The organism is Alkalibacterium indicireducens, assembly GCF_039522005.1.
GTDB lineage: Bacteria > Bacillota > Bacilli > Lactobacillales > Carnobacteriaceae_A > Alkalibacterium > Alkalibacterium indicireducens.
Genome location: NZ_BAAADA010000042.1, coordinates 1 through 46,129, shown reverse-complemented (window position 1 = coordinate 46,129; position 46,129 = coordinate 1). Strand labels below are relative to the sequence as shown.

Sequence of the window (46,129 nt, the reverse complement as noted above, 5' to 3'; positions counted from 1 at the left end):
ACGTAATCGAAGCGTACGAAATGGTTGAAATCGAAAGGAAATAAACATATCCCATCAGATCCGAAACTATTTAAAAAGGACAGGTGAATACATTGCCGAACTATAGAGTAGGTAGAGTATCTCAGGAAATTCAGAAGGAAGTAACAGACATTCTCCGTAAACGAGTAAGAGATCCCAGAGTTGATGGAGTGACTGTAACAGGTGTAGACGTCACAGGCGATCTTCAGCAGGCTACGATTTTTTACAGCACATTGTCTGAAGACGAGAGTGAAATAAAAAGCACTCAGCAAGGTCTTGATAAAGCAACTGGACTGGTTCGTAAGGAACTGGGCAGCCGTCTGACTCTGTATAAGACACCTGAACTGAAATTTTTAAGAGATGAATCGATTGCTTATGGAAACAAGATCGACTCACTTCTCAACCAAATAAAAAAAGAACATGAGGAATAAGTTTCTCTAACCAAATAAGCGATCAACTGAGCAGTAAAGAAGAGAATCTTTGTTTTTAAACATCGATTCTCTTTTCTTTTGCCAGTACATATATAAGCGGGTCAGAAGGAGGATATTATGGAAGGGATATTGCCTATATGGAAAGAAGCAGGAATGACCAGTCATGACGTGGTATTTAAACTGAGAAAGATTTTAAAGACAAAAAAGGTGGGTCATTCCGGAACCTTGGATCCAGATGTAGATGGCGTGCTTCCAGTAGCAATTGGAAAAGCCACTAAGATTATCGAGTATATGATGGACTCTGACAAGATCTATACAGGAGAAATTACATTGGGCTATTCAACTACAACTGAAGACCGCTCTGGAGACATCGTCGACCGTAGACCTGTTTCAGAAGCACTTTCTCTCGAATCAATTGATGCGGCGCTTGCTGCACTGACCGGGAAGATTGAGCAGACGCCACCAATGTATTCCGCAGTCAAAGTCAACGGCAAAAGACTTTACGAGTATGCCAGGAAAGGGATCGAAGTCGAACGCCCAACACGAACTATTGAGGTTCACGATTTTCAGAGAACGTCAGAGCCATTGTTTGATGAAAAGGAACAGACTTTAAGTTTCACTTTCGAAGTCCGTTGCGGAAAAGGGACGTATGTGCGTACATTGGCCGTAGACTTAGGCCAAGCACTGGGTTATCCCTCGCACATGTCTCAACTTACACGGATCTCCAGCGGCGGCTATTCCAGCGAGCAGGCCTTTACTTTAACTGAGGTAAGACAGCTTATGGAAGACAATAAAATTGACGAGGCACTGTTTCCACTGGAGAGTGCGCTAACCGAAATTAAGACATACGACCTGACTGAAGTAGAATATGATAAGGTCAAAAATGGTGCACTGCTGGATAAAGCAGACTATGCACCGGATGAATCCGACCGGCTTGTTTTTATGAAAGAGAACAGAGCGGTCGCTATTTATGGCTCGCATCCAAGTAAAAGTCAGTTTATCAAACCGATAAAAGTCTTACGAAATGAATAGTAGGTGGAACTCATGGAAATTATAAAGATTCATCATCCATATGATAAAAAAGATATATATTCCGGCGATATCGTTCTCATCCTGGGTTTTTTTGACGGGGTACACCGCGGACATCAGGCGGTCATAAAAAAAGGCGTACAGATTGCCGCTCAAAAAGGGATGAAATCGGCGGTCATGACATTCAACAGACATCCGGCTTTCGTTTACCGAAGCTTCGATCCGGACAAGCATAATTATCTGACTCCGTTGGATCGAAAAGAAAAGATCATGGAAAATTTAGGAGTAGATATCCTTTATGAGGTCGATTTCACATCCAGCTTCGGCCGTCTCTCACCGCAGGAGTTTGTAGATGACTATATAGTGAAATGGCATGCTAAAATCGTCGTTGCCGGGTTTGATTATACCTACGGAAAAACCCACTTAGCCAATATGGATACCTTGCATGAGTATGCAGATGGGCGCTTTGATATTATTAAGGTGGAGAAAATGCAGGACGAACGAGATAAGATCAGCTCCACCCGTATCAGACGTTATATCGGTGAAGGTCAGATCGAACGGGCGAACAAACTACTGGGATACATCTATGAAACCAGCGGCTTCGTGATTCACGGGGATGCAAGGGGAAGAGAACTGGACTATCCTACGGCCAATATCTATCCACACCCGTACGTCATGGTACCTAAACGTGGCGTCTATGCTGTCAGGATGCGAGTCAATGGAAAATGGCATGATGGTATGGCCTCAATAGGCTACAACCCGACATTCGGTCATCGGCCGAACTATTCGATCGAAGTCCATCTCTTTGATTACAGCGAAGAGATATATGGCGAAGATGTTTCAGTCAAATGGGTCTCATATCTGAGAGACGAGATCAAGTTCGACTCTGTCGATGCTTTAATCGAAAGACTGGATCAGGATGAGATAGAAGCGAGAGAGAGTTTGGCAAAGGTCAAAATAAATCAGATTTAATTGTTGACAGACAAGAGTCTATTTGATAAATTATAGATGTATTAGCACTCGGTTTGTTCGAGTGCTAATTTAATGAATGAATTGAAGCGGTGTGAGTGTTCAGCTAGTAAACCATTACGTTTGAAGTCTGTCTTCGTGCCAAGGAGTGATGCACATGTTGACAAAGAGGCAAATAAATATACTTGATGCTCTCATCAGACTCTATACGTCTACAGGGCATCCAATCGGGTCGAAAACAATCATGACTGAAACGGCTATCGATGCCAGTTCCGCAACAATCAGAAATGAACTGAGCTTTCTTGAAAAACTTGGATTCATCCAGAAAACTCATTCGTCTTCAGGACGTGTTCCGTCGATGAAGGGGTACCGGTATTACATCGATCATCTCGTGAAACCTCAGGAAGTAGCTGAGGACAAGCTGCAGATCATTAATGAAGTCCTTGGTAATCATGTCAAGCAGATGGATGATATCATGAATCAGTCAGCCAAGCTGCTGTCCGACTTGACCAGTTATACTGCGATCGTTCTTGGGCCGAAAGCCGAGTCCAGTCGCCTGACCGGATTCAGACTGGTTGCCTTGAATGATAATCTGATTATGGCAATTGTTCAAACAGATGGCGGACTGATAGAGAATAAAGTCTTCAGACTGCCGAAACCGATCGATGAGTCTGATATGGTCAAAGTGGCCAATATATTCAATCAGCATCTGGTCGGCCTGCCTTTAATGGAGGTCGCTAGAAAACTGGAACAGGACATTCCGTTCTTAATCAGAAAGTATGCGTCCAATGCGATGGATATGTATCTGTCGCTTGAATCGGCGTTCAATGCTTCTGCTGAAGACCGTTATCATATTTCCGGCAAGATGAATCTGCTGGATTTCACTGAAGACATGGACAAACAGCAGCTGAAGTCCTTATATTCTTTACTGGACAATAAAGGAAACCTCAATGTGCTGATCGATCCAATTCATGAAGATTTCGTCGTGAAGATAGGTGACGAATTCGACAACGAACTGTTTACAAACTTCAGTCTGGTGACCGCAGCATATCAGGTCAGCGGCCATGGCCGAGGGATCCTTGCCGTGTTAGGTCCGACCAGCATGTCCTACGATGAAACATTCGGCGTGCTGGATGTATTCAGAAAACAGCTGACATACACACTACTAAATTACTACCTGGAATAATAAGGAAAAGAGGAATGTCACGTGGATGAAAAAGATGAAAAAGAGTTGAATGAAGACGTATTGTCAAAACAGGAAGAAACAGCTGACGAAGACATTCAGCTTGAAAACGATGAGAAGTCCACAGAAGAAGAGAGCAGCGGGTCTTCTGAACTGGAAGAAAAGCAGAAAGAACTGGACGACCTGACAGACAGATATTATCGTCTTCAGGCAGAACTGGCAAACATCCGTAGACGTAATCAGCGGGACCGCGAAGAACTTCTTCGCTACAGCTCACAGTCTCTGGCGAAAGAACTACTTCCTGCACTGGACAATATCGAACGTGCTTTAAGTATCGAAGTCGATACTGAAGCAGGAGAAAACCTGAAAAAAGGTATTGAGATGGTCTACAATAGCCTGCAGCAGGCCTTAGAAAAAGAAGGGATTGAAGTAATCGATCCTGTTGGAGAACCGTTTGATCCCAACTATCACGAAGCGTATACGCAAGTACCTGCGAATGAAGATCAGGACAGCAATGAAGTGGCTCAAGTTTTTGAAAAAGGCTATAAACTGCACGATCGTGTGTTACGAGCAGCCAAAGTATCAGTTACATTATAAAAAATTCTATAGAAAGCAAAGGGTGATTTGAAAATGGGTAAAGTAATCGGAATCGACTTAGGAACAACGAACTCAGCAGTCGCAGTTCTTGAAGGCGGCGAAGCTAAAATTATTCCTAATAAAGAAGGAAACCGTACAACACCATCTGTTGTAGCATTTAAAAATGGAGAAATACAAGTAGGGGAAGTGGCTAAGCGTCAGGCTATCACAAACCCGAACACTGTCATCTCTATCAAACGTCACATGGGTGAAGATTTTAAAGTTGAAGCTGAAGGCAAGACGTATACTCCTCAGCAGGTGTCAGCATTCATTCTTCAGCACTTGAAAGATTATGCAGAAGATTACCTTGGTGAAGAAGTCACAAACGCAGTCATCACTGTACCTGCATATTTCAATGACTCACAGCGTCAGGCTACAAAAGATGCTGGTAAAATAGCAGGTTTAGAGGTTGACCGTATCGTAAACGAACCGACCGCTGCTTCACTAGCTTACGGTCTGGATAAAGTAGACAAAGATGAAAAAATTCTGGTATTTGACTTAGGTGGCGGAACATTCGACGTATCTATTCTTGAACTGGGAGACGGCGTATTCGAAGTTTTGGCAACCGCCGGAGATAACCACCTAGGTGGAGATGACTTTGATGAAAAAATCATCGACTACCTAGTTGCTGAATTCAAGAAAGAAAACGGCGTTGACTTAAGTAAAGATAAAATGGCTCTTCAGCGTCTGAAAGATGCAGCTGAAAAAGCTAAAAAAGACTTGTCTGGTGTATCTTCTACACAAATCAGCTTGCCGTTCATCAGTGCAGGAGAATCAGGTCCATTTCACCTTGAAATGACTCTGACACGTGCCAAGTTCGACGAAATCACTGATGACCTGGTTACACGTACGAAGAATCCTGTCCGTCAGGCACTTAAAGATGCAGGACTATCCAAATCTGACATAGACGAAGTCATCCTTGTTGGAGGATCAACACGTATTCCAGCTGTTATTGAAGCTGTTAAAGCTGAAACAGGAAAAGAGCCTAACCGTTCTGTAAACCCTGATGAAGTTGTTGCTATGGGGGCAGCTGTCCAAGGTGGAGTTATTTCAGGAGAAGTAAAAGACATCGTTCTACTTGACGTAACCCCTCTATCATTAGGAATCGAAACAATGGGCGGAGTATTTACTAAACTGATTGAGAGAAATACTACGATCCCAACAAGTAAATCTCAAGTATTCTCTACTGCTGCAGACAATCAGCCTGCGGTTGATGTGCACGTTCTTCAAGGTGAGCGTCCAATGGCTAAAGACAACAAGACACTTGGTCGCTTCCAGTTGACGGATATTCCACCAGCACCACGTGGTGTGCCTCAAATTGAAGTGACATTCGATATCGATAAAAACGGTATTGTAAATGTTTCTGCTAAGGATCTCGGTACAGGTAAAGAACAGAAGATTACGATCAAGTCTTCATCTGGTCTTTCTGAAGAAGAAATTGAGCGTATGGTGAAAGAAGCAGAAGAAAATGCAGAAGCAGACAAAAAACGCAAGGAAGAAGTAGAACTGCGTAATGAAGCTGACCAGCTTGTCTTCCAGATCGACAAGACATTGAAAGAACTTGAAGGTAAAGTTGATGAAGCGGACATCAAGAAAGCTGAGGAAGCTCGTGACGAGCTGAAAACTGCACTTGAAAACGATGATATTGATGAAATCAAGACGAAGCGTGACGCACTGAATGAAATCGTTCAGGAAATGTCAGTCAAACTATACGAACAGGCTGCAGCTCAGCAGGCGGAAGCTGAAGGAGCAGAAGGCGATGTTCAGACAGACGACAACGTTGTCGATGCAGACTTTGAAGAAGTAGATGACGAAGAATAATTGAAGTGAGATTTGAAGAGAAGAAAGCACTTTTAAAGCACCACAAACAAGTGCTTTCTTTCTTTTTGAAAAGAGATACAGAGCCCCTGTAGCTGCTGTGCAAGAAGCCTAACAGTCGTAGGACTCAGCTCTACAGAGACGCGTAACAGTAGCAATGGAGGGATAGTATGCCTGAAAAAGAAGATTTTTATGACCTACTAGGAGTTTCTAAAAATGCTTCTAAAGATGAAATTAAAAAAGCTTACCGAAAGCTTTCTAAAAAATACCACCCGGATATCAGTGACGCTCCAGATGCCGACGAGAAGTTCAAGCAAATCTCAGAAGCCTATGAAGTGTTGAGTGATGACCAGAAGCGTGCAGCATACGATCAGTATGGACATGCCTCAACAGATCCGAACTTCGGTGCAGGCGGCGGCTTTGGTGGCGGGTTCGGCGGTGGCCAGGGTGGCTTCGGCGGCGGATTCGAAGATATCTTCGATCAGTTCTTTGGTGGGGGAGGTTCAAGACGCCGTAATCCGAATGCACCCCGTCAAGGTGAGGATCTGCAGTATGTCATGGATCTTAAGTTTGAAGAAGCTATTTTTGGAAAAGAAACAACGATTCGATACAATCGTGAAGAAACGTGTGATACGTGTGCCGGATCCGGAGCAAAACCAGGTACCAGCCCGCAGACCTGTTCGCAGTGTCAAGGTGCGGGTGCGGTAAACGTTGAGCGTAATACACCATTCGGACGTGTCATGACTCAGCAGACCTGCCCGACATGTAATGGATCCGGACAGGAAATCAAAGAAAAATGTACGACCTGTCACGGTTCGGGTCACACTAAAAAACAGCATTCTGTTAAAGTGACTGTACCTGCCGGTGTTGAAGACGGCAATCAGATGCGCGTACAGAACCAGGGCGATGCCGGAGTCAACGGTGGCCCTTATGGCGACCTGTATGTCGTATTCCGAGTCGAACCATCTGAACTGTTTGACCGGAGAGGATCAGAAATCTACTTCGAACTGCCGATCAATGTCGTTCAGGCTGCTTTGGGTGATGAGCTTGAAGTGCCGACCGTACACGGTAAAGTGAAGTTCAAGATCCCGGCTGGAACTCAGCCAGGTACAACGTTCAGACTGAGAGGCAAAGGTGCACCAAGACTGAGAGGAACAGGCAATGGAGACCAGCACATCAAAGTCCGTGTCGTTGTTCCTGAAAAAGTCACTGAAGAACAGGCTAAACACCTGAGAAACTTTGCACAGGCCAGCGAGTATGAGGACGTGGTCGAGCAAGGGGATGGCTCGTTTTTTTCGAAAGTAAAGGACGCCTTTAAGGATAAGAATAAATAAAGTGATACGCGCTCTCATTAAAGCAGGCCAGTATGTCTGTATTAACGAGAGCGTGATTTTTATCGTATAAATGATATAATCGATCAGCTGAAGATGTGAGTCAATAAATGTGAAAGCATTCAGGTTATAATGTGTCACAACAGAGACCAAGATCATTCAGGAGGTCAGGCAGACATTGTACTCTCTTGCCATCGTTGGTATAATAGTAAGGAATGTTTTTAGAGGAATGAGGAAAATATAGCAATGGATAAAAAACAAGCAAGAGAACGACAGAAGAAAATCAGAAACTTTTCGATCATTGCCCATATCGACCACGGGAAATCTACGCTGGCTGACAGAATTCTTCAGTTGACTCATACAGTGGCTGACCGTGAAATGCAGGATCAGCTCCTTGATTCCATGGATCTGGAAAGAGAACGTGGAATCACGATCAAGCTTAATACAGTTGAAGTACAGTATCAGGCTAAAGATGGGGAAACTTATATCCTTCATCTGATCGATACACCTGGACACGTCGACTTCACATACGAAGTCTCACGTAGCCTGGCTGCCTGTGAGGGAGCCATTCTAGTGGTAGATGCGGCACAAGGCGTTGAAGCACAGACGCTGGCTAACGTCTATCTTGCACTGGATAATGAACTGGAAATCCTTCCGATCATCAATAAGATCGACTTACCTGCTGCAGATCCTGAGCGTGTAAGAAAAGAAATTGAAGACATCATTGGACTGGACGCAAGTGAAGCTGTCCCAGCCAGTGCTAAAAGTGGAATAGGGATCGAAGAGATCCTTGAACAGATCGTGGAGAAAGTACCTGCACCAGAAGGGGACATCGACAATCCGCTGAAGGCTCTGATCTTTGATTCTGCCTATGATGCCTATAGAGGGGTAGTCCTGAACATCCGAGTGATGGATGGTACACTCAAAAAAGGTGATACGATTCAACTGATGAGTAACGGCAAGAAATTTGAAGTCACTGAAGTTGGTGTGCATTCACCTAAGCCAGTCGAAAGAGACGCGCTGATGGTTGGAGACGTCGGATATGTCACAGCTAACATCAAGACCGTCAAGGATACCCAAGTAGGGGATACGCTGACCTTAGCCAACAATCCGACAGACAAGCCACTGCCTGGTTACCGTGAAATGGTGCCGATGGTATTCTGCGGCATGTACCCGACGGATTCTTCAAGATATGAAGACTTGCGTGAAGCGCTTGAACGTCTTCAGCTTAACGATGCGGCACTGAAATTCGAAGCAGAAACGTCTCAGGCTCTAGGATTCGGATTCCGTTGTGGATTCCTTGGCATGCTTCACATGGATGTCATCCAGGAACGTCTGGAGCGTGAATTCAACCTTGATCTGATTACAACAGCACCATCTGTTATTTATCACATCAACAAGACCGATGGCGAACAGATCACTGTTTCAAACCCTGCGGATATGCCAGAACCACAGGAAATCGAATCAGTAGAAGAGCCTTACGTCAAAGCGACGATTACCGTACCAAATGATTATGTTGGTGCCGTCATGGAAATCGCTCAGCGTAAGCGTGGCGACTTCATCACGATGGAATATCTAGACGACATTCGAGTCAACGTCATGTACTACATGCCGCTGTCTGAAATAGTCTATGACTTCTTCGACCGTCTGAAATCAAGCACTAAAGGCTATGCGTCACTGGACTATCAGGAAGCCGGATACCGCGTCAGTAACCTGGTCAAGATGGATATCCTGATTCACGGAGAAAAAGTCGATGCCTTGAGCTTCATTGTGCACAAGGACTTCTCTTACGCCAGAGGACGCTCAGTTGTGGAACAGCTGAAGCAGACGATTCCAAGACAGCAGTTTGAAATTCCAATTCAGGCTGCCATTGGTCAGAACATCGTGTCCCGCTCAACCGTTAAAGCCTACCGTAAAGACGTTACGGCCAAGTTGTACGGAGGAGACGTCACCCGTCGTCAAAAACTTCTGAAGAAACAGAAAGCCGGTAAGAAGAGAATGAAGAACGTCGGAAATGTGGAAATTCCGCAAGAGGCGTTTATGTCTGTTCTTAACTTGGACGACGAATAAGTGTATTGAAAAGAATATTAGTCACTTAACTGAATCAAATAAGCCATCCACCTTTTGACAACAAAAAGTGGATGGCTTATTTATTCATCTGTAAAAAAATTAAATCTCATATAGAGCAGTCTGAAGTTAAGGTTAGGAGTAATGTTTTAACTGGAGAAAATAATTTATTACTCAACCATTAATATACTTCTTAATCAGAAAGACTCTTAAAAGATGTTGAAATATGGTACAATGGACAGGAAATTACTAGAAAGTAGGGATAGAGTTTATATGGATAATGACAGCTTCAGGAGTATCATTTTGCTGGTTTTACTTCTTTTGTGTTCAGCGTATTTTTCTTATTCAGAGACAGCCTTTACGTCAGCTAATCGTATCAGGCTGAAGAATGAAGCGGAAAATGGGGATGAGCGCTCCAAAAAAACGTTGAAACTTTTGGAAAGTTTCGATTCTGTTTTATCGATAATATTGATAGGAAATAATATTGTGAATATTGCGATGTCAGCTATTGCGACCTTGTTATTCGTGAACTGGTTTCCGGTATACGGGCCAACTTTAGCAACGATCGTTATGACTGTCATCATTCTTTTGTTCGGGGAAATCACGCCGAAAACAATAGGTAAGGAAAAAGCAGAGCAGCTGGCGAAAAGTTCTACTCCGATGATTCATTTTCTTATGCTCGTGTTCAAGCCTGTTCTGTGGCTTCTTCAGAAGTGGAAAGTCCTGCTGGACAAGGTCTTTAATTTCGAAGGTGAAGAAGTCATCAGTGAGGACGAACTGCTTTCAATTGTAGATGAAGCCGAGAGCGGCGGAAGTATAGAAGATCATGAACATCAGCTGGTCAGATCTGCAATCGAGTTCGATGACCTTGAAGTGTCGTCGATTCTGATGCCTAGGGTCGATGTGGTTGGCTGTGACCTCGACACTTCAGATGAAGAAATCGAAGAATTGTTCATGACACACAATTACTCCAGACTGATTGTTTACGATGATACGATCGATAACATCATTGGTGTCCTTCATGAAAAAGATTTCAACCGGTATTTGAAAGCCAAGAAGGAGGCTGGACGAGACTTGTCACTTCTGACCGTAGTGAAAGACGTGATCTTTGTGCCGCCCGTCATGAACCTGTCTAAACTGCTCAGAACCATGCAGCTGAAAAAGACGCATATGGCAGTTGTTACTGACGAACATGGTGGAACAATTGGTATTGCGACTATGGAAGATGTCTTGGAAGAACTCGTTGGAGAAATCTGGGATGAATACGACATTATTGAAGAAGAAGTTGAAGAGGTTATTGAGGGGACACGCTACAAGGTTAAAGGGACTGCGAATCTCGATAAGATCTTCGAAATCTTTGGCATTCAAGAAGCAGATCAGTACGTATCAAATACGGTGAGTGGCTTTGTCATTGAAGAACTCGGACAGTTTCCTGAAGAGGGAGACGAATTCGTCTATCACAACATGAAAATCACGGTCACTATGGTTAGAAACAGACGTGTGCTTGAAATCCGGATTGACTATATGCCAATTGAAGAAGACTAGACAGATGGACAGGAGAGAGTAAAGTGTTTCTATGACATTTTTGAATAATCCTATGTTAACAACTGAAGAAGTTGCACAGAAGCTGATAGGCTGCCTGCTCATAAGTCAGCACGGAGAGACTCAGACATCCGGCTGGATTGTTGAGACAGAAGCATATGTCGGAGTTGTCGACGAGGCCTGTCACAGCTTTGAAGGCAAGCGGACGCCTAGAATTGAATCCATGTACAAGGAAGCCGGCACGCTTTATGTGTATCAGATGCATACGCACAAGATGCTAAATGTTGTGACGCGGTCTTCTAAGGAACCTGAGGCTGTACTGATCCGGGCTATTGAACCTTACGAAGGTGTATCCGTATTGGAAGATCGCAGAAACAAGACGGGGGTTCAGGCTACCGATGGACCTGGTAAACTGACTAAAGCAATGGCTGTCAGTATGGCTGATAATGGGTCAGTAGCTGATGCACCTCCGGTATACATCGATCCATCGACTAGACGTCTACCCGAACGAATTGAACTGTCCAGTCGTATCGGAATACCTAATAAAGGACAATGGACGGATGCTTTGTTAAGATATAGTGTAAGAGGGAACCCATATGTTTCACGTAGAAAAGGAAAGCCTGCGGATAACAACGGATGGTGCCCTGTATTAGACTAGAGGAGGAGCAGGAATGACTGACAGTTTGATTGACTATATTGATGATGAGCTGAAAAAACTATTACCTAATTTTAAGTGGAGACTGGTTAAAGACAGCAAGAAAAAGATGATCGAGTTATATGTGACCTTTCACGTAGAGACTGAAAATGACATACAGGTTCAGGATGCCTTGGGTCAGAACAACGAGCCAGGGATCGTTCAATTCGAAGATGTCCTGTGTTTCTATGATCCTGCGTATTCTCACGTCAAACCGCAGAATTATCTGACGGCAATTTCGTTCGACAGCCATGCAGGTCTCGAAAAGGGCTATGTCGATGCCGTTCTTAGACAGATCAATTTGACTACAAAGCAGGGCATGGTCGATTTGAGAGAATTTCTAGAGGATGATTTTGCCGGTGAATTCAAACTGAACTGGAACGAGAAGAATACGGACAGCCTGATTCAGACCATGAAAGACACAGGCCGGTACGATGACACCAAACTTAAAATGATATTGGAAGATGACCAGTCATTTTTTGAAAAATTAACAGAGGATGATGAGCATGACGGAGTGGAAAGAGTTTAGTGTAGCGATAAGCAGTGAAGCATCTGAACCAGTTTCAGCTATAATGAGTGAACTGGGGTCAGCAGGTGTGTCGGTCGCCGACCGCAACGATTTTCTCACACTTCCAGAGTACGGATTCGATACACTGTGGGAGCTTGACGAGTCGAAGTTTCCAAAAGATGGAGTCATTATTAAAGGCTACTTCAACAACCATGATGATCTGGAAGCTGTCGAGAAAGAATTGAACGCTCGAATCTCCAGACTTGAAGAATACGGGATTACTACGGGAGGTTATACAATCGAAGTGACAGATGTCGTGGAGGAAGAATGGGCCAATGCCTGGAAGAAGCATTACCATCCTGTCCCGGTTACGCGTTTCATGACTATCGTTCCGCAGTGGGAAGAATATACCCCTCAGTTCATCGATGAGCGGATCTGCTATCTTGATCCGGGCCTGGCCTTCGGAACAGGGACACATCCGACAACTCAGCTTTGTATTCAAGCTCTGGAAACTGTCATCAAAAAAGGGGATACAGTTCTGGACGTTGGTACAGGGTCTGGTGTCCTGTCGATCGCCAGCGCTTTGTATGGCGCAGGTAAAATCAAGGCGTATGATCTGGATGAAGTGGCTGTAACATCCGCCCGCTCAAACATCAAGCTGAATAATCTTGAAGAGAGTATTGATGTCAGAGCTAATAACCTGCTTCAAGGTGTCAATGAAAAAGCCGATATCATTGTAGCAAATATTCTAGCAGACATTATCCTGCTGTTTGTAGAAGATGCCTATGATAAACTTAATGATAATGGACTGTTCATCACTTCCGGCATTATTTCTGAAAAGAAAGACCAGGTTGTTGAAGAACTCATTAAATATAACTTTGAAATCGTCCAGATCAATCAGATGAAAGACTGGGTCGTTATCATTGCAAAAAAAGAAAATAAGGACGTGTAATTACAATGGAAAACATTGAAACATTTATTGACCACACTTTGCTTAAACCTGAATCAACAGACTTAGCTATTCAGCAGGCGTGCCTGGATGCGAAAGAATACAAATTCAAAGCAGTATGCATTCAGCCTGTCTGGGTAAAATACGCTTCTGACTTACTTAAGGATTCTGATGTAAACACCTGTACGGTCATCGGTTTTCCTCTTGGAGCAAATTCAACTAAAGTCAAGGCCTATGAAGCTGAACAGGCTGTTAAAGATGGTGCGTCCGAAGTGGATATGGTCATCAATATTGGTGCGCTGAAGAGTGAAGATTTTGCAATGGTACATGATGACATTAAAGCGGTCGTCGATGCAGTTAAAGGCAAGGCAATCGTAAAAGTGATTATTGAAACAAGTTTACTTACTGACAATGAAAAAGTAAGAGCTTGCGAAATTTCAAAACGTGCTGGTGCTGATTTTGTCAAAACGTCAACTGGTTTCTCTACAGGAGGAGCAACAGTCGAAGACATCAGACTGATGCGCAAGACTGTAGGAAAAGAAATGGGTGTCAAAGCATCTGGCGGAGTCCGTACGATCGAGGATGCCAAAGCGATGATTGAAGCCGGAGCGACACGTATCGGTACGTCAAACGGCATCGCACTGGTTGAAGGAAACGAAGCAACAGAGTCTTATTAATTAAGATCAGCGACGTGTTCTTGAAGTCTTTTCTCAAAAACGATATACTAATAGAAGAAGCAACCAGCACTCACTGAGGTGCTGGTTTTCTTATCATTTAAATTGAATCATTTAAGAACCTAATATGGAATGAAGGTGAACGATGTGCCACAGAATAAAGATTATACGCCTCAGGAGGTCATTGCCCTCTGTCTGACATATATGAACAGCGAGCATGTAGCGTTTGTGAAGAAGGCTTTTGACCTTGCAGATAAAGCACACGAAGGCCAGATGAGAAAATCCGGAGAAGCCTATATCATGCACCCGGTTCAGGTTGCAGGCATTCTTGCCGAACTTAGAATGGACCCTGTCACGGTTGCCACAGGATTTCTCCACGATGTCGTTGAAGATACGGACTACACTTACCAGGATCTGTCAGAGACTTTTTCACCGGAAGTTGCCGACCTGGTAGATGGAGTAACAAAACTGGGTAAAATCAAATTCAAGTCGAAGCAGGAGCACCAGGCAGAGAATCATCGTAAGATGCTTCTGGCCATGGCTCAGGACGTACGTGTCGTATTGGTGAAACTGGCCGACAGACTTCACAATATGAGGACACTTAAACATCACCGACCAGAAAAGCAGAGAGATATAGCTATAGAAACGCTGGAAATCTATGCTCCGCTAGCGGATCGTTTAGGGATCAACCGAATGAAGTGGGAACTGGAAGATACTTCTTTGCGCTACATGAATCCTCAGCAGTATTACCGAATCGTTCATCTGATGAATTCAAGAAGAGAAGACCGGGAAAATTATATTGATGATGCGAAGCAGGCCATTCAGGAATCCGTAGAAGAACTGGGTATCGAAGCTCAGATAACAGGACGTCCGAAGCACATCTATTCGATTTACAAGAAAATGAAAAGTCAGAAAAAGCAGTTCAATGAAATTTATGACCTGCTGGCGATTCGTATCATTGTTGAATCCATCAAAGACTGCTATGCGGTTCTGGGAGCGATCCATACCAGATGGAAACCGATGCCCGGACGTTTCAAGGATTATATCGCCATGCCAAAAGCCAACATGTATCAGTCCCTTCATACGACTGTTCTGGGGCCGAATGCAACGCCGCTGGAAGTACAGATTCGAACCATTAAAATGCATGAAATTGCTGAGTATGGGGTAGCTGCTCACTGGGCTTATAAGGAAGGTATTTCAACTAAACTGGATAATGATCAGTTGAGTGAACATATCTCATGGTTCAGAGACATCCTTGAACTTCAAAGCGAATCAAGAAATGCCAGCGACTTTATGGATTCGATAAAGCAGGATATCTTTAAGGATAAAGTCTATGTGTTCAGTCCTAAAGGGGACGTCATGGAACTCCCTTCAGGATCAAGTACTCTTGATTTTGCCTATCATGTCCATACCGAAGTGGGAAATAAATCGATGGGGGCTAAAGTGAACGGGAAGATCGTTCCGCTGAACTACAAGCTGAAAACCGGAGATATCGTTGAAATGCTGACGTCGTCAAATTCATTCGGTCCAAGTAGAGACTGGTTGAACTATGTCAATACGTCCAAAGCTAAGAATAAGATCAAGCGTTTCTTCAAGACACAGGAAAAAGAGCAGAATGTTGAACGAGGTAAAGAGATTCTTGAAAAGCTTCTAATCGATATGGAGTTCAATCCTAAGCAGATTTTAAAGAAAGATAACATTCTTAAAGTTGCTGAACGCTTCAATTATCATAATGAAGAAGATCTGTTTGCTGCGATCGGTTATGGTGAGCTGAAAAGCACAACGATCGCCAACCGCCTGACCGATAAGGAACGCAGAGATAGAGAAAAAGATCAGATTCAACTGGATGATACCACTGGAACAATCGAGCTAAAGAACAAGAAAGAACCCGAAAAAATGAAAATCCGTCACGAAGGCGGGGTCGTGATTCAGGGTGCAGACAACCTGCTGATCCGTTTAAGCAAGTGCTGCAACCCTGTTCCTGGGGATGAAATCGTCGGATATATCACTCGAGGCAGAGGTGTATCGATTCATAGAGTAGACTGTCCAAACATTCAGGGGACAGATGATCAGGTCAATCGTCTGATCGATGTCGAATGGGAATCCAGTGATTCGAAAAAAGAATACGACGCTGAACTGCAGATTGAAGGATACGACCGTTCCGGTTTTCTTAATGAAATTCTACAAGTTATCAACTCTCAAACAAGCAAGCTGAGCAATGTCAACGGTAAGCTGGACAAGAGTGGGACAGCCATCATCAAACTGACACTGTCGATACAGAACCTGAAAGAACTGGAACAGATCGTAGATAAAATAAAAACAGTACCGGATGTCTATTCAGTCAAACGAATTACATCCTAAAAAAGCATAAAGACAACAGGAGGATTATTGTGAGAGCCGTCATACAGAGAGCATCGAAAGCACATGTCACAGTGGCAGAAGAAACTGTTGGAGAGATTGGAAAGGGATTTGTCGTTCTTCTTGGTGTAGAAGACAATGATACAGAAGAAGATGTCGCTTATCTAGTCAGGAAAGTTACCAATATGCGAATCTTTGAAGATGACGATGAAAAAATGAACCGATCCCTTAAAGATGTAGAAGGTGAGATTTTATCAATATCTCAGTTCACCTTGCATGCGGATACGAAAAAAGGGAATCGACCTAGTTTTACAGGTGCGGCAGGTCCAGAAAAGGCTGCTGCTTTGTATGAGTCTTTCAATAAGCAGCTCTCTGCTGAAGGGATAAATGTAGCAACTGGTAAATTTGGTGCTCACATGAAAGTCAGTCTAGTGAATGATGGACCTGTGACGATCCTCATCGATTCGAAAAATAAATAAGGCAGCAAAGAACCCTGAGCCAATTATATGGATCAGGGTTTTTCTACTGCCTTGAGAAAAGTTCTGCCTATCTATATGTTGCTGACAGTTTATGGAGCAAAGTATGCTGACAGGCCATGATAGATTGCTTCGGCCACTGTCTGCTGGTAGTTTGCAGTGTTGACGATGGTGATGTCGTGATCGTTATCCAGATAGCCAAGCTCAAGTAAGATGGATGGTTGAGCGTTGTTTCTCAGAACGTAATAATTACCGTGTCGGACGCCATTGTTTTTAAGTGGCCCTTGTTGAGTCAATTTTGTATTGATGGTATCTGCCAGATTTCTTTCCGACTCAGAATAATAATAAGTCGTGGTGCCGCTCATCGTGTTTGGGATTTCAACCGCATCATAGTGAATGCTGATAAAGGCATCGGCTCGAGCACGGTGGGCATAGTAGACGCGGTCATTCAAAGTAACAAACGAGTCATCGCTTCTTGTAAGGATGACATTTGCTCCAGATCTTTCAAGAATCTCTGCTAGTCTAAGTGATGTGCTGAGTGCGACTTCGCTTTCAGTAAAACCTGTTTTAGCAACAGCTCCAGGATCGTGTCCACCATGACCGGCATCGATCACTATCGTAGCCTCGGCTAGACTACTGGCCTGCTGGACCTGGGGCGCAGCAGTATCGGCAGTTTCAGCAGCCTGTACAGTTGAAGAATCTTCAGTGTCCACTGCTTCAGCCAGCCAGCTTGCGACATACGCCAGTGTTCCATCTGTCAGTCTGATTCCATACCAGTCGTCTGTTTCTTCTATGACAGAGTATTCGGATACGTCACTGACTGTCGTGACTATAGGCGTGTCAGTACCCGGACCTTGTCTCAGATTAGTAGGACCTATTCCAATACGAATCTGTTTTCCTTCACTATCTGAAGATGCCAGTGCGGTAGGCGTTCCTTCAAGGCGTTCAACGTAATCGGAGTGGATCCAGGCTACCCGGTTATTGAAGAGGATCTGAATCCAGTTGTTCTCGCTATACAAGATTTCATATTCTTCTCCAGAATGAACGGTACCCAGGATGGGGGACTCTGTAGTGGAGAACTGACGAACATTCACTTCATTTCCGGTGATACGCCCAGTCGCTCGATTATCTACAGTTACCTCCTCATTTTCTACAAGCCAGCTGGCTACCCAGCCGATATAATTGTTCGACAGTCTGACTTTGTACCACTGATTATCTTCACCTAGAACATGAAGATGCTCGTCTTCATGAACCTGAGTCAGAATTTCATGGGACAGACCGGGACCGTATCTGACATTCAACGTACTGGCAAGTACGGTTACTCTGTTTTCATTCGCTAATGCTACAAGAGAGCCCATGAGAAGGGTAAGCAGGCCGATGATCAGAAAGATAAAAGTCCGTTTGCTTAATCGATTATGTATGTCTGTTTGATCCATTATTCACCTCTCCTTTCATCTGTTTTCTTATATTATACTCAATTTATGAAAATATTAGCAATATATTTTAGAAAATAAGCGCGTCAATCGACAAAATTCGTTTCGTTCATTATACATTTTAACTTAGATGGATGCCATAACGGTTTGAAAAGGGTTACAACGCCCAAGCTGTATTGACATTCTTTAAGCTTTCTTGTAAGCTAAAAGAACAATTCAAATAGCATGATCCCCGAACTGAGGACTGAATACTGACCCGTCTTAAAGAGAGAATCTCCCTGGCTGAAAGAGATTTAGATAGACAGTTGGATGACACCTTAGAGGGCTGACGAGGAGGCTCGTCACGTGAGAGCGATAAATCTGTTGAGTGAGAGTACGTCTTTGCGTACTGTCTGAATTAAGGTGGCACCACGTGATAACCTGACACGTCCTTTTTCTGTTCATTATCTGAACGGGAAGAGGTTTTTTTTATGGAAAAAAATAGGCATTAAGAGTGGAGGACTAGATAAAATGAATTATCAGAAGCTGAAAGGAACAGTTGATCTGTTGCCTGAAGAAACCAGAAAATGGCAGTTTATTGAAGATAAAGCAAGAGACTTGATGCGAGCATACCAGTTCAATGAAATCAGAACGCCAATGTTTGAACAGCTTGAATTATTTGCCCGTGGGGTAGGAGAAACAAGCGATATCGTCACTAAAGAAATGTACGATTTCAGAGATAAAGGCGACCGACACATTGCACTCAGACCCGAAGGAACTGCAGGTGTAGTCAGAGCTTATGTTGAGAACAAGCTGTATGGACCTGAATTCCACAAACCGACCAAGCTGTTTTACATGGGACCTATGTTCCGTTATGAACGACCTCAAAGCGGCAGACAGCGTCAATTCCACCAGATAGGTGTAGAAGTGTTCGGCAGCCGAAATCCATCAGTCGATGTGGAAACGATGGTTCTGGGAATGGATCTTTTCAAGCAGTTCGGTATTACTGATCTGAAACTGGTCATCAATTCACTTGGGAGTACAGAGACTCGACAGACTTACCGAGAGGAACTGATTGCCTATCTGGAGCCTCACCTAAACGAATTAAGTAAAGATTCACAAGTCAGACTATATAAAAATCCACTGAGAGTACTGGACAGCAAGGATAAGAAAGACAAAGAAATCGTCAAAGATGCGCCGTCAATTCTGGATTATCTGGACGAAGCGTCTAAAGCTCACTTTGAAGCAGTCAAGAGTATGCTTGAAGATCTGGATATTCCTTACATCATTGACACGAACATGGTACGCGGGTTGGACTACTATAATGATACGATCTTTGAAGTGATCACTACAAATCCGAAGTTCGGAGCCAATGCGACAGTGTGTGCCGGAGGACGATATGATGGACTTGTAGAAGAAGTCGGTGGACCGTCTACTCCAGCCTTCGGGTTCGGATGCGGACTGGAGCGCCTCGTTCTTCTTCTCGAACACATGGATTTTGATTATCCAGAATTAAATCCACTCGACGCGTATATTGTCACTATGGGAGACCGTGCTGACCGCGCTGCAAATAAACTGGCACAAGTCCTGAGACAGAATGGTCTTTCCGTTGAACGGGAATTCATGAATAGAAAGGCCGGCAAGCAGTTCAAGACGGCAGATAAGCTGAATGCCGATTATGTCTTTACCTTAGGAGACCAGGAAATCGATAATGGGATCGTTCAGGTTAAGCGCCTGAGTACAGGAATCCAGACAGAAGTGAGTTTGACGGAACTGGCATTAAGCTTCGATGAGACCTATTCATCATTGATCAGATCAACAGAAAAAGGAGAAGAATAACATGAAACGTACAGTATATTGTGGGGAAGTCAGACAGTCACATGAAGACCAGACTGTCACAGTTAAAGGATGGGTCCAGAAAAGACGAGACCTCGGGGGCATGATCTTTGTAGACCTGAGAGACCGTGAAGGGATCGTACAAGTCGTATTTAACGGAGAAATCAGCGAGGAAGCACTGAAGACAGCTGAAACCATCCGTTCTGAGTATATTCTTGAAGTAACAGGAAAAGTCGTTTCCCGTGCCGAACGACAGAAGAACAAGGACCTTGCTACTGGAGACGTTGAAATAGTAGCAGGCAGCATTTCAATACTGAGTGAATCCAAGACGCCTGTCTTTGATATCAGTGATGCTGTGGACGTATCTGATGATATCCGCCTGAGATATCGTTACCTGGATTTGAAACGTCCACGTATGCAGAGGAACATGAAACTTCGTCACGATGTGAAGAAGTCATTCAGAGACTTCCTGGACGACCGGGGATTCCTGGATATTGAAACACCTTACCTGACTAAATCTACACCGGAAGGCGCTCGCGATTATCTGGTTCCCGCTCGTACGAACCAGGGAAAATTCTTCGCATTGCCACAGTCACCTCAGCTCTTTAAACAGCTCTTAATGAGTTCAGGCTATGACAAGTATTATCAGATCGTCCGCTGTTTCAGAGATGAAGATCTGCGTGGAGACAGACAACCTGAATTTACCCAGGTGGATATTGAGACCAGTTTTATTGAAAAAGAAGACATCCAGGCACTGATGGAAGACCTTCTGGTTCGTCTGGTTAAAGATGTAAAAGGAATCACAATTGAGAAACCATTCCCAAGACTGACTTATAAAGAAGCGATGGAACGTTTCGGAAGCGACAAACCAGATCTGCGCTTCGATATGGAACTTGTAGACTTGAAGGATATTGCCGAACAGTCTTCATTCAAAGTCTTTTCTTCTGCAGTTGAATCAGGCGGCATGGTTAAAGGTCTGACTGTCAAAGGTGCAGCAGACTCGTTCTCCCGTAAAAATATCGATGCACTGGAATCAGTAGCGAAGATTTATGGAGCGAAAGGCTTAGCCTGGATGAAAGTGACCGATGAAGGACTGACAGGTCCGATCTCAAAATTCTTCTCTGAAGAAGAGATGCAGTCAGTCTTGATGAGTAAAATGGATGCTGCTCCAGGAGACCTGCTGCTGTTTGTTGCAGATAAAGATAAAGTTGTCTACGATGCACTAGGTGCTTTAAGAAGTCATCTTGGAAAGGAACTTGATCTGATCGATCAGTCACAACTGGCTTTTGCCTGGATCGTCGAATGGCCACTGCTCGAGTATGACGAGGAGGAAGGGCGATATAATGCAGCTCACCACCCATTCACTATGCCTGTAGAATCTGATGTCGAGTTGCTGAAAACATCTCCTGAAAAAGCAATGGCTGATGCCTATGATATCGTACTGAACGGATATGAAATCGGTGGAGGATCGATCAGGATCCATGATCGAGCGGTGCAGGAGGATATGCTCAATGCACTCGGATTTACTAAAGAAGAAGCTCAGAATCAGTTCGGATTCTTACTTGATGCGCTGGAGTATGGCTTCCCGCCACACGGAGGTATCGCGTTCGGTCTGGATAGACTGGTCATGATCCTAGCTGGAGAAGAGAACATCAGAGAAGTGATTGCCTTTCCTAAGAATGGTAAAGCGATCGATCCATTAACTAGTGCTCCATCAGTGGTTTCAAAGGATCAGCTGGATGAACTGAAACTGTCACTTCAGACAACAGAGGAAAAAACGGAGGAATAAAATGGTTTTACTAGGGTCACACGTATCGATGAAAGGGAAAGACATGCTGCTTGGAGCCGCGAAAGATGCAGCTCAATACGGCGGATCCACCTTTATGATATATACAGGTGCGCCTCAGAATACACGACGCAAAGCGATTGAAGATATGAATATTGAGGCCGGTCAGGCATTCATGAAGGAAAATGCAATCAATGTATCTGATATAGTCGTTCATGCGCCGTATATTATTAATTTAGGGAATACGATAAAAAAGGAAAACTATGCTTTTGCAGTAGAATTCATGAAAGATGAGATCAGACGTGCGGAAGCTCTGGGAGCGACTCAGATGACGATGCACCCCGGCGCACACGTCGGAGCGGGTCCGGAAGCGGCTATCGACCAGATCGCTCAAGGACTGAACGAAATCCTCCACAAGGATCAGACCTTGCAGATCGCTCTGGAAACGATGGCTGGTAAAGGAACTGAGATCGGTCGCTCATTTGAGGAACTGGCTCAGATCATCGAAAAAGTTGAATTAAAAGACAAGGTATCCGTCACAATGGATACCTGCCACATTCATGATGGCGGATATAACGTCAGAGATGATTTTGAAGGGGTTCTGGATGAGTTCGACCGAATCATCGGCCTGGACAAGCTGAAAGTCATTCATGTCAATGACTCCAAAAATGTTCAAGGTGCTGCGAAAGACAGACATGCGAATATCGGCTTTGGTGAAATTGGCTTTGATGCATTGAGTCAAGTTGTTCATCATCCGAAACTGGCACATCTGCCGAAGATTCTTGAGACGCCATTTGTCGGCGAAGATAAGAAGAACAAGAAACCGCCATACAAGCATGAAATCATCATGCTGAAGGAAAAGCAGTTTAATCCCGATTTATATGAAGATATTATGAACAGTTGATTAGCCGAGAGGAGTTTGTGTAAAAGCAGACTCCTTTTTTGTTATACTGATTGCAATACTATGCGGAAGGAGTCTGGACATGAATAAAGGATTAAGTGCAAAGCAGATCAAAGCAATCGATCAGTATACAATCGAGTCGATCGGTATGCCGTCGCTTGTGCTGATGGAACGAGCGGCATTAGCTTCTGCAGAAGCCATAATGGTAGACTTTGATTTCAAGAGTGCCTTCATCCTCTGCGGCACAGGAAATAATGGAGGGGATGGTATTGCAGTTGGGCGCCTGCTTCATCAGGCAGGCAAATCGGTTACCTTATGTATTTTTGGAAATTTAGAGCATGCGTCTGAAGAAACAACGGTACAACTGAGAATCGCTAAGAATCTGAATGTCCCCTGTGTGTATAGACATGATGACCACTGGCCGGATGATCCCGACACATTGATCGTTGATGCGTTATTTGGTATAGGTCTTGACCGGGCGGTAGAAAATCCTTATCTGGAAGTGATCAGACGAGTAAATGGTTTAGGATATCGAAAAGCAGCCATCGACATTCCATCTGGTTTATCTGCAGATACCGGTTCTGTGTTAGGAGCCGCCATAAAAGTGGATAAAACGTACAGTATAGGTTTCTGGAAAAACGGATTTTCCAGTAAAGAATCAGAGACGTATACAGGAGAGATACAGCTTTTGGACATAGGCTATCCATCTTTAACCGAGCTGGCTCATATAATAGATCAGGAGGAAAGCAATGGCGAACAGATTTAATTTTAGAGGAGAAAACAGAAGAGAGAACTATTTTGAAGGATGGTTTATCAAGACTAATGATAAGAAAAATGATTTATCAGTGGCATTGATCCCTGGTGTTGCACATTTCTCAGAACATGAATCCTTTGTTCAATATAATATCGTCTACAAGGATACTTATTATAGTGGGAAAATTACTTTCAGCAGAGATGAATTCGATGTCGTGGGAGATCCTCAGACTGTCATGATGCCCAAATTCGTGTTTAATGAAAAAGGTGTAAAGGCCAGCCTTAATGACGGAGAGACTGAGCTGCTTATCGATTTTTATTTCGGTCTGTTCCTTCCTATAAGACAGAGTCTGTACACGCCAAGTATCATGGGGCCACTCGAATACTTGAACATGCCATGTAACCACGACATTGTAAGTCTGAGGCATACCGTCAAAGGCAGAATCAGTATTAATGGAGAAGCGATCGAATTGTCTGATGCTTTAGGTTATATCGAAAAGGACAGGGGCAGTACTTTCCCCAGCCGTTATGCCTGGGCACATGCCAATGGATTTGAGCACAATAGTGAAGCTACTCTGTTTCTTTCTGCTGCTGAACTGGAAAAGGGTCCATTGAAAAAAGAAGGGGCCATTGCCATCTTTCATGATGGAAAAGAAGAGCATCGGTTCGCTACTTATTATGGAACAGTAACTGATTTGACGGTCAGTCCAGATGAGGAGTCTTATACGATCACTATGAAGGATCTGTTCAAAAAACTTGAAGTAACGGTAAGTCTGAAGAACGGAGCAGAGTTGATTGCTCCAATGCATGCCGGCATGGATTATCCAATTAAAGAGACGGTCAAATCTGATATAACAATGACATTCATTCAAAAAAATGGTCCAACCTATCATCTTAAAAGCTCGAGTGGAGCAGGGGAGCTGGTCAACTGGGAGAGTGTTGAGAGAGAACATATCTCAAAATAATTAAAAGGGCTTGAACAGTTGTCCAAGCCTTTTTGAATCTAATATTAAATTTTTTCTCTGTCAGGCAATTCTTTTAAATACTTAGTAGGGGTCTGACCTGTAATTTTTTTGAATACTTTTGTGAAATAGGAATGACTGTTGAAGCCAGCCAAGTTTGCAACTTCACTTAACTGATGTTCTCCTAAATGGAAGTAATATTTTGCCAGATAAACACGCTGCTGGTTAACATAGCCGATAAATGTATTTCCCGTTTCTTGCTTAAATTTACGTGCAAGATGAACTGGATGCATCCCATAAATCGAAGCAATATTTGTCAACGTCAGTTCGCCTGTCAAATTTTCAGTAATATAACTGACAATCTCTTTCAGGACCGTAGAATAACTAGATGTAGAGAAGTGAATGACTGCGTGGCAGTATTCTCTGAAAATCTGGAAATAAACATGTTCAACTAGATAATCAATTGAATCAGCGTCGTTGATAATCATTGAAAACCGCTCAAAAATCAGATGTAAGTAAAGGGGCAACACCCCACCGTTTTTAGCAGCGATACGAGCATACGTATTGACAGTGACAAGATGACTTTTAAACCGATGAATGAGGTCGTAGTCACTGGTCTGATCCAGATATTCCAGTACTTTCTCTACATCGATCAAATCAAGTGTTTCTTCAAGTAGTTGGCTATTACCGGCTGTTATGGCATCTGACAATTGATCCTGGATTAAATATCGGTAATTCATTGATTCACTTGTGAGCTCCTTGAGTTTATTAATCCGTTCTTTCTTCAAGGCTTCTTTTTTCTCATGACTCTTCATAAGATCTAATCCTTTCCCAATTGCTATAATCGATAACATCTCCCATGTTAAATATACCATAACACTGAAGAAAATAAACAATAATTGCATAAAAAACGGCTGTTTTTTAAGACTTTTTTTTGAAAAAGGGTAAAATATTAATTTTTTTAGCAGTAAAATACTATATTAGAATTATTGTTTTATGATACTGACTCATTATTATAATGTGCATAATATAATAAATATACATTATTAAATTTTATTCATCAGAAACTCACTGAAAAGCGTATTCTTTTACAAGTTATTAAGTCAATGATAACATTAATCATGTAAGTAAGTGAATAAAATATGACAAAATTAATGACGAAAGGGTGATGAAATGGATCGTCACATCTTGGGAACATTTTCGGATGAAGAAGACACAATTAAAGAGGTTAATCGCCTGATCAGTGAGGAAGGTTATTCTTCCGATGAGCTTACTTTGGTTATGGACAGGCACAATTCGTACGACGCGAGGCTTAACAGCTTGAAGAATGTTCAAGTCGATCAAGTCACTGTCGAAGAAAGCGATGGTAACGTCTGGGAGAAGATTAAAGAAACCTTCTCTTTTGGTTCTTATGACAGTGAAGCTTCTCACTCAATTCTTGAGGATTACGGTGTTCCTCATGATCGAGCTGAACATTACATGGATGCATTGCAAGAAGGGGAAATCATACTTCTGGCCAACAGTGATGCACCACGAACAATAGAGTTATCAGAAGTAAATGAAGATATAGTAAAAGAGGAGAGAAATGACATGACAGATAAAGATAAAAGAGATGCACCATTAGATGAGGTCAATTCTGAAGAAGAATCAGCGATAAAAGATGACAAAAGTCAGGATAAGGAACCTAAAGATATTGAAACATCTGAAACAGATGAGGAGTTAATGACAAATTCCATTGATCCGAGTCAGGTTGAACATACGCGTAAAGAAGAAGTTCAAACACCTCAATCATTTTCTGACGAAGAGCACAGTGGTGAAGATCTGAAACAGAATAAAAAGGAAGATCCGGATCTGACAGGAGAAGAAGAAACAGTAGAAGTTGAAGAATCTGTACATGGATACGGCAAAGACGTGGCAAAAGGGGTTGTCAAACCTGAACCTAAGAGTCCTTTGAACACTGAAGGTAAACAGGAAAAAGATCCCTCAGAAAAATCAGATGCACCTGAAGCAGATGCCAATTATCCGGAAGACTCAGAAGATGCTGGGATGAAATCCGAAAATTAAATCATTCAAGGAGCGAGATATATTGGGAGAACGGGACAAAGTAAAAACACAGAAGCCGAAAAAGATTATTTCATGGATGATGAGTCCAAGAATATGGATCGAAAACCTCTCATAGAATCAGACACCTACAAAACTGCAGGTAAACTTGAAGGAAAAGTTACTCTAATTACGGGTGGAGATTCTGGAATTGGAGCAGCTACTGCTATTCTTTTCGCTAAAGAGGGTGCAAAGGTTGCGTTCACCTACCACTAATCTGATGAAGACGCCACCCGTACTGAAAATCGACTGAAAGAAATCGGAGCAGAAGTTCTCGTGTTTAAAGGTGATGTTGGTGACGAATCATTTGCTGAAGAGGTAATCAGCAGTCTAACTGACAAATGGGGCAACATCGATGTGCTTGTCAATCATGCCGGTGAACAGAGATACCAGTCAAGTATCACCGATATCAAGGCGGAGCAGATTGACAGGACCTACAGAACAAATATATTCAGTATGTTCTACTTTGTAAAAGCAGCACTGAATCATTTGTCAGAAGGCGCTTCGATCATCAATACTTCTTCGATAACAGCATACAAAGGTAATCCGACACTTATGGACTATTCTGGAACAAACGGTGCTCGAGTTGCATTTACTCGTTCTCTGGCTCAGAATCAGGAAATTCTAGATAAGAAAATCAGAGTCAATTCTGTTGCACCAGGACCGATCTGGACCCCTCTGATTCCTTCAACGTTCCCTGAAGAGGCTCTGGAGGAGTTTGGTAAGGACGGAGCACTTGGTAGACCCGGAGAAGCTTATGAACTTGCTCCTGCCTATGTTTACCTGGCTTCCGATGATTCCAGCTATGTTACAGGACAGACGATTCATGTAAACGGTGGAGTGATAGTGAACGGATGACAAAGTAAAGGATGATAGTATGTCAAAAGATAATGAATTAAAAAGAACTAACCATAATGAAAGAAATAATGGTGGAGACGACCCCGCATATAATCAGGTCGTTTCTCCTGATACTTCAGCTCCTCTTGGCTACATCAAAGATCGTCCCTTGAGAGACAAACTGTCAGAAGAAGAAGTGGACAGAAAAGCCAAAGGAGAGTCTCCCGGAAACGAAGTGGAGCTGGATTTAAACCCTAATCCAGATACTGAAAGTGAAGACGATACTGTTTAATAGCCTTAAGCTAGGATACTCCAGTTGAGAGTGTTCTAGCTTTTTTTGCAGAATTCAGGACTGGCTGGCAAAGAGGACGAACTGAAATTTACAAATCCTGACTACGAGCTGAGCACCATTAAAAACTTCGGGCAAACATGCTATACTGGATGAAGATACTACATCAAGGAGGGGACATAGTGACTCGTGAAGATGAAATAAAAAAAGCAGTAAAACTGATCGAACTGGGACCATCAAGCCCTAAAAATAGTGATGCTGATCCGAAACAGAAGAAAAAGTCTGCTGCTGGCAAAAAGATTAAATCAGGGAAAGAGAAAAGTCAGAATAATAAACCATCAGAACCGGACACTTATATTATCACGAAAGTTCAGGCTCAAAAAGCCAAGAACCGATTCAACATTTACATCAATGATGAATATGCCTTCCCAGTTGATGACAATCTTCTTGTTCAACATAGACTGATCAAAGGCAAAGAGCTGACTGAAGAAGAAATCGATACCCTCAGGGAAAAGGGAGAAATGAGTAAAGGCTATCAGGCTGCCCTTCATTATCTGAATTATAAAATGAGGTCAGAAAAAGAAATCGTCGATTATTTAATTGACAAGGAATACCAGACAATCGAGCCGATTATTGAAAAACTGAAAACTCATCGACTGATCAATGACGAAGAATATGCCAAGAGTTTCGTCCGCACAAATAGTCTGCTGAAACTGGAAGGTCCCCGAAAAATCGAGCGCGCTATGGGTGAAAAGGGGCTGAGCAAGTCAGACATTCTGACCGGACTGGATGAATACTCTCCTGAACTACAAGTCGAAAATGCGGAAAAGCTTGCAGAAAAAGTACTTAAACGCCAGCGCAACAAATCAAGTAGAGAAATGAATCAGAAAGTACGTCAGCAGCTGATGACCAGCGGATTCGATTCAGATGTGATCCAGCAGGTCATGGATGATCTGGATGTAGACCAGTCGGATGATGAGGAATATGAAGCGCTCAAGAAACAAGGAGAAAAAGCCTGGACCCGTTATGCCAGGAAATATAAAGGATATGATCTTTTCAGTCGGACCAAAGCTTTCTTGTATTCGAAAGGCTATCCATCTGAACTGATCGATCAGTTTATCAATGAAAAAAAGGAAGATGAGTGACTAATTGTATGAAGAATAAAGACTTACTGAAAGAAAAAGGCATTATTATGTGGAGCGATGATAAGATAGAGGCGTTCCAGAAAACCCTCCTTGACTGGTATGATGCAAACAAGCGTGATCTGCCCTGGAGAAGGACCTCAAACCCTTATTACATCTGGATTTCAGAAATCATGCTGCAGCAGACCCAGGTAGACACAGTGATTCCTTACTACGAGCGGTTTATAGACACTCTGCCGGAAATCAGTGATCTGGCAGCAGCTTCAGAGGATACACTTCTTAAATTATGGGAAGGACTGGGCTATTACTCCAGAGTGAGAAATATGAAGGTGGCAGCGGGTCAGATCATGGCCGACCATAACGGAATTTTTCCAGAGGACTACGATGCCATTAAAAGTCTGAAAGGAATCGGCCCTTATACAGCAGGAGCGGTAAGCAGCATAGCTTTCAACCGGCCTCACCCAGCCGTGGATGGCAACGTCATGCGGGTACTGAGCCGCCTGTTTGAAATCGAGCTCGATATCGGCAAAGCATCCAGCCGCAAGGTCTTTGAAGAAATGATACACCTGCTCATTGATCGGGAACGCCCAGGAGATTTTAATCAAGCCTTGATGGATCTTGGAGCCACCATTTGTACACCTAAGAATTACAAACCTGAAACGAGCCCGGTCAAGGACTTTAATGCATCATATTTAAATGAAACATGGGCAAGATACCCGATAAAACAAGGGAAGAAAAAAGTCAGAGAAGAAAACTATGTCGTTCTTGCTGTACCCACTGATGAGGGTGAATACCTTTTTCAGAAAAGAGCATCAGAAGGCGTTCTTTCTGGCATGTGGACTTTCCTCATGATCCCCACAGAGGTAATAAATGAAGATGGATGGAAATCCTTCGGTGGTTCAGCCGATTCATTGACAGATACACAGGCTGAGCTTCTGGTTGACTACATCAAGAATGAGTATGGTCTGATTATTGCATGTGATAATAATTTAAAAGGGACGTATACACACATTTTTTCTCATTTAAAGTGGCATATGTCTATTTATGAGGCAGTAGTCATTGGCGAAACTGAAACTGGTCACTCGCTTCATGCAATTCATCCGGATGATTTTCCTGATACTGCTTTTCCAGTTCCGACTCAGAAAGTATGGGAAATGGTCAATACCATTACCTTATTTTAGAGATTACCTCCCCGATTTGCTTAAACATTCTTCCCTCAAGAGTAATTTATGATATAATTACTCTTGAGATTTGGGAAACAGGCTATACTTTTTCTAAAATGATTAGAGAGTTGGAACATAGATGAAATTTCCGAAAGAAGGGGAGTTCATCACAATCAAAAGCTATAAGCACGATGGCAGCCTGCACCGTACCTGGCGTGATACGATGGTTCTCAAAACCACAGAGAATGCTCTGATAGGTTGCAACGATCACACTTTAGTCATTGAATCAGACGGCCGACGATGGAAAACGAGAGAACCCGCTCTTGTATACTTCCATAAACACTACTGGTTCAACATCGTCACGATGATTAGACAAAAAGGGACATCCTATTATTGTAACATGGCTTCGCCTTTTCTGATCGATGAAGAAGGAGCTAAATATATCGACTATGACCTTGATGTCAAAGTTTTTCCAGATGGTGAAAAACGTCTGCTGGATGTAGATGAATACGAAGAGCATAGCAAAAAATGGGACTATCCTGATGAAATCGATCTGATTTTAAAGGAGCACATCAAAATACTTGTTGAATGGATCAATGAGGGAAAAGGTCCTTTTTCAGAAGGCTATGTCGACTTGTGGTATGACCGGTACAAGCAGCTGACCGGCAAGAAATGATTGTGAGGAACAGTACAGTAGAAAGGCAATTAAGCCTTCTACTGTTTCCTTATGTTTAAGCTCATATAAGTATAGTTATCTTACATAAGAAAGGACAACTGAATATGAAAAAGAGTATAATTAGTATTCCGATTCTTCTGGTCGCTTGTGTTCTGACTATTTTCTTCGGGCAGCGCTACGCAGCCAATCAGAGAGAAGAAATGACCGAAGAGCAAGGGGAATCAATTCAGGAGGAACCTGTAGATGGAGAAGATGAGCCGGCAGAAGAACCAGTCGAGCCTTCTGCCAACTTAGAAGATTACGAAGGGCGACTGGACACATTGTCGCATGTCGATCGGATCGATTACCTGTCATTAATTAATGACGAGGTTTCCGTGGCATTTTTTGGAGACATTGACTTAAATGCAGAATGGATGCGTACAGTCACAGAAGCCATTGAATCAGCAGCAACAAATGGGGCTGATATTCTCGATTATACAGAAGCTGGTCTTGATTCCTACGAACTGTATATCAGACAGACCGCACAGCCTCTTGTTCAAGAGAATCCTGACATTATTCTATTCGGACTTCCGGCTCTTCCTGACAAAATTAGAGATATTGGCCTTGCTGAAACAGAACAGTATATGACCAGCATCTTGAACAGTTTTTCTGCTCTTGAAGAATCTGAACTGATCCTGCTGGAACCTTATCCTGTCGTACAGGAAATTGATCAGCTCAATTCACGCTCACTGGACTACCGGAGCTACCTGAACCGGATGAGAGAACTGGCTCAAGTCAGAAATCTCCCAGTCATTTCACTGCATTCGGAGTTCACAGAGAGAGCTCAGGAAAATGGTCTTGAGTCTTACTATAATCCTAACAATTTTTCACTGACTGCTGATGGTGAGCAGCTCGCTGCTGATATAGTGACTGATCAGTTAAATGAACCTGTCAGTCAGCCTTAAGGGGAATAACTTTGAGATAAATTCAATAAGCAACGAAAAGCCCATGAGGTGCAGAGCTAGTCCAGAGTAAACGGCATCATTTCTGCATCTCATGGGTCTTATTGCTTATTTAATGCAACGAATCAACGGTTGACACATTGTTTCTATGACTAGACTTGTATCTGCTTACCAGCTTATTAAGATGCTGGAGGTTTTCTTCATAAATCAGAACAACTGACATCAGATGAATGACCGTATTACTCTGTCCATAATCATTTTTAAGATATGACTCAAGGCTTGCTTCGTTAAAGAACGACTGCATAAAGGTGATCCGTAGATCTGACTTGTATGCGATGAAATTGACTTCCTGAGGTAAAACTCGGCCGTTCCATTTCAGGATGATCTGTTCATGAGCAGACATCAGTGTTTCAAGACGCTCTCTCAAGAGGACACGAAGCTCTTCTGGGAAATGATTGTAGACATTCTCTGACTGATGCAGAGTCTTGACCAGGTTATACGCTGCTTCTGTCGTCCGAATAAACTGACGGTAAACAACGAGAAGGCGGGTCAGTGACGTATCACCGTGCTTTCTCCAACGGCTCCATTCTGTGTCCTGTAGGAAGGTCAGATATTTTTTCATGTCACTGATGGACTCGTCAATCGAATTAAGATCAGATCTCATAAGAGAATACTGAACATTTTTCCTGAGGCTTACTCGTATGAAACGAGTAAGATCATCAGTCACCTGATTAGTCAGTTGGAACAATTTTTTTTCATAATTTGGCGGAAGGATAAAACGATTGATTATAAATGCAATCCCGACACCGATAAAGGTAGCAAGTACACGAATCGTCGCATTCGTATAGATATCTCCATCAGTCGACAGCATAATGATGATCAGGGTCATGGTAGACAGACCAATCACATTGTTCAGCTTCATTTGATGAAGGATGGCAATAAGTATAGCTGTTGCAAAGCTGATAATGACGATGGATGTTCCAAAAGCACTGGTCATGAGAACGGCAACGAAACCACCGATTGTATTGGCGACCAGACGATCCACTAGAGTCTGATACGATTTTTTTACTGACGGCTGCATGGAAGCAACCACGGAAATACCTGCAAGTGAGGCGCCTTCTTCAAAACCTAAAGTAAGTGGGATGAGTAAGGAAAGGAAGACGGCCAGGCTTGTCTTGAATGTTCTAGCTCCGATTTTCATATCGTTAATTTCACTCTTTCCAGTATGATTAGACTAAGTATACTACAAACACTAGAAAACTTTAATAAAAACCGAACATAACGCTGACATCTTGTTGCAAAATACGATTTAAAACTGTATCATTTGTTTAGACAGTAGGAAATATACCAAAAGGATGGATAATTAATGAGTTACCTGGTTGAACAATCCATTGAACGATTAAAATTCAATAATATCAGAATCACCCCGCAAAGACATGCCATATTAGAATATCTGATCGATCAGGATAATCATCCTACCGCTGATGAAATTTACAAGGCACTCGAAAGCCGTTTTCCGAGTATGAGTGTGGCCACTGTTTACAATAATCTGAGACTATTTACCGAACTCGGCCTGGTCAAGGAAATGATGTACGGAGACAATTCAAGCCGGTTCGACTTCGCTTCCACTGAACATTATCATGCGATTTGCTCTGAATGCGGAAAAATCGAAGATATTTATTACCCTGGTCTGGATGATGTCGAAGTAGTGGCAAGCAACCTGACTGGTTTTGCTGTCAATTCTCATCGTCTAGAAATTTACGGACTCTGCCCTGATTGCCAGAGTAAAAAATAGTAATCCTGATATGCATAGTTAAGGACTGGAGTCGTGCTAAACGTCTTCAGTCTTTTTTTATTCTGTTAATATAATTATTTATAGTACAATAAGGACATAAGTGAAAGACAGAATAGAGGGATATAAATGAACGATATCATGATTATTGCAAACCCTTCTGCAGGAAAAAAACGTGCAGAGGAACTTGCCGAAAAAGCCCTTGTTGCCCTTGGTGAGCAAAATAGAGAAGCACAGATCAGACTAACAGAGAAGAAGGAGGATATCTCTAAATTCGCAATAGATGCAGCCCGTAAGCACTACCGCTTAATTATTGTACTAGGTGGTGACGGCACAGTCTCTGAACTAGCAAATGGGTTGATCGATCAGGAGTATAAACCGTCTATCGGTATCATACCGGCCGGAACCGTAAATAATATAGCAAGAGGGCTGAATATATCGGTGGACCCTGACGAGGCTGTAAGGGATTTGACTGCCTGTCGTGAGCAGATAGCAGATGCAGGGAAAATCAACGGGCAGCTCTTTTTGAGTTCCATTTCTGCCGGATCCCTGCCCGAAACCGTCTGGGAAGTCAGTGATGAACAGAAAGAACGTTACGGTACAGCTGCATACTTTATTGAAGGAATCAGGACACTTAGAGAAGAAGAGTGCTATAACTTTAATATGGAAGTGGATGGTGTCAGTCACAATAAAAAACTCAGTCTGCTGCTGATAGGGGCATCGCATTCTGTAACGGGCATACCGAATTTCTTCAATGATGCTGAAGTGGATGACGGATATCTATACATGCTGGGCATAGAAGAGTCAACTATCAGAGAAAAACTTTCAATTTTTTCACAATTGCTGAGCAGGAAAACAACATTGAATGAGTCACAGGAAAAAGCGTTTGTACTGCCGTTCAAACAGGCGGAGATAAAAACTGACCATCCTGATGTACATGTAGCCATCGATGGTGAAAAAGGGCCGTCTTTTCCGGCACATGTAGAAGTCCAGCCCGGTTTTCTGACATTTCTCGTTCCTTCAGGAAAAAGTTGAGTCCGTTATGACTGAGACACATCAAAAGACTATGAAAAACGGTTCTGTTATTATGGAGGTCCTATTCTTTTCTGGAATAATCATGGTCGTCCGCGTGCACCTCAAAAATACGGAGATATGGAAGAATACCGTGATGAAACAGCAAAAACAATGGCAACCTTACTGTATCTTCAAAGAGGAATTCCAATCATTTATTACGGTGAAGAAATCGGGATGAATAATTCCTGGTTTGACGATCCGGGAAACGTGACGGATTCAGGTGTCAGAGAATTTTATAACTCGGCTAGGGAATATGGCTGGAGTCATGAAGAAGCGATGAAAAATATCAATCTAACTACTAGAGACGGTAGTCGAGGGATCATGCAGTGGACGGATGACAAATATGCTGACTTCACTGATGATGCTGATCCCTGGATAAAGTATAACCGGGAAAGTAATTATAATGTACGAGATCAGGAGAAAGACGAGAACAGCATTCTGCACTATTACAGAAAGCTGCTCGATCTGAAGAAGACCAATTTATTTAAAGATGGAGACTGGTCGCTGGACGATGAGACTAAAGAGAATCTGTATGTTTATGAACGAACTTACCAGGGTCAGAAAGGCCTTGTCTGCTGCAACTTCTCTTCAGAAACAGAAACGTATCAGATCAAGTCATCAGACTTTCCAGGAGAAATGGTCCTGTCGGTAGGAGAAGTTGATGTTACTGATACTGAAATTACTCTAGGTCCATATAGTTCATGCGTCTTGGTAAACTGATTAAATCAACTGTATAAGAAATAGTTGAATCCCCGGACGTGCTGTCACAGTGACGAATTCGGGGATTTATGTCTGTATAGTACTGAAGCAATTTTTCCGGTCATTAATCCGGTATTGCTTCTTTCTGTACAAATTGATATAATTATAGGAGAAGTAAGCGTATTTACTTCTTGTTACGAGTATCATCATTATATGATCAGCAAGATATTGTATTGACACTGTGGTAGACAGGTGTTATGATATAAGAGTTGCTGAACAAATTAACTATCCGCAATAGCTCAGTTGGTAGAGCGCACGACTGTTAATCGTGTTGTCGCAGGTTCGAGCCCTGCTTGCGGAGTTTTCTTATGGAGAATTGTCCGAGTGGCTGAAGGAGCACGCCTGGAAAGCGTGTATACGGTTTTTCCGTATCGAGGGTTCGAATCCCTCATTCTCCGTAGTTTTAATTTATCCACGGCCCCTTGGTCAAGCGGTTAAGACACCGCCCTTTCACGGCGGTAACACGGGTTCGAATCCCGTAGGGGTCATACATAAATAGGCGCTGTAGCTCAGTTGGTAGAGCAACGGATTGAAGCTCCGTGTGTCGGCAGTTCGACTCTGTCCAGCGCCATAGCATTTTGGAGGGATAGCGAAGTGGCCAAACGCGGCGGACTGTAAATCCGTTCCTTCGGGTTCGTAGGTTCAAATCCTACTCCCTCCATCGCTAGGGGTATAGTTTAATGGTAAAACTATGGTCTCCAAAACCATCGATGTGGGTTCGACTCCTGCTACCCCTGTTAGCGTGAATTTGCATGACATCTTACAACAATTATGCTATCCTTTTTATATGAATATGGCGACTGTGGCGAAGTGGTTAACGCACCGGGTTGTGGTCTCGGCATTCGTGGGTTCGATCCCCATCAGTCGCCCTTCAATGGGCTATAGCCAAGTGGTAAGGCAACGGGTTTTGGTCTCGTCATTCCTAGGTTCGAATCCTAGTAGCCCAGTTTTATATCAATCCTTGTACTGACTAAGTCATGCAAGTGCTGATCATATGGAACTCAATGCCGATGCATTGAGTTTTCTTTGTATATCACGTGCTTTTCCAGTTCGCGCGATTGACTGGGGTGCATAATCTAAACAGAAAAGGGTTTTTATCATGGGAAAGAAACATGGCATTTTTTTGCTGTCGATGGGAATCATCATTTTAGTGCTGTCTATTTATATTGTCTTTTTAGATCCGATTGTCGGTGGAGTAGGTCTTTTAATAGGAATCTGGAACATCTTTATAGGTATACGAACAATCAGAGGGAAATGGTTCTTTGGTTCACGATTCAATGATGAGGACGAGTAGAATAAGTAAGTAGGGCGTAATGACCTGTAAAAGGGTACACGCTCTTTTTTTGTGCGCTGATACGGGCATCAGCGTTGATCTTGAATCGATCGAAGTAGAAGGCGGTAAAATTCTAGGTAGATGCTCAGTATCAGATGACTATAACTTGAATTTCTAGGTAACGTCAGAACAAGAGAAGTCTGATGGTATTTTTATGCTGAGAGAGGGAAGTAAGGTATAACTAAAAGCAGTCTACTTATAGTTCAGTAAGGCAGTTAATTGGGGAGGTGTCGTTAGGTACCGTCTAGTTGCAGCTTATCATTCAAATTACATTAGAATCTACAATTAGGAGCCTTCTAGCTGTAGCTCTGTACTTAAATGAGACTTGTACTGAAGCTAGAAGCCGTCTAGTTAAAGCAAATGAGAAAAAGTTAGAATTGAGCTACAATTAGAAACCTTTTTAATGACAACTCTTAGAGTAAATAACAAAGCAAAGTATAACTAGACGCTACAAGTGATACTTTAGTCTTTATTACACAACCATATGGTAGCTTAAAACTATTAAATTAGAAATCACATTACTAAAAAAAGCATCCGACCTGTCAGAGTATAGTCTACTCAAGACAGGTCGGATGTTTTTTACATTATTAGTTTGTATTCAATCAGAAGTTGAAAATAGACGATTGATTATTCTTCAGAATCTTCCTCAGTTTCGTCTTCTTCAGGTTCTTCCTCAGGCTCTTCTTCCTCAGGCTCTTCTTCCTCAGGCTCCGGTTCAGTTCCTGGCGGTTCTTCTTCTGTTTCTTCTTCCTCCTGAGGTTCTTCAGGTTCTTCTTCGATATCTTCCTCAGGTTCCTCTTCAGGCTCTTCTTCTTCCTCTTCTTCATCGATTCGTTCAGGTATCGTGATGGAGACAGATGATTCTGGCCCAGTGTTTCCATATGCAGAAACAGAGAGGGTGATGGTCAATGAGCCGGAAGGGGGCTCGGTGATGACCGCTTCGGTGTCGCTTAGAGTAGTTGACTGACCGTCCACCGACAGATTATAAGTGACTGATTCATCTTCATTGTCTAAAGTGTACTCGTCCCAAGTGATAGTCAGTTCATCGGATTCCTCATCAAAATCAGCTGACAGACCAGTTGGAGCTGACAGTTCTTCACCATATGAGGTTGATATGTCAGAAGGTTCTGTGCCGGCCACAAAGAGTTCTGTGACGATACTATCAGAAGGGGTGTTAGGCCCTGGCAATTTAGCTGGATTCGATCCATCTTCAACATCAACGACGCTGACAGAAGAAGGGCGAGACCAGTCGCTGTTATCCATACCTTCAGAGACATACTCCATGATTATACGGTAAATTTGTCTGGGCAGTTGACGGGTGCCGTCATTCAGGCTTAAATAGCCGTCTCCAAAGCTGTCATATCCTGCCCAGACTGATAGGGAGTAATTAGTTGTATACCCGACGTACCAAGAATCTGGAACAGCGCCTGAAGGATAATTGTATTGGTCCAATTGATCTTGAGTAAAGTTAGTTGTACCCGTTTTACCTGCTTGAGGCAGATTGGAAATACCAACTGTATTGTAATTCGCAGAAACAACACCTTTAAGCACATCAGTAATCATATAAGCCGTATAGTCAGACATCGCCTGATTTGTTTCTGGAGTCAGATCGATTTCCTGTCCGTCTTGAGTAATCACTTTAGATACTGTGTACGGTTCAGTATAGTATCCTCCATTAGCAAAAGCTGCATAAGATCCAGCTAACTGCAGAGGAGTCATTTCCGCATTGATTGCATTTGATGGAACAATCGATCCTTCATCGGAAAAGTTTTCGATATCGATGCCCAAGTTAGTGACGAATTCTTCGACCTGATTCATTTCCAGATCTTCATTCATTATTTTTGCTGCTGGGATGTTTCTGGAGTCAACTAATGCGTCACGCAAGCTAATCTGACCTCTGAACTGTCGATCATGATTCCTTGGTGTCCAGTTGGTTCCAGGCACAGTATACTCTTCGTCAACGATTTGATGATAAGTCGAGTACTGTAAATGCTCGATAGCCGGTCCATACGTCGTTAGAGGTTTTATTGTCGATGCGACTTGTTTAACCTGTAGAGCGCGGTTAGCTTCTCTTTCTCCACCTTGGCTTCGTCCGCCACCGAGAGCTCTAACTTTACCTGTTTCAACATCTACTAAAGAAATAGCCGAGTGGAGTTGTTCATTTACGAAATCGACGTATTCATCTGTATTGAGAACATCAAACACTTTCTGCTGAGCATCGACATCAATATTTGTTTTAATTGTCAATCCTGCTGTGTGTGGGTTCAATTGAGTTTTTTCTTCAACTTCTGCAAGAACGGCAGTGATGTAGCTGTCAAAAACTAAGTTGTTCCGTTCATCCTGGGACCGTTCGATCAACCCTTCATCTATCGGTGTATCCATAGCTGCAGTTGCTTCTTCTTCAGTAATCATTCCTTCGCTGCGCATCACACTGATGACGACATTACGTCGGCGCTCTGCAAGGTCCGGATTGACGTATGGATTGAATCGGTTAGGGGCCTGAGCCATTCCTGCAAACAGGGCCGCTTCATGGATTTCAAGTTCACTGACGTGCTTACCAAAATATTCTTCAGCTGCGGTTGCAACGCCGTATACATTTCCTCCCATGTGAATTTTATTTAGATATAAGGACATGATCTGTTCTTTGGACAACTGACGTTCCAGCTGAACAGCCAGCCAAGCTTCCTGAGCTTTACGTCTCAGCGTCTGATCTTCACGTGCGGTTGAGAAGACAGAGAGTTTAACGAGCTGCTGAGTGATCGTGCTTCCGCCACCAGAAATCTGGCCACGATTTGTAACAAATCCTGTAGCTGCACGAGCGATACCAATAGGATCGACACCCCTATGACTGAAAAAACGCTGATCTTCAATTGCAGTTATTGCATTGATCATTACTTCTGGAAATTCGTCTGGATTTGCAAAGTTTCTACTTTCTGCTCCTAATGTATAGAAGACTTCCCCGTTCATATCCACCAGTTCAGAAGAAAAACTTCCTAAAAGGTCATCTTTAGTCATTTCAGGGGCGCTGGCTGCATAGTAGATGAATAAGGATCCACCTGCAACGACAGCAAGCATCATCAGTGCAAACAGTGTCAGAAAGGCACGTTTGATCCATTTTCCAGCGCCACCTTTTTTCTTGGGCTGATTAGAATTCTTCTTGTTTTTCTTGTAATTTTTTCTTGTAACTTGATCGTTCTGGGACATATTACGCTCCTTCTCTTCCATTAAATTAGCTAACCTGGAAGACAGCATTATTCTTTGTTTATATCAAAAAAAACATTACACTAATTTATCTGGCCCGTCAATAGAGCGGTTTTTTTCTTAAACTGTTCTTAAAGATCTCTGTTCACAATTAACTGATCTACTATAGTAAGGTAGGGGAGGCGAGGAGCTAAAGAATAGGGAAGTTCATAACCATCCTTTTCAAAGACGGAATAAGGAATAGATTTCTTCCCCTTCTCTTCAAACTGCTGGTCCCACCATTTTTTTAAGACGGAAAAGTCCAGAACAAAAACTTTATCAAGGGTACTGAAACGGACCACTATGAAACAAATCCCACCTTGATCGACGCAGGCTTCCATGTGAGACAGCTGATGGTCATGGAAGTTTTTAAGAGGAAAAGATGTTTTGTTTCTAGTTTCCTTCGCTTCAAAGTCAATGTAGTAGCCATTATAGATGCCGTTGTAGTCTGTAGTAGAAGCCTTTTTATAATATGCTTCAGTAATTTTAGCCGCACTTCGACTCGGATAGTCGACATTCACAATTTGAATTGGAATCGGTTTTTTATGAATCACGGCAATTTTTCTTAGGAGATAGTAGTCGTTCGTCTGGTTCAGATCTTCTTCGAGAGTCATTCCTCGATTACTGTACCCCGTTTTTTTCTTCTTCGGTTGATTTTTTTTAGTCTTTTTGTCATCATTAATAAGATAAGGTTGACCATTAGGGTAACGAATAGTCATTTATTTTCACACCTTTAATTCAGGATACTATCAGTTTACCAAACAATTGTTTCTAAATATAGAATGGGAGGAGAAGTTTATCAAAAATTTATATGTCAGCGGGTATCGCTCATATGAGGTCTCAGTATTTGCTGAAGATGACCCAAAGCTGCATTATATCAAGCTGTATTTTGAGAAAAGACTGATTGACTATATTCATGAAGGGCTTGAGTGGGTGATTATTTCTGGAAATATAGGTACGGAGCTTTGGATGGGCGAGGTCGTTCAGAAAGTAAAGTCGGACTACCCCGACTTGAAGCTAGCTGTTCTGCTCCCATTCACTAATTTTCAGAGCAACTGGAATGAAAAAAATCAGGGTCTTTTTAATACAATCGTAGAAAAGGCAGATTATCTGAATTATACATCAAACTCTGATTACCAGAATCCAGGCCAGCTGAAAAATAATCAGGAGTTCATTATAAGAAATACTGATGGCTGCCTGCTCTTTTACGATACGGAGCATGAAGGTAAGGTCAAGTTTTTCTATGAAGCAGCTAAGAGATTTCAGGAAACAAGTACGTATGAAGTGGACCTGATATCATTTGATGAACTGCAGTGGTTCATCACTGATCTTGAAGAGGACCAGTTTGACTAAGGCCTTGGATAAAAATTGGGACAAACTCAACATAGAAATTTAATCTGCCTGCCCGCGCAGCTGCAGAAGAGTATAGCATCATACATCTGTTTTTCTTTTTATTCATAAATCAGCATAACCTTTCTTCAAGTAATTGGATATGATGATTGATACATCAAGATTGAGATAAGTCAGACATATTTTAGAACTATGTCATAATTAAGATGTGGGTATCTTCACTTTTATAGTAGAGTTTGTTATAATAGGTGTTGTAGTATAAAGTATAGCATAATCCAGTAAACGAGTTTAAACCAACATAAATGAATCGATAATAGATGAGGTGTAGGAATGGATAGGGAATTGACTCAAAAAGAGATCCTTGAAAAAGATTTTAAAACTAAAGTGCGTGGATACGATCCAACCGGTGTAGATGAATTTCTTGATGTAGTCATTAGAGATTATGAATCATTTCAGAATGAAATCGATAAGCTGAAAGCTGAAAATAATCGTCTGCTTGATAAGCTGGATGATCAGTCGAAACAGATGAGCACTCAAAATCAGAGCCAGAATCAGTCCGGTTCTAATGTCACAAACTTTGATATTCTAAAACGTTTATCAAATCTTGAGCGTCACGTTTTCGGTTCAAAACTGGACAATCAGTAAATAACATTTGAATAGTGTACATCACGGATAATCGCACAGCTATTTATTAAGCTGTGAGGAAAGTCCATGCTCACACAGGCTGCGATGCCTGTAGTGTTCGTGCGCAGCGAAACAATAAGCTGCGGCTCTCAAGTGATTGAGATGACGGCAGGAAAAAGAGCTAAGGGGAGACCTATGCTTGAGTACCCTTGAAAGTGCCACAGTGACGAAGCAGACGGGGAAACGCGTCTGGTGGAACGCGGTAAACCCCTCGAGTGAGCAACCCAAACATATGGTAGGGGCACTTTTCTCCTGGAATTGAACAGAGAGAAGAGGCCGGGCTTATTGCCCGTGCAGACAGATGGTTATCTCTGAGTGGACTTCACCGTCCATTCTAGACAGAACATGGCTTACAGTGATGTACATAGTGACTGAAATCCTCTCTTTTTAGGGAGGATTTTCTTTACGTCAATTGAAAAATCATTCATACTATAAGAAAAAGAGAGGTGTCGGATAAATGACGTATCAATTGCTGGCAACAGCGGCAAGCGGAATAGAAGCGCTTGTTGGAAACGAACTGAAAGACATGGGATACAACGTTGAAGTGGAGAACGGTCGTGCTCGCTTTGAAGGTGATAAAGAAGACATAGCGAAAGCTAACTTGTGGCTCCGTACAGCTGACCGCGTGAAAATCATCGTAGGCGAATTTGAGGCTAAAACATTTGATGATCTATATGAGCAGACGAAAGCCCTGCCTTGGGATGATTACCTGGCTATGGACTCAGCTTTTCCTGTCAGCGGAAAATCTATTAAATCGACATTGTACAGTGTGCCTGATGTTCAGCGTATTGTAAACAAAGCGATTGCTGACAAAATCAAGGCTGTCTACCATCGTCGTGGAATGCTTCCAGAAACTGGAGCTAAGTTCCCAATCGAAGTCGCTATCCGTAAAGATAAAGTCCTTTTAACAATCGATACTACTGGACCGAGTCTGTTCAAACGCGGCTACCGTATTGATAAAGGTGGCGCACCCCTAAAAGAAAATATGGCTGCAGCTTTGGTTATGCTGACAACTTGGCGAAAGGACCGTCCTTTTGTCGATCCGACGTGCGGTTCCGGGACTATTCCGATTGAAGCAGCTCTGATCGGTCATAACATTGCTCCAGGCTTCAACCGCAGCTTCCTGTGTGAAGACTGGCACTGGATGCCAAAAGAGTTGTGGCAGAAAGTCCGCATGGATGCAGAAGAGCAGGCTGACTATGATATTGAACTGGATATTTTAGGAACAGATATCGACGGACGTATGATTGAAATCGCCAAAGCCAATGCTCTGGAAGCAGGCTTGTCTCATAGCGTAGAATTCAAACAGCTTCAAGTAGCAGACTTTAAGACAGACAAGGAATTCGGCATCATTGTCTCCAACCCGCCATATGGGGAACGACTAGGGGACCCTGAACAGGCTTATCAGATCTACCGTGATATGGGCCAGGCCTTCAGACCACTGACTACTTGGAGTAAGTATATCATAACCAGCGATTTGGACTTTGAAGAGCACTACGGTCAAAAAGCAACCAAGAAACGTAAACTGTACAACGGATACCTTAGAACGGATTATTTCCAGTACTGGGGTAAGCGTAAATAAGTAACAGGAAACAAAAACGATCAAACTCATTAACTACCAGGATGTTAGACTGGTGGATGATGGGTTTTTTCGTATTTATACTAGAAGTCATCTTTATAAAAAGATATACTGCTGTCATAGAGAATTCATTGTTGAGGAGGGCAAGAATGGTTGAAGGATTGAGTCACAGTACATTGGTCGTCACAGATCTTGACAGAACAGCCCAGCTGTTTTCTGATATATTTGAAGCTGAAGAAGTTTATGACAGTGGAGCAAAGAAGCATTCGTTTTTCAAGGAGAAATCCTTTCTTATTGCAGGCGTCTGGGTTGCTATAATGGAAAGCGAAGATATAAAAAATGAAACGTATCATCACGTCGCATTCAAACTATCAGATTCTGATTATGAAGCTTATAAAGAAAAACTTGAGATTAGCGATATCCGAATGAGAGAGTCCAGGCCGAGAATAGAGTGTGAAGGGCGTTCGCTTTATTTTTACGACTATGATAACAATTTGTTCGAACTGCATACTGGAACGCTTGAAGAACGCCTTGATAGTTATAACTAAGATGTAGGTCGATTTCTTACTTTTATATGCTCAGAAATCCTAGTGAAGATACGTAAATGTTTTGAGAGGATGGATCATAATGGAAAAGACTTTAGTCATTATAAAACCAGATGCCGTGGAAAGAAATCTGATTGGACAGATAATAGATACATATGAAAGAAACAATTTGAAGGTCATCCAGATGAACATGCTTAAACCTACTTTAGAGCAAGTTCAGAAACATTATTCTGAGCATCAGGGGAAGTTTTTTTTCGACAGGCTAGTTGAGTATCTGACGAGCGGTGATATTGTTGTCCTGTTATTGGAAGGAAAAGGAGCTATCGAGCGTGTCAGAAAATTAAATGGAAAAACTAATCCGGAAGAAGCAGAAGAAGGGACATTAAGAAAACGATTTGGCATTGACCACACGAGAAATTCGGTTCATGCGTCAGATTCTGAAGAAAAAGTGGCATATGAATCTGCAATCTGGCTTGCTAAATCATAAATAAGAGCGAAATTAAAAAATAGAGCGCAGAAGGATAAGGCCTTCCGGGCTCTATTTTTGTATGCTGAAAGTGTGGAATACAAGTTTCCTCACATAAGATCTTTCTTTCTCGGACTGAGAATCAGAAAGAGAAAACTATGTATAAAGAATAAGATGAGCCATAGAATCCCTATCCATATAGCCTCGATAACAAGCGGAATAATAAAAAATGGCATGGTCAGAAGGATGATCATTGAAACAAATAGGTGCAAAATCACTTTTCTTTCATGTCTGTCCCGTCCTTTCTATAGTTAAAAATGATGATTGGAAATAATTACTATAAGATAACCGCTCCAATAATTCCGAAGATAATGATCGGAATATCAAAGTGGGTGAATGTTGCCACGCAGGTGTCCCAAATGTGATCGTGCTGGCCATCTACATTCAGACCGGCTGTTGGTCCAAGCGTACTGTCTGAAGCTGGAGAACCGGCGTCACCAAGAGCTGCACCTGAACCGATCAGAAGAATCGTCGCAGCGGGACTGAAACCTAACTCTAAAGCTAAAGGAACATAGATTGCAGCGATGATTGGAACCGTACCAAATGAAGTTCCGATACCCATTGTAATGAACAGGCCTAAAATGGTCATACCTGTAGCGGCAAGAAGCTGGTTGTCACCTATAATCCCTGTAACTGATCCAACTAACGTTTCAACGCCGCCTGTCGCACGGATGACATCTCCGTATCCAGAAGCAACCAGCATAACGAAGGCAATGAAGCCCATCATGCCGATCCCATCTTTAACCATTCCATCCAGGTTAGTCCATTTGATCGCTCCGCCGACAACCATGATTGCCAGCCCGACGATAGCACCTAGGACTAGTGATCCAACAGCGAGTTGAACAACTAGGGCAGAGATTGCACCAATAAGGGCAAAGATGTGTGTCCGATTAAGTTTGACTTCTTCCTCTAACTCATCCCGGTCCTTATAACCAAACTTGTTGCCGGAGTGTTCATCGTACTCACGAGGTTTACGGTAAGTAATAAGAACGGCAATCAGTAAGCCAACGAGCATAGCTAGCCCAGGAATCCATAGAATCTGCCAGATGGAAATATCGCTGACGTCCATTCCACTCTGAGCCATCTCGTCGCGAATGATGTTGTGGAAAATCAGTCCGTAACCTACAGGAATCGTAATGTAAGCTGATTTCAAACCAAAGGTCAGTGCAGTCGCGACAGCTCGTCTATCTATTTTCAGTTTATTGAAAACTGAAATAAGCGGGGGAATAAGAATCGGGATAAACGCGATGTGGACCGGAATCAGATTCTGAGAGAACATACTGATAAACGCAATAATGAATACAAGTGTGCGTCCAGTTCCTCTAATACTTTTCGACAATCGTTGGGTCACGATTTTTGCTGCACCAGTCTGATGAATGGCTGCAGCTAAGGCACCAAGTAATATGTAGTTCAGTGCAGTCTCTGCATTTCCACCCATACCACCTATCAATGTTTCCAGCGTTTCGATAAGAGGCATTCCTGAAACCAGGCCAGCCACGATTGCCGCAACAATAAGCGCGAGTAGTACGTTCAGCTTGAATAAAGATAATCCAACCATCACGAGTACTGAAATTAAAACAGGGTTAGTTAACACGTTCTCACTCCTATAATTATAATCATGCCAATTTAGCTTAACTAAAATAATACCATAGGTTTGCTTTAAGTAGTAAATGTTTTAGTTAGATGTATTATTTAAGTGAACCAATTTCATAACTAACTTTTTAAAAAAGGAAACACTCGTCTAATTTCAAAATGACTATTTTTTA

Annotated in this window: 43 protein-coding genes, 8 tRNA genes, 1 other RNA gene and 1 pseudogene; 47 read left to right on the top strand and 6 right to left on the bottom strand. The window is 42.6% G+C overall.

The annotated features are described in order from the left end of the window. The 16 genes and pseudogenes from ABFX15_RS12125 to dtd all read left to right on the top strand — a co-directional run. Positions 1-44, top strand: a pseudogene (locus tag ABFX15_RS12125) (hypothetical protein); the annotation flags it as partial. 48 nt (positions 45-92) lie between these two features. Further along, positions 93-449: a 30S ribosome-binding factor RbfA gene (gene rbfA / locus ABFX15_RS02955; protein ID WP_346024021.1), complete on the top strand. Its 357-nt coding sequence runs from the start codon at positions 93-95 to the stop codon at positions 447-449. 117 nt (positions 450-566) lie between these two features. Next, positions 567-1,481 (top strand): tRNA pseudouridine(55) synthase TruB, encoded by a 915-nt coding sequence (gene truB / locus ABFX15_RS02950; protein WP_346024020.1) that lies wholly within the window; start codon positions 567-569, stop codon positions 1,479-1,481. A gap of 12 nt (positions 1,482-1,493) precedes the next feature. Next, positions 1,494-2,450 (top strand): bifunctional riboflavin kinase/FAD synthetase, encoded by a 957-nt coding sequence (locus ABFX15_RS02945; RefSeq protein ID WP_346024019.1) that lies wholly within the window; start codon positions 1,494-1,496, stop codon positions 2,448-2,450. Between the two features lie 154 nt (positions 2,451-2,604). Continuing rightward, positions 2,605-3,633 (top strand): heat-inducible transcriptional repressor HrcA, encoded by a 1,029-nt coding sequence (gene hrcA, locus ABFX15_RS02940; protein WP_346024018.1) that lies wholly within the window; start codon positions 2,605-2,607, stop codon positions 3,631-3,633. A gap of 21 nt (positions 3,634-3,654) precedes the next feature. Beyond that, a complete protein-coding gene (gene grpE / locus ABFX15_RS02935) occupies positions 3,655-4,227 on the top strand; it encodes a nucleotide exchange factor GrpE (RefSeq protein WP_346024017.1) in 573 nt (190 codons plus the stop codon). A gap of 33 nt (positions 4,228-4,260) precedes the next feature. Further along, positions 4,261-6,087 (top strand): molecular chaperone DnaK, encoded by a 1,827-nt coding sequence (gene dnaK / locus ABFX15_RS02930; protein WP_346024016.1) that lies wholly within the window; start codon positions 4,261-4,263, stop codon positions 6,085-6,087. Positions 6,088-6,254: 167 nt separating this feature from the next. Then, the gene (gene dnaJ / locus ABFX15_RS02925; RefSeq protein ID WP_346024015.1) at positions 6,255-7,418 is read left to right on the top strand and encodes a molecular chaperone DnaJ; all 1,164 of its coding nucleotides are present in this window, start codon (positions 6,255-6,257) and stop codon (positions 7,416-7,418) included. A 243-nt stretch (positions 7,419-7,661) separates the two neighbouring features. Further along, positions 7,662-9,485 carry a translation elongation factor 4 gene (gene lepA / locus ABFX15_RS02920; protein ID WP_346024014.1) on the top strand — a complete coding sequence of 608 codons (1,824 nt, stop codon included), beginning with the start codon at positions 7,662-7,664 and terminating at the stop codon, positions 9,483-9,485. Positions 9,486-9,785: 300 nt separating this feature from the next. Then, positions 9,786-11,027 carry an HlyC/CorC family transporter gene (locus ABFX15_RS02915; RefSeq protein ID WP_346024013.1) on the top strand — a complete coding sequence of 414 codons (1,242 nt, stop codon included), beginning with the start codon at positions 9,786-9,788 and terminating at the stop codon, positions 11,025-11,027. A gap of 31 nt (positions 11,028-11,058) precedes the next feature. Further along, a complete protein-coding gene (locus tag ABFX15_RS02910) occupies positions 11,059-11,682 on the top strand; it encodes a DNA-3-methyladenine glycosylase (RefSeq protein WP_346024012.1) in 624 nt (207 codons plus the stop codon). 13 nt (positions 11,683-11,695) lie between these two features. Further along, complete coding sequence (locus ABFX15_RS02905; protein WP_346024011.1) at positions 11,696-12,247, top strand: DUF3013 family protein; 552 nt, start codon at positions 11,696-11,698, stop codon at positions 12,245-12,247. Continuing rightward, a complete protein-coding gene (gene prmA / locus ABFX15_RS02900) occupies positions 12,225-13,178 on the top strand; it encodes a 50S ribosomal protein L11 methyltransferase (RefSeq protein WP_346024010.1) in 954 nt (317 codons plus the stop codon). Before ABFX15_RS02905 ends, prmA begins: the two co-directional genes overlap by 23 nt. Before the next feature lie 5 nt (positions 13,179-13,183). Continuing rightward, a complete protein-coding gene (gene deoC / locus ABFX15_RS02895; RefSeq protein ID WP_346024009.1) occupies positions 13,184-13,852 on the top strand; it encodes a deoxyribose-phosphate aldolase in 669 nt (222 codons plus the stop codon). Positions 13,853-13,996: 144 nt separating this feature from the next. Beyond that, the gene (locus ABFX15_RS02890; RefSeq protein WP_428830583.1) at positions 13,997-16,210 is read left to right on the top strand and encodes a RelA/SpoT family protein; all 2,214 of its coding nucleotides are present in this window, start codon (positions 13,997-13,999) and stop codon (positions 16,208-16,210) included. A gap of 29 nt (positions 16,211-16,239) precedes the next feature. Then, a complete protein-coding gene (dtd, locus tag ABFX15_RS02885) occupies positions 16,240-16,686 on the top strand; it encodes a D-aminoacyl-tRNA deacylase (RefSeq protein ID WP_346024008.1) in 447 nt (148 codons plus the stop codon). An 89-nt stretch (positions 16,687-16,775) separates the two neighbouring features. Here dtd and ABFX15_RS02880 read toward each other — a convergent pair whose 3' ends face one another. Further along, positions 16,776-18,119 (bottom strand): N-acetylmuramoyl-L-alanine amidase family protein, encoded by a 1,344-nt coding sequence (locus tag ABFX15_RS02880; RefSeq protein WP_346024007.1) that lies wholly within the window; start codon positions 18,117-18,119, stop codon positions 16,776-16,778. A 507-nt stretch (positions 18,120-18,626) separates the two neighbouring features. Between ABFX15_RS02880 and hisS the strand changes: the two genes are divergently transcribed. From hisS to ABFX15_RS02855, 5 genes are all read left to right on the top strand, one after another. Then, positions 18,627-19,934 carry a histidine--tRNA ligase gene (hisS, locus tag ABFX15_RS02875; protein WP_346024006.1) on the top strand — a complete coding sequence of 436 codons (1,308 nt, stop codon included), beginning with the start codon at positions 18,627-18,629 and terminating at the stop codon, positions 19,932-19,934. Position 19,935: 1 nt separating this feature from the next. Continuing rightward, positions 19,936-21,720 (top strand): aspartate--tRNA ligase, encoded by a 1,785-nt coding sequence (aspS, locus tag ABFX15_RS02870; protein WP_346024005.1) that lies wholly within the window; start codon positions 19,936-19,938, stop codon positions 21,718-21,720. 1 nt (position 21,721) lies between these two features. Continuing rightward, entirely contained in the window at positions 21,722-22,621 is a 900-nt protein-coding gene (locus ABFX15_RS02865) for a deoxyribonuclease IV (RefSeq protein WP_346024004.1), read from the top strand. A gap of 79 nt (positions 22,622-22,700) precedes the next feature. After that, a complete protein-coding gene (locus ABFX15_RS02860; protein ID WP_346024003.1) occupies positions 22,701-23,384 on the top strand; it encodes an NAD(P)H-hydrate epimerase in 684 nt (227 codons plus the stop codon). Further along, positions 23,368-24,336, top strand: a complete 969-nt coding sequence (locus tag ABFX15_RS02855; protein ID WP_346024002.1) for a tocopherol cyclase family protein — start codon at positions 23,368-23,370, stop codon at positions 24,334-24,336. The genes ABFX15_RS02860 and ABFX15_RS02855 overlap by 17 nt, the downstream gene beginning before the upstream one ends. A 44-nt stretch (positions 24,337-24,380) precedes the next feature. On the opposite strand, the gene ABFX15_RS02850 is transcribed toward ABFX15_RS02855, so the two are convergent. Next, on the bottom strand, positions 24,381-25,148 hold the full coding sequence (locus tag ABFX15_RS02850) for a helix-turn-helix transcriptional regulator (protein ID WP_346024001.1): 768 nt from the start codon (positions 25,146-25,148) through the stop codon (positions 24,381-24,383). Between the two features lie 358 nt (positions 25,149-25,506). Here ABFX15_RS02850 and ABFX15_RS02845 point away from each other — a divergent pair, with 358 nt between their 5' ends. The 8 genes from ABFX15_RS02845 to ABFX15_RS02810 all read left to right on the top strand — a co-directional run bounded on the left by ABFX15_RS02845 (position 25,507) and on the right by ABFX15_RS02810 (position 31,484). Further along, positions 25,507-26,397 carry a general stress protein gene (locus ABFX15_RS02845; protein WP_346024000.1) on the top strand — a complete coding sequence of 297 codons (891 nt, stop codon included), beginning with the start codon at positions 25,507-25,509 and terminating at the stop codon, positions 26,395-26,397. A gap of 93 nt (positions 26,398-26,490) precedes the next feature. Beyond that, a complete protein-coding gene (locus ABFX15_RS02840; protein ID WP_346023999.1) occupies positions 26,491-26,649 on the top strand; it encodes an SDR family NAD(P)-dependent oxidoreductase in 159 nt (52 codons plus the stop codon). 60 nt (positions 26,650-26,709) lie between these two features. Beyond that, positions 26,710-27,291: an SDR family oxidoreductase gene (locus ABFX15_RS02835; RefSeq protein WP_428830582.1), complete on the top strand. Its 582-nt coding sequence runs from the start codon at positions 26,710-26,712 to the stop codon at positions 27,289-27,291. Positions 27,292-27,310: 19 nt separating this feature from the next. Further along, positions 27,311-27,562 (top strand): hypothetical protein, encoded by a 252-nt coding sequence (locus ABFX15_RS02830; protein WP_346023998.1) that lies wholly within the window; start codon positions 27,311-27,313, stop codon positions 27,560-27,562. Positions 27,563-27,741: 179 nt separating this feature from the next. Continuing rightward, on the top strand, positions 27,742-28,704 hold the full coding sequence (gene recX / locus ABFX15_RS02825) for a recombination regulator RecX (RefSeq protein ID WP_346023997.1): 963 nt from the start codon (positions 27,742-27,744) through the stop codon (positions 28,702-28,704). Between the two features lie 8 nt (positions 28,705-28,712). Continuing rightward, the gene (gene mutY, locus ABFX15_RS02820) at positions 28,713-29,882 is read left to right on the top strand and encodes an A/G-specific adenine glycosylase (protein ID WP_346023996.1); all 1,170 of its coding nucleotides are present in this window, start codon (positions 28,713-28,715) and stop codon (positions 29,880-29,882) included. A 121-nt stretch (positions 29,883-30,003) separates the two neighbouring features. Then, positions 30,004-30,540: a nucleoside tri-diphosphate phosphatase gene (ntdP, locus tag ABFX15_RS02815; protein WP_346023995.1), complete on the top strand. Its 537-nt coding sequence runs from the start codon at positions 30,004-30,006 to the stop codon at positions 30,538-30,540. A 104-nt stretch (positions 30,541-30,644) separates the two neighbouring features. Then, positions 30,645-31,484 (top strand): hypothetical protein, encoded by an 840-nt coding sequence (locus tag ABFX15_RS02810; RefSeq protein WP_346023994.1) that lies wholly within the window; start codon positions 30,645-30,647, stop codon positions 31,482-31,484. Positions 31,485-31,593: 109 nt separating this feature from the next. On the opposite strand, the gene ABFX15_RS02805 is transcribed toward ABFX15_RS02810, so the two are convergent. Continuing rightward, a complete protein-coding gene (locus ABFX15_RS02805; protein WP_346023993.1) occupies positions 31,594-32,682 on the bottom strand; it encodes an FUSC family protein in 1,089 nt (362 codons plus the stop codon). A gap of 165 nt (positions 32,683-32,847) precedes the next feature. Between ABFX15_RS02805 and ABFX15_RS02800 the strand changes: the two genes are divergently transcribed. The 12 genes from ABFX15_RS02800 (at position 32,848) to ABFX15_RS02745 (ending at position 36,400) form a co-directional block, all read left to right on the top strand. Beyond that, the gene (locus tag ABFX15_RS02800; RefSeq protein ID WP_346023992.1) at positions 32,848-33,276 is read left to right on the top strand and encodes a Fur family transcriptional regulator; all 429 of its coding nucleotides are present in this window, start codon (positions 32,848-32,850) and stop codon (positions 33,274-33,276) included. 126 nt (positions 33,277-33,402) lie between these two features. Next, positions 33,403-34,308, top strand: coding sequence for a diacylglycerol/lipid kinase family protein (locus ABFX15_RS02795; protein WP_346023991.1), 906 nt, complete (start codon positions 33,403-33,405; stop codon positions 34,306-34,308). A gap of 63 nt (positions 34,309-34,371) precedes the next feature. Continuing rightward, positions 34,372-35,067: an alpha-amylase family glycosyl hydrolase gene (locus ABFX15_RS02790; RefSeq protein ID WP_346024043.1), complete on the top strand. Its 696-nt coding sequence runs from the start codon at positions 34,372-34,374 to the stop codon at positions 35,065-35,067. Positions 35,068-35,334: 267 nt separating this feature from the next. Further along, positions 35,335-35,407: transfer RNA gene (locus tag ABFX15_RS02785), tRNA-Asn, on the top strand. 9 nt (positions 35,408-35,416) lie between these two features. After that, positions 35,417-35,504: transfer RNA gene (locus ABFX15_RS02780), tRNA-Ser, on the top strand. Positions 35,505-35,522: 18 nt separating this feature from the next. Next, positions 35,523-35,594 (top strand) — tRNA-Glu (locus ABFX15_RS02775). A gap of 10 nt (positions 35,595-35,604) precedes the next feature. Further along, positions 35,605-35,677: transfer RNA gene (locus ABFX15_RS02770), tRNA-Phe, on the top strand. Positions 35,678-35,686: 9 nt separating this feature from the next. Then, positions 35,687-35,767, top strand: a tRNA-Tyr gene (locus tag ABFX15_RS02765). Between the two features lie 5 nt (positions 35,768-35,772). Next, positions 35,773-35,843, top strand: a tRNA-Trp gene (locus ABFX15_RS02760). Positions 35,844-35,902: 59 nt separating this feature from the next. After that, positions 35,903-35,975: transfer RNA gene (locus ABFX15_RS02755), tRNA-His, on the top strand. Between the two features lie 6 nt (positions 35,976-35,981). Beyond that, positions 35,982-36,053, top strand: a tRNA-Gln gene (locus ABFX15_RS02750). 152 nt (positions 36,054-36,205) lie between these two features. Beyond that, positions 36,206-36,400, top strand: a complete 195-nt coding sequence (locus ABFX15_RS02745) for a hypothetical protein (protein WP_091478621.1) — start codon at positions 36,206-36,208, stop codon at positions 36,398-36,400. A gap of 666 nt (positions 36,401-37,066) precedes the next feature. On the opposite strand, the gene ABFX15_RS02740 is transcribed toward ABFX15_RS02745, so the two are convergent. Next, positions 37,067-39,643: a transglycosylase domain-containing protein gene (locus tag ABFX15_RS02740; protein WP_346023990.1), complete on the bottom strand. Its 2,577-nt coding sequence runs from the start codon at positions 39,641-39,643 to the stop codon at positions 37,067-37,069. 128 nt (positions 39,644-39,771) lie between these two features. Next, complete coding sequence (gene recU / locus ABFX15_RS02735) at positions 39,772-40,398, bottom strand: Holliday junction resolvase RecU (RefSeq protein ID WP_346023989.1); 627 nt, start codon at positions 40,396-40,398, stop codon at positions 39,772-39,774. A gap of 46 nt (positions 40,399-40,444) precedes the next feature. Between recU and ABFX15_RS02730 the strand changes: the two genes are divergently transcribed. From ABFX15_RS02730 to ndk, 6 genes are all read left to right on the top strand, one after another. Beyond that, positions 40,445-41,032 carry an SLOG family protein gene (locus tag ABFX15_RS02730; RefSeq protein ID WP_346023988.1) on the top strand — a complete coding sequence of 196 codons (588 nt, stop codon included), beginning with the start codon at positions 40,445-40,447 and terminating at the stop codon, positions 41,030-41,032. Positions 41,033-41,359: 327 nt separating this feature from the next. Next, positions 41,360-41,674: a cell division regulator GpsB gene (gene gpsB, locus ABFX15_RS02725; protein WP_346023987.1), complete on the top strand. Its 315-nt coding sequence runs from the start codon at positions 41,360-41,362 to the stop codon at positions 41,672-41,674. Between the two features lie 19 nt (positions 41,675-41,693). After that, an RNA gene (gene rnpB / locus ABFX15_RS02720) (RNase P RNA component class B) lies at positions 41,694-42,071 on the top strand. Between the two features lie 99 nt (positions 42,072-42,170). Then, the gene (locus ABFX15_RS02715) at positions 42,171-43,295 is read left to right on the top strand and encodes a THUMP domain-containing class I SAM-dependent RNA methyltransferase (RefSeq protein WP_346023986.1); all 1,125 of its coding nucleotides are present in this window, start codon (positions 42,171-42,173) and stop codon (positions 43,293-43,295) included. A gap of 146 nt (positions 43,296-43,441) precedes the next feature. Next, positions 43,442-43,840, top strand: a complete 399-nt coding sequence (gene fosX, locus ABFX15_RS02710) for a FosX/FosE/FosI family fosfomycin resistance hydrolase (RefSeq protein ID WP_346023985.1) — start codon at positions 43,442-43,444, stop codon at positions 43,838-43,840. Positions 43,841-43,919: 79 nt separating this feature from the next. After that, positions 43,920-44,324 (top strand): nucleoside-diphosphate kinase, encoded by a 405-nt coding sequence (ndk, locus tag ABFX15_RS02705; protein ID WP_346023984.1) that lies wholly within the window; start codon positions 43,920-43,922, stop codon positions 44,322-44,324. Positions 44,325-44,640: 316 nt separating this feature from the next. Here the strand turns inward: ndk and ABFX15_RS02700 are convergent, their stop codons facing one another. Further along, on the bottom strand, positions 44,641-45,957 hold the full coding sequence (locus ABFX15_RS02700) for a Na+/H+ antiporter family protein (RefSeq protein WP_346023983.1): 1,317 nt from the start codon (positions 45,955-45,957) through the stop codon (positions 44,641-44,643). Positions 45,958-46,129 lie beyond the last annotated feature (172 nt).

What these genes read in the sequence shown, in the direction of transcription:
- truB (WP_346024020.1), top strand. Translation starts at nt 567, where the DNA reads ATGGAAGGGATATTGCCTATATGGAAAGAAGCAGGAATGACCAGTCAT.
- ABFX15_RS02945 (WP_346024019.1), top strand. Translation starts at nt 1,494, where the DNA reads ATGGAAATTATAAAGATTCATCATCCATATGATAAAAAAGATATATAT.
- hrcA (WP_346024018.1), top strand. Translation starts at nt 2,605, where the DNA reads ATGTTGACAAAGAGGCAAATAAATATACTTGATGCTCTCATCAGACTC.
- dnaK (WP_346024016.1), top strand. Translation starts at nt 4,261, where the DNA reads ATGGGTAAAGTAATCGGAATCGACTTAGGAACAACGAACTCAGCAGTC.
- dnaJ (WP_346024015.1), top strand. Translation starts at nt 6,255, where the DNA reads ATGCCTGAAAAAGAAGATTTTTATGACCTACTAGGAGTTTCTAAAAAT.
- lepA (WP_346024014.1), top strand. Translation starts at nt 7,662, where the DNA reads ATGGATAAAAAACAAGCAAGAGAACGACAGAAGAAAATCAGAAACTTT.
- ABFX15_RS02910 (WP_346024012.1), top strand. Translation starts at nt 11,059, where the DNA reads ATGACATTTTTGAATAATCCTATGTTAACAACTGAAGAAGTTGCACAG.
- ABFX15_RS02905 (WP_346024011.1), top strand. Translation starts at nt 11,696, where the DNA reads ATGACTGACAGTTTGATTGACTATATTGATGATGAGCTGAAAAAACTA.
- prmA (WP_346024010.1), top strand. Translation starts at nt 12,225, where the DNA reads ATGACGGAGTGGAAAGAGTTTAGTGTAGCGATAAGCAGTGAAGCATCT.
- deoC (WP_346024009.1), top strand. Translation starts at nt 13,184, where the DNA reads ATGGAAAACATTGAAACATTTATTGACCACACTTTGCTTAAACCTGAA.
- ABFX15_RS02880 (WP_346024007.1), bottom strand. Translation starts at nt 18,119, where the DNA reads ATGGATCAAACAGACATACATAATCGATTAAGCAAACGGACTTTTATC.
- hisS (WP_346024006.1), top strand. Translation starts at nt 18,627, where the DNA reads ATGAATTATCAGAAGCTGAAAGGAACAGTTGATCTGTTGCCTGAAGAA.
- aspS (WP_346024005.1), top strand. Translation starts at nt 19,936, where the DNA reads ATGAAACGTACAGTATATTGTGGGGAAGTCAGACAGTCACATGAAGAC.
- ABFX15_RS02865 (WP_346024004.1), top strand. Translation starts at nt 21,722, where the DNA reads ATGGTTTTACTAGGGTCACACGTATCGATGAAAGGGAAAGACATGCTG.
- ABFX15_RS02860 (WP_346024003.1), top strand. Translation starts at nt 22,701, where the DNA reads ATGAATAAAGGATTAAGTGCAAAGCAGATCAAAGCAATCGATCAGTAT.
- ABFX15_RS02855 (WP_346024002.1), top strand. Translation starts at nt 23,368, where the DNA reads ATGGCGAACAGATTTAATTTTAGAGGAGAAAACAGAAGAGAGAACTAT.
- ABFX15_RS02850 (WP_346024001.1), bottom strand. Translation starts at nt 25,148, where the DNA reads ATGAAGAGTCATGAGAAAAAAGAAGCCTTGAAGAAAGAACGGATTAAT.
- ABFX15_RS02845 (WP_346024000.1), top strand. Translation starts at nt 25,507, where the DNA reads ATGGATCGTCACATCTTGGGAACATTTTCGGATGAAGAAGACACAATT.
- ABFX15_RS02840 (WP_346023999.1), top strand. Translation starts at nt 26,491, where the DNA reads ATGGATCGAAAACCTCTCATAGAATCAGACACCTACAAAACTGCAGGT.
- ABFX15_RS02830 (WP_346023998.1), top strand. Translation starts at nt 27,311, where the DNA reads ATGTCAAAAGATAATGAATTAAAAAGAACTAACCATAATGAAAGAAAT.
- mutY (WP_346023996.1), top strand. Translation starts at nt 28,713, where the DNA reads ATGAAGAATAAAGACTTACTGAAAGAAAAAGGCATTATTATGTGGAGC.
- ntdP (WP_346023995.1), top strand. Translation starts at nt 30,004, where the DNA reads ATGAAATTTCCGAAAGAAGGGGAGTTCATCACAATCAAAAGCTATAAG.
- ABFX15_RS02810 (WP_346023994.1), top strand. Translation starts at nt 30,645, where the DNA reads ATGAAAAAGAGTATAATTAGTATTCCGATTCTTCTGGTCGCTTGTGTT.
- ABFX15_RS02805 (WP_346023993.1), bottom strand. Translation starts at nt 32,682, where the DNA reads ATGAAAATCGGAGCTAGAACATTCAAGACAAGCCTGGCCGTCTTCCTT.
- ABFX15_RS02800 (WP_346023992.1), top strand. Translation starts at nt 32,848, where the DNA reads ATGAGTTACCTGGTTGAACAATCCATTGAACGATTAAAATTCAATAAT.
- ABFX15_RS02795 (WP_346023991.1), top strand. Translation starts at nt 33,403, where the DNA reads ATGAACGATATCATGATTATTGCAAACCCTTCTGCAGGAAAAAAACGT.
- ABFX15_RS02745 (WP_091478621.1), top strand. Translation starts at nt 36,206, where the DNA reads ATGGGAAAGAAACATGGCATTTTTTTGCTGTCGATGGGAATCATCATT.
- ABFX15_RS02740 (WP_346023990.1), bottom strand. Translation starts at nt 39,643, where the DNA reads ATGTCCCAGAACGATCAAGTTACAAGAAAAAATTACAAGAAAAACAAG.
- recU (WP_346023989.1), bottom strand. Translation starts at nt 40,398, where the DNA reads ATGACTATTCGTTACCCTAATGGTCAACCTTATCTTATTAATGATGAC.
- gpsB (WP_346023987.1), top strand. Translation starts at nt 41,360, where the DNA reads ATGGATAGGGAATTGACTCAAAAAGAGATCCTTGAAAAAGATTTTAAA.
- ABFX15_RS02715 (WP_346023986.1), top strand. Translation starts at nt 42,171, where the DNA reads ATGACGTATCAATTGCTGGCAACAGCGGCAAGCGGAATAGAAGCGCTT.
- fosX (WP_346023985.1), top strand. Translation starts at nt 43,442, where the DNA reads ATGGTTGAAGGATTGAGTCACAGTACATTGGTCGTCACAGATCTTGAC.
- ndk (WP_346023984.1), top strand. Translation starts at nt 43,920, where the DNA reads ATGGAAAAGACTTTAGTCATTATAAAACCAGATGCCGTGGAAAGAAAT.